The organism is Pontibacter sp. GD7 (assembly GCF_058216375.1).
The window spans coordinates 403,701-461,371 of sequence record NZ_JBYZMP010000002.1 but is presented as its reverse complement, the minus strand read 5'-3'; the positions used below and the strand labels follow the sequence as shown (position 1 = coordinate 461,371).

41 protein-coding genes and 1 riboswitch (2 of these 42 cut by a window edge) are annotated in these 57,671 nt (G+C 46.1%); of the genes, 20 read left to right on the top strand and 21 right to left on the bottom strand.

What is annotated here, in order from left to right; all coding sequences use genetic code 11:
• The 9 genes from AC4BAP_RS04995 to AC4BAP_RS04955 all read right to left on the bottom strand — a co-directional run.
• A protein-coding gene (locus AC4BAP_RS04995; protein WP_490581524.1) for a hypothetical protein crosses the window boundary here: on the bottom strand, positions 1–352 show its 5' portion. It extends 77 nt beyond the left edge of the window; the window shows 352 of its 429 coding nt (coding positions 1–352); its start codon is at positions 350–352; its stop codon lies beyond the left edge, outside the window.
• 206 nt (positions 353–558) lie between these two features.
• A complete protein-coding gene (locus tag AC4BAP_RS04990; protein WP_490581523.1) occupies positions 559–1,524 on the bottom strand; it encodes an AAA family ATPase in 966 nt (321 codons plus the stop codon).
• A gap of 6 nt (positions 1,525–1,530) precedes the next feature.
• Positions 1,531–2,895, bottom strand: coding sequence for a peptidylprolyl isomerase (locus AC4BAP_RS04985; protein WP_490581522.1), 1,365 nt, complete (start codon positions 2,893–2,895; stop codon positions 1,531–1,533).
• A 112-nt stretch (positions 2,896–3,007) separates the two neighbouring features.
• On the bottom strand, positions 3,008–5,314 hold the full coding sequence (locus AC4BAP_RS04980; RefSeq protein WP_490581521.1) for a peptidylprolyl isomerase: 2,307 nt from the start codon (positions 5,312–5,314) through the stop codon (positions 3,008–3,010).
• Positions 5,315–5,478: 164 nt separating this feature from the next.
• Positions 5,479–5,889, bottom strand: a complete 411-nt coding sequence (locus tag AC4BAP_RS04975; RefSeq protein ID WP_490581520.1) for an ATP-binding protein — start codon at positions 5,887–5,889, stop codon at positions 5,479–5,481.
• Positions 5,882–6,220, bottom strand: a complete 339-nt coding sequence (locus AC4BAP_RS04970; protein ID WP_490581519.1) for an STAS domain-containing protein — start codon at positions 6,218–6,220, stop codon at positions 5,882–5,884. Before AC4BAP_RS04970 ends, AC4BAP_RS04975 begins: the two co-directional genes overlap by 8 nt.
• A 19-nt stretch (positions 6,221–6,239) precedes the next feature.
• Positions 6,240–8,303: a GAF domain-containing SpoIIE family protein phosphatase gene (locus AC4BAP_RS04965; protein ID WP_490581518.1), complete on the bottom strand. Its 2,064-nt coding sequence runs from the start codon at positions 8,301–8,303 to the stop codon at positions 6,240–6,242.
• 543 nt (positions 8,304–8,846) lie between these two features.
• Positions 8,847–10,316: an IMP dehydrogenase gene (guaB, locus tag AC4BAP_RS04960; protein WP_490581517.1), complete on the bottom strand. Its 1,470-nt coding sequence runs from the start codon at positions 10,314–10,316 to the stop codon at positions 8,847–8,849.
• 1,020 nt (positions 10,317–11,336) lie between these two features.
• Complete coding sequence (locus AC4BAP_RS04955; protein WP_490581516.1) at positions 11,337–11,654, bottom strand: rhodanese-like domain-containing protein; 318 nt, start codon at positions 11,652–11,654, stop codon at positions 11,337–11,339.
• Positions 11,655–11,757: 103 nt separating this feature from the next.
• Between AC4BAP_RS04955 and pnuC the strand changes: the two genes are divergently transcribed.
• From pnuC to AC4BAP_RS04910, 9 genes are all read left to right on the top strand, one after another.
• Complete coding sequence (pnuC, locus tag AC4BAP_RS04950; RefSeq protein WP_490581515.1) at positions 11,758–12,387, top strand: nicotinamide riboside transporter PnuC; 630 nt, start codon at positions 11,758–11,760, stop codon at positions 12,385–12,387.
• A 130-nt stretch (positions 12,388–12,517) separates the two neighbouring features.
• Positions 12,518–12,694 (top strand): hypothetical protein, encoded by a 177-nt coding sequence (locus AC4BAP_RS04945; protein WP_490581514.1) that lies wholly within the window; start codon positions 12,518–12,520, stop codon positions 12,692–12,694.
• Between the two features lie 620 nt (positions 12,695–13,314).
• Positions 13,315–14,712 carry a T9SS type A sorting domain-containing protein gene (locus tag AC4BAP_RS04940; protein ID WP_490581513.1) on the top strand — a complete coding sequence of 466 codons (1,398 nt, stop codon included), beginning with the start codon at positions 13,315–13,317 and terminating at the stop codon, positions 14,710–14,712.
• An 878-nt stretch (positions 14,713–15,590) separates the two neighbouring features.
• Entirely contained in the window at positions 15,591–19,256 is a 3,666-nt protein-coding gene (locus AC4BAP_RS04935) for a T9SS type A sorting domain-containing protein (protein ID WP_490581512.1), read from the top strand.
• 679 nt (positions 19,257–19,935) lie between these two features.
• Entirely contained in the window at positions 19,936–22,602 is a 2,667-nt protein-coding gene (locus AC4BAP_RS04930) for a T9SS type A sorting domain-containing protein (RefSeq protein ID WP_490581511.1), read from the top strand.
• Positions 22,603–23,351: 749 nt separating this feature from the next.
• The gene (locus AC4BAP_RS04925) at positions 23,352–25,685 is read left to right on the top strand and encodes a T9SS type A sorting domain-containing protein (RefSeq protein WP_490581510.1); all 2,334 of its coding nucleotides are present in this window, start codon (positions 23,352–23,354) and stop codon (positions 25,683–25,685) included.
• A 629-nt stretch (positions 25,686–26,314) separates the two neighbouring features.
• Positions 26,315–28,978 (top strand): T9SS type A sorting domain-containing protein, encoded by a 2,664-nt coding sequence (locus AC4BAP_RS04920; protein ID WP_490581509.1) that lies wholly within the window; start codon positions 26,315–26,317, stop codon positions 28,976–28,978.
• A gap of 94 nt (positions 28,979–29,072) precedes the next feature.
• Positions 29,073–29,594: an AAA family ATPase gene (locus AC4BAP_RS04915; RefSeq protein ID WP_490581508.1), complete on the top strand. Its 522-nt coding sequence runs from the start codon at positions 29,073–29,075 to the stop codon at positions 29,592–29,594.
• A gap of 10 nt (positions 29,595–29,604) precedes the next feature.
• Positions 29,605–30,480 carry an aldose 1-epimerase family protein gene (locus AC4BAP_RS04910; protein WP_490581507.1) on the top strand — a complete coding sequence of 292 codons (876 nt, stop codon included), beginning with the start codon at positions 29,605–29,607 and terminating at the stop codon, positions 30,478–30,480.
• A gap of 56 nt (positions 30,481–30,536) precedes the next feature.
• Here the strand turns inward: AC4BAP_RS04910 and AC4BAP_RS04905 are convergent, their stop codons facing one another.
• Positions 30,537–30,761, bottom strand: a complete 225-nt coding sequence (locus AC4BAP_RS04905; RefSeq protein ID WP_490581506.1) for a hypothetical protein — start codon at positions 30,759–30,761, stop codon at positions 30,537–30,539.
• A 241-nt stretch (positions 30,762–31,002) separates the two neighbouring features.
• Positions 31,003–31,099: riboswitch (TPP riboswitch) on the top strand.
• 62 nt (positions 31,100–31,161) lie between these two features.
• Between AC4BAP_RS04905 and AC4BAP_RS04900 the strand changes: the two genes are divergently transcribed.
• From AC4BAP_RS04900 to ruvB, 3 genes are all read left to right on the top strand, one after another.
• Positions 31,162–33,636: a TonB-dependent receptor gene (locus tag AC4BAP_RS04900; RefSeq protein ID WP_490581505.1), complete on the top strand. Its 2,475-nt coding sequence runs from the start codon at positions 31,162–31,164 to the stop codon at positions 33,634–33,636.
• A 501-nt stretch (positions 33,637–34,137) separates the two neighbouring features.
• Complete coding sequence (locus AC4BAP_RS04895; RefSeq protein WP_490581504.1) at positions 34,138–35,316, top strand: acyl-CoA dehydrogenase family protein; 1,179 nt, start codon at positions 34,138–34,140, stop codon at positions 35,314–35,316.
• A 976-nt stretch (positions 35,317–36,292) separates the two neighbouring features.
• Positions 36,293–37,336 carry a Holliday junction branch migration DNA helicase RuvB gene (gene ruvB, locus AC4BAP_RS04890; protein ID WP_490581503.1) on the top strand — a complete coding sequence of 348 codons (1,044 nt, stop codon included), beginning with the start codon at positions 36,293–36,295 and terminating at the stop codon, positions 37,334–37,336.
• 279 nt (positions 37,337–37,615) lie between these two features.
• Here ruvB and AC4BAP_RS04885 read toward each other — a convergent pair whose 3' ends face one another.
• A complete protein-coding gene (locus AC4BAP_RS04885; RefSeq protein ID WP_490581502.1) occupies positions 37,616–38,059 on the bottom strand; it encodes a RidA family protein in 444 nt (147 codons plus the stop codon).
• A 307-nt stretch (positions 38,060–38,366) separates the two neighbouring features.
• Here AC4BAP_RS04885 and queG point away from each other — a divergent pair, with 307 nt between their 5' ends.
• Positions 38,367–39,314 (top strand): tRNA epoxyqueuosine(34) reductase QueG, encoded by a 948-nt coding sequence (queG, locus tag AC4BAP_RS04880; RefSeq protein ID WP_490581501.1) that lies wholly within the window; start codon positions 38,367–38,369, stop codon positions 39,312–39,314.
• Between the two features lie 3 nt (positions 39,315–39,317).
• Here the strand turns inward: queG and AC4BAP_RS04875 are convergent, their stop codons facing one another.
• The 3 genes from AC4BAP_RS04875 to AC4BAP_RS04865 all read right to left on the bottom strand — a co-directional run bounded on the left by AC4BAP_RS04875 (position 39,318) and on the right by AC4BAP_RS04865 (position 41,308).
• A complete protein-coding gene (locus tag AC4BAP_RS04875) occupies positions 39,318–39,509 on the bottom strand; it encodes a hypothetical protein (RefSeq protein ID WP_490581500.1) in 192 nt (63 codons plus the stop codon).
• Positions 39,510–39,766: 257 nt separating this feature from the next.
• On the bottom strand, positions 39,767–40,567 hold the full coding sequence (locus tag AC4BAP_RS04870) for a ferritin-like domain-containing protein (RefSeq protein WP_490581499.1): 801 nt from the start codon (positions 40,565–40,567) through the stop codon (positions 39,767–39,769).
• A gap of 18 nt (positions 40,568–40,585) precedes the next feature.
• Positions 40,586–41,308: a ferritin-like domain-containing protein gene (locus tag AC4BAP_RS04865; protein ID WP_490581498.1), complete on the bottom strand. Its 723-nt coding sequence runs from the start codon at positions 41,306–41,308 to the stop codon at positions 40,586–40,588.
• 489 nt (positions 41,309–41,797) lie between these two features.
• On the opposite strand from AC4BAP_RS04865, the gene AC4BAP_RS04860 reads away from it, so the two are divergent.
• Together AC4BAP_RS04860 and aroC are read left to right on the top strand one after the other, a co-directional pair.
• Positions 41,798–43,192 (top strand): BatD family protein, encoded by a 1,395-nt coding sequence (locus AC4BAP_RS04860; protein WP_490581497.1) that lies wholly within the window; start codon positions 41,798–41,800, stop codon positions 43,190–43,192.
• On the top strand, positions 43,189–44,268 hold the full coding sequence (gene aroC, locus AC4BAP_RS04855) for a chorismate synthase (RefSeq protein ID WP_490581496.1): 1,080 nt from the start codon (positions 43,189–43,191) through the stop codon (positions 44,266–44,268). Before AC4BAP_RS04860 ends, aroC begins: the two co-directional genes overlap by 4 nt.
• Positions 44,269–44,355: 87 nt before the next feature.
• Here the strand turns inward: aroC and AC4BAP_RS04850 are convergent, their stop codons facing one another.
• Complete coding sequence (locus AC4BAP_RS04850) at positions 44,356–45,744, bottom strand: sodium:proton antiporter (RefSeq protein WP_490581495.1); 1,389 nt, start codon at positions 45,742–45,744, stop codon at positions 44,356–44,358.
• Between the two features lie 213 nt (positions 45,745–45,957).
• Between AC4BAP_RS04850 and AC4BAP_RS04845 the strand changes: the two genes are divergently transcribed.
• Complete coding sequence (locus AC4BAP_RS04845; protein WP_490581494.1) at positions 45,958–46,569, top strand: NifU family protein; 612 nt, start codon at positions 45,958–45,960, stop codon at positions 46,567–46,569.
• Between the two features lie 657 nt (positions 46,570–47,226).
• Here AC4BAP_RS04845 and secDF read toward each other — a convergent pair.
• From secDF to AC4BAP_RS04815, 6 genes are all read right to left on the bottom strand, one after another.
• Positions 47,227–50,202 (bottom strand): protein translocase subunit SecDF, encoded by a 2,976-nt coding sequence (gene secDF / locus AC4BAP_RS04840; RefSeq protein ID WP_490581493.1) that lies wholly within the window; start codon positions 50,200–50,202, stop codon positions 47,227–47,229.
• Positions 50,203–50,361: 159 nt separating this feature from the next.
• Entirely contained in the window at positions 50,362–50,733 is a 372-nt protein-coding gene (locus AC4BAP_RS04835) for an RNA methyltransferase (RefSeq protein WP_490581492.1), read from the bottom strand.
• A gap of 45 nt (positions 50,734–50,778) precedes the next feature.
• Positions 50,779–51,471, bottom strand: coding sequence for a potassium channel family protein (locus tag AC4BAP_RS04830; RefSeq protein WP_490581491.1), 693 nt, complete (start codon positions 51,469–51,471; stop codon positions 50,779–50,781).
• Positions 51,468–52,088, bottom strand: coding sequence for a uridine kinase (gene udk, locus AC4BAP_RS04825; protein WP_490581490.1), 621 nt, complete (start codon positions 52,086–52,088; stop codon positions 51,468–51,470). Before udk ends, AC4BAP_RS04830 begins: the two co-directional genes overlap by 4 nt.
• A gap of 76 nt (positions 52,089–52,164) precedes the next feature.
• Positions 52,165–52,746, bottom strand: a complete 582-nt coding sequence (locus AC4BAP_RS04820) for a non-canonical purine NTP diphosphatase (RefSeq protein WP_490581489.1) — start codon at positions 52,744–52,746, stop codon at positions 52,165–52,167.
• 183 nt (positions 52,747–52,929) lie between these two features.
• Positions 52,930–53,439, bottom strand: coding sequence for a phosphoribosyltransferase family protein (locus AC4BAP_RS04815; RefSeq protein WP_490581488.1), 510 nt, complete (start codon positions 53,437–53,439; stop codon positions 52,930–52,932).
• A gap of 170 nt (positions 53,440–53,609) precedes the next feature.
• On the opposite strand from AC4BAP_RS04815, the gene AC4BAP_RS04810 reads away from it, so the two are divergent.
• The 4 genes from AC4BAP_RS04810 to hemC all read left to right on the top strand — a co-directional run.
• A complete protein-coding gene (locus AC4BAP_RS04810) occupies positions 53,610–53,855 on the top strand; it encodes a type B 50S ribosomal protein L31 (protein ID WP_490581487.1) in 246 nt (81 codons plus the stop codon).
• Positions 53,856–53,930: 75 nt separating this feature from the next.
• On the top strand, positions 53,931–55,136 hold the full coding sequence (locus AC4BAP_RS04805; protein WP_490581486.1) for a GlmU family protein: 1,206 nt from the start codon (positions 53,931–53,933) through the stop codon (positions 55,134–55,136).
• A 178-nt stretch (positions 55,137–55,314) separates the two neighbouring features.
• Positions 55,315–56,439: a DNA polymerase III subunit gene (locus AC4BAP_RS04800; protein ID WP_490581485.1), complete on the top strand. Its 1,125-nt coding sequence runs from the start codon at positions 55,315–55,317 to the stop codon at positions 56,437–56,439.
• A 388-nt stretch (positions 56,440–56,827) separates the two neighbouring features.
• Positions 56,828–57,671 carry the 5' portion of a hydroxymethylbilane synthase gene (hemC, locus tag AC4BAP_RS04795; protein ID WP_490581484.1) on the top strand. It continues 110 nt past the right edge of the window, so the window shows 844 of its 954 coding nt (coding positions 1–844); the start codon lies at positions 56,828–56,830; the stop codon falls past the right edge of the window.

Here is a 57,671-nt window from a genome sequence, read left to right as displayed (position 1 = left end):
GCGCCGTTTCCTTGAAAAACTCCAGGCGGCGGTACAGCATTTCTTTCTGCAGCACAGTGCCGGTGGCGGTTTTCATGTAAGCACGTTTATCCTCCAGCACACGGTGCATTACCTCGTTTACCTGCTCTTCGTGCTGCGCATACCACTGCTGAAAATCAAACAGGCGGGCAGCACCCGGAGTAACCGACTGAAAATCCAGGCCGTGCAGGCGAAGAACATCAGCCAACAGGTCTATCTCCAGCGGAATAGAAGTGTTATAAGGCATAGAGCGCACTTCCAGTTTACTGTTCAGTGCACCGGCTATTGTTGCCAGGTTATCTTTAAAGCGAAAGAATAAAGCAGCCGCTTCCATAAGTCTTTAGGGTAATGTTAAAAATAGAACGGGTGCAAAATTACACCAATATGGTTGAATTGTTAAATTGTTTGATGGTTAAATTGTTGAATGGCTTAAAGTTTTTGAGGACTGTAGTTAGGCAATGTTTTGCATTAATTACATCTGCAGAACTACAACAATGTAACCATTAAGCCATTTAACCATCAATACATTCAAAATTGAGCCTAAAGCAGCTCCCGGATGATCTGCTCTTCGGTGACGCCTTCGGCTTCGGCTTTGAAATTGCGCACGATGCGGTGACGAAGTATAGGCATGGCTACGGCCTGCACGTCTTCAATGTCGGGGCTGTACTTGCCGTTAAGTATGGCATTGCACTTGGCCCCTACAATAAGGTGCTGCGAAGCTCTTGGGCCTGCGCCCCACTCCAGGTACTGGTTTGCCTGCTGCGAAGCCATTGGCTGGCCGGGGCGTGTTTTGTGAACCAACTGTACCGCATACTCCACCACATTATCCACTACCGGCACACGGCGCACCAACTGCTGAAAAGCGAGTATGTCATCGGCATGAAGTATTTTGTTTAGCTGCGTAGTTACGGCTCCTGTGGTGTTCTTCACGATCTGCAACTCCGACTCATAGCTTGGATAGCCCAATGTGATGTTAAACATGAATCGGTCTAGCTGCGCCTCGGGCAGGGGATAGGTGCCTTCCTGCTCTATCGGGTTTTGGGTGGCCAGTACAAAGAATGGCTGTGGCAGGCTATACCTGTGGCCTGCAACGGTAACGGCATGCTCCTGCATGGCTTCCAGCAAGGCTGCCTGCGTTTTGGGAGGCGTACGGTTGATCTCGTCGGCCAGTACTATGTTGGCGAATACCGGGCCTGTTACAAACTTGAAGTTGCGGTCTTTGTCCAGGGTTTCTGCACCTACAATGTCCGAGGGCATCAGGTCGGGCGTGAACTGCACCCGGCTAAAGGACATGTCCAGGGAATTGGCGATGGTTTGGATCAGGAGCGTTTTGGCAAGCCCCGGAACCCCCACCAGGAGGCAGTGCCCCTGACAAAAAACAGCTGTTAATACTAACCTTACTACTTCTTCCTGGCCTACAATTACCTTGGAGATCTCGGAGGTAAGGGTGCGGTATGCATCATGTAGTGCGTCTGCTGCTTCTTTGTCAGAGGAGAACTGCGTCATAGTTTTTTATTGGGTTAAGTCAAGCACATTGCAATCTTTGTAATCCGGGTCTATCTCGATGAAAACGGTGTCGATGTTCTTCCGGAACCAATCTTCAACGGCTTTTCCTTTCTTCTGGTTTAGCGCCGCCGTAGCTATTTTCTGGTAATCGTCCTGCAGGTTAGCCAAATGCGGCTTAGACTTTGATTTCAGGTAAATGATGCGCACAGCCTCCTTGCCATCTTCCGTACGGAAAGGTATAGGCTTGGATATGTCGCCTACCTTCATAGTATCGATCACGAAGAAGATAGATGGGTCTACCTGGTCCATCGGGATGTACATGCTGCCTGTGGCACGGCTGGTAATAGATCCGCCGTTATCCTTGGTCTGGATATCGTCTGAGAAATCTTTGGCAGCCTTGGCAAAGGTGATGCTGTCGTTTACGATAAGGGTACGAATGCTGTCAAGTTGCGCGGCGGTTGCGGTAATATCCACTGTAGCAGTTTCCGGCTTGATCAGGATATGGCGCGTGTTAAACTCCTGACCTTTACGCTCGATAAGCTGTATTAGGTGGAAACCAAACTGCGACTCTATTACATTGGAGATCTGGCCAGGCTCCAGGCGCATGGCTGCTGCCTCATACTCCGGTACCAGTTCTTTCTTTTTAAAGAAGCCCAGTTCGCCTCCGGCTGCTGCAGAGCCAGGGTCCTGAGAGTACTGTCGGGCAAGTTTGGCAAAATCCTCACCGGCAAGTATGCGCTTGCGTAAGTCTTCCAGTTTTTGGCGCGCGGCCAGTTTCTGCTGCTTGCTCACTTGTGCATACTTCACGATCTGGGCAAGCTCTACCTCGCTGGAGAAGTATGGCAAACTATCGGTTGGGATAGCATTGAAGTAGCGTTTGATTTCTTTTGGTGTAACCTTGATCTTGCCTGCGATCTGCTGCTGCATCTTTTCGGCCACCATCTGCTCCTTTACGGTTTTGCGCAACTCATCTTTCAGCTGCTTTATACTTTTGTTGTAATACTGCTCCAGGCGCTCCACACCGCCAACCTGCGCCGTCAGGTATTCGATGCGGCGGTTAAGCTGATCCGTAACCGTAGCCTCATCCACTACAACAGAGTCTATCTCGGCGCGGGCAAGCAGAAGTTTTTCCTGCACCAGCGAGCGGAAAATATCGCATTTAATTGCCTCGTTAGGCTGCTGCTTCGACTGTGCCAGGAACTGCAGGTAGCTGAACTCCAGGTCGGAGCGAAGGATAATGTGATTGTCTATTTTGGCAATAATGCCGTCTACCTTACGCTGCACGGGCACCTGCGCCACTACAGACAGGGAAGAAAAAATAAAGCAAATTGCAACAAAGGCCAGTTTGCCAAAATTGATCGTCTTTCTCAAGGTTATTCTACTTTTTTGAACACGCTGCTAAAACAACGTGCAAGATACTGCTTTATTCTGAGTTTCGGGACTTTGCTGCCGGTGCAGCAAAAAAAGGAACAGTTGCGGCAGTTTATTTCTTAACTAATTTGTCTATCTCGTTCTGGTTAACGTTTACTGGGTACTTCTCGCGCAGCTGCTGTACCCACTGCTGCTCCAGGTAGTTCTGGTAGTCTGATATTACCTGTCCGCGGGTCTCATTCAGCTTCTTGTAACCGGGCTCCAGCACCTCGTTTATGATGATCAGGTACTCGCGGCCATTTTGCTGCAAGGTGTAAGTGCCTTTTTCCCAGTTCACCGAGTCCAGTACCTTATGCTCCCCTTTCTGGAATTTCTTCTCCGTTATCTGCACATCCAGCGGGTTGTTCTTGTTCATATTGTCTGCCAAAGCGCTTACATCCGAAGAGTACAGCGTAAAGGAAGCGCGGCGGTTACGACGGCGTCCTGTTTCCGTGTTATCAGGCCCTACCTGCTTAGATTTGCCTAAAACGTTTGTCTTGATTTGTGCAGCCGGCACGCCTTCCTGAGTCAGGTACTGCGCCACACGCTGCGCACGCTGGCTGGCCAGGTCTGCTCTGGAAGCAGCCTCTCTAGCGTCGGTATGCCCGTTTATATCGATCGATAAAGATGGGTTCTCCTTCAGGATGTCGGCAAACTCGTTCAGCCTTGCGATAGCTTCCTTGCTAAGGTCGGTCTTGTTCTGCTCGAACAGCACATCCGGCAGGTTAGCAGCCTTCACAGCATAACGGCGCACGGTCAACTGATCCTTTGCCTTGTTCAGGAGGTCTTTGTTAGCTGCACTGATGATGGTGGCCTGTACACGCGGTCCCCACTTATACTTTTCCTTGTTTGCTTCAAAGAATGCCTTTAAACCTACAGAGTCTTCCACAGCTTTAGACCATACTTTCTCATCCATCAATTGGAAAAGCAGAATGCCATCGTGGTACTCCTTAACCAGCATTCTGTAGTCTTTATACTTATTTTCCAGGTTGGCTTTCTCATACTCCACCAGGCTCTTATCCACGAAAGCGTCGTACATCGTTTTCATGGCATACTCTGGAGTGCCGGTGGCACGTGGGCGTTGCTGCTCTTTTACAAAAGCATAGAAGTTGCCGATCGTGTATGGCTTGCCCTGTATAGTAAACAATGTCTGGTTAAGGCTCTTGTCGCTGGTGTTGTAGCTCCACTGCCCTTGCAACAGTTCCTGATTAGCACTTGCCAATGCCGCAGACTTGGCGGCAGCCACCTCCGTAAAGTTGTTCTCTGCCTTGATGCGTTTCAGGAAAGCGGTACGGTTCAGCTCTGAACGTGAGTCTTTCGCTATTTTATTGCGCAGGTTCTGCTCCATGTCCTCAAAGGCAGGCAGTCCGCGCTTGTCAATCAGTTTTATGATATGCCAGCCATAAGGCGTAAGCACAGGCTTTGACGTTTCACCCTCTTTGTTCAGCGCAAAGGCAGCATCCTCAAAATTAGGGATCATACGACCTGTGCCAAACCAAGGCAACTCACCGCCATTTTGTGCCGAGTTAGCATCTTCAGAGAATTCTGAGGCTAGCTTATCCCAATTCTCGTTGCGTTGCAGGCGTTTGTAAATGGCATCGATGCGCTGCTTTGCCGCCAGTGAGTCGGCTTTGGGCATACCCGGCGTGGCGCGTACCATAATGTGGGCAACTTTTATCTCGCCACGTGCCTGGCGCTTATCGTTTACCTTTACCAGGTGGTAGCCAAAGCGGGTGCGCACCGGCATCGATATTTGCCCTACAGGTGTTTTATAGGATGCGTCCTCAAATGGGTATACCATCTGCATGGCTGTAAAATAGCCCAGGCTGCCTTTATTGTCGGCCGCAGACGGATCCTGGGAGAATGTTTGGGCTAGCTTGCCAAAGTCCTCGCCGTTAAGGGCACGCTGTCGTACCTCTATGGCTTTGCTGTAAGCGGCTAATGTGTCTTCAGGGGCTGCATCCGGCTGTAGCGAAAACAGGATGTGCGATGCATTCACCTCCTGGCCCAGACGATCATAGGCTTGTTTCACCAACTGGTCCGTAACGCTTTTCTCAGACAAGTATGGCTGTGCCAGTTGTTCCTTGTACCCTTCCAGTTCACGCTTAAAGGCAGTGGTGGTATCCAGGCCACGGCTCTCGGCTTCCTTTACCTTCAGCTTAAAGTTGGTGTACAGGTTCAGGTAGTCGGTAACGCTTTCGCGGGTGTAGGCGTCCTCGTTGCCGGCGTTGTTCTTTTCGTACACGTACTGGAACTCTGAAGTAGAAATTGGTTCAGCGCCAAGTGTAGCGATAGCTGGTTCTTTGGAATCGTTCTTCTTGGTTGCGGTGCACCCTGCCATTAACAGGGCGGCTGCAACAAGTAGGTGGTTGCTGCGCATATGTAGATTAAATACAGACGGTTTCGTTAGACTGATCTGGCTCAGTTTATGCAATTTTAACTAAATTTTCCGACAGATTTGGCAAAAAGTATAACTATAATCCAATTGGAATCGGATTTGTTCCGGATAACGGACAATGAACTGTAAAAGTGTGCGAAAGCACTTTATTTTATTTTTTTGTAGAGCACACAGACATTTTGCTTGCCATTGGATTCAAACTCTACTTTATCCATGATGCGGTTTACGAGGGCGATGCCCACGCCCCCTTTCTTGCCCAAGCGTATGTTCTCCTCAATGTTAGGCTCTTTATACTTCGAACGCTGAAAGGCCACACCGTTGTCAGTGATCTCAAACTTGAGCATCTCGTTCTGTTCGAAAACAGCCAGATGGATATACTTTTCGGGGTTTTCGTGGTTAGCGTGGATGATGAGGTTTGCGCATATCTCATCCACGGCTAACACGATCTGGTTTGTCATGATGTCTGATAACGCGTAGGCGCTCAGGTAATCTATGACAAAGTCACGTATTAACTTAAGATTCTTTTTAGTACAGTTTACCCGAATCGAGTTATTCATTTGAAACTGTTCTTGCTTCATCGTAATCTGACACGATTGTCATCAGAAGATCCAGACCCAGGATCTCGAATACGTTTCGCACTTTATCCTGCATGTTGTAAAAAATGAGCTTTATCTGGGCATCCTCAAATCGCTGCAGATGCGAAATGAACACGCCAAGACCGGCAGAAGAAATGTAGTTCAGATTGGCACAGTCAACTAAAATTTTGCTGTACTTCATGATCTCGGGATCAGAAAGCTCCTCGTCCAGTATTACTGAAGAGCTGGCATCCAGTTCACCATCCAGGGTCATGATGATGGTGTTGTCTTTGATTTCTTGTGTAATTTTCATCGGCTTATGTACGACTTGATCAGTCGTTTTGTTGAGTCGGTTTAAATTTAATAACAAGCAACGTTTGGTCATCATATAAGTTGCCCGGACCGGTAAAATCTTCCAGGTCGTTTATGATGGCGCACTTAATATCCTCGGCTTCCAGGTGGTAGGTCTGGGCAAGCATGTACTTCAGCCTTTCCTCCCCGTACTCCTCGTTGTTTGCGTTGCGTGCTTCTACAATGCCATCGGTATAAACCACCATTACGTCGTTTGGGTTGTAATCGTAGTACATCTCCCGCACATGGTTGTTGTAGGATTTGTCGCGTATGATACCAAGTCCCAGGCCCTCCGTCTGGAAGTAGAACACGTCCTCCATCATCGAGTTATAGTATAACGTATGGCAATGGCCGGCACGGGCAAACATAAAACCCTTCATCCTATAGTCAATAATATAAAGGGATGAGGTGATGAAAGATGTTTTCTCAAGGCATCGGCTTAGTGCGCTGTTGGCCTGTTTCATAAATTCGCTTGGCGGCATGTCCTGCTGCATCAGACCATGGAAGATGCCTTTCATCTGTGCCATATGGAAAGCCGCTGAAATACCCTTGCCCGACACATCGCCGATAATAATAGCGATACGTGATTCGCTCAGCTGCAGGAAGTCATAGAAATCGCCCCCTACTTCTTTTGCTGCCACGGCATGTGTGCTTATCTCAAACCAGCTGTCCGTCGGAAACGTCTTCGGGATCAGGCTTTCCTGTACCTGCGTCGCGATCTTAAGTTCTTCCTTGTAACGCTCGTTCAGCAGCGACTCGTTTAGCAGGCGCAGGTTTTCGATAGTAAGTATGGTCTGGCTGGTAAAGGTGCGCAGTACGTTGGTGGTTTCGCGGTCAAAGCCCTGCTCTATGTCCTTCAGCAAGTATAAAACCCCAAACAGGTGCTTTTTAGATTTGATTGGAAGTATGATCAGCGATTTCCATGGCAATGTAAGGTCACGGAAGCCGGGATTGCGGTCCAGGTTATTGTTGATGTAATCTATATTCTGGATGTTGTAAGCCAGCAGCAAGTGCCGGATGCGGGTGATCTGCTCCGGGTTTATACTTAAAAGATGCGTGACCTGGGGTTCACTGTTTCGCATCAGCTCAAACCATGCGGCACTGGCATCAGAGGCTTTGATGGTGCTCTCAAACAGCATATCATATACCTGCGCTTCGCTTTGCCCTTGCTGTATGGATTGGCTCAGGCGCTGGAAGTTCAGGAGATCCTCACTCTTTTGCTCAAACACACTGGAAGTTGGCAAACTGAAAAGCGAGACCAGGAAGGCCGCCAACGTATAAAGCCCGACAAATTGCATCGCCAGCAGCAAAAAGCCCACATCAGTATAGTCAATAACCAGCTCAGGGCTATCGGCAAACTGCCTGAAGAAGTTAATGAAGATGTAACAGCTGAGCAGGATGGCTCCCAACAGCACCAGCGATCTGGTTTTGTTATTAAAAGTAAGGTAGGCTACCCACTTCAGGTTTGTGCACAGAAACAGAATGTAAAAGCTAAGCAGCGCCAGTAACGGCAGGAAAATATAACTGGTATAATTAAAGTTAAGCAGCGTCAGCAGCAAAGTGCCAAACACCAGCAGTTCAAACCAGTCCCAGGCTATTTGCAGAAACTTGTTTTTGTGGTACAGCAGCAGTTGGCGCCAGATGTAAAAACCCTTTGCCAGAAAGATCACCAGCAACCCAAAGTTGACATGGTACAAAAAATGAAGAAGCGACGGCGACTCGATGTTGGTATAGTTCGACACCATCCGGTAGCCCAGGTATAAGGCCACACTGAGATAGGCTGCCACCCCGGCTTTCGAAAACAAGTGCCATAGATACCCGATAAAATCAATGCCTTTCAGGTTTTCGGAGCTTAACCGCTGGAAAAGGAAAACCGAGACAATGAAGATAACGATCAGGAAATTGTTGACATAAGGCAGCGAAAACCTCACAGAGCCAGGCTGGTTAATTGCCTCTGCCGCGATCAAGATATTAAGCAACAGCAAAGCCCAGCTTACAATAGCTGTGGTTACAAGTATAGATTTTACGTTTGTCTTGTATAGCATAAAACGGAAAACCGTGCCAGTATTATGGCATTGCTTATTTGCTGCTTATGATTGATTTGATAATGAAAGGTAATAAAAATTTTTTGCTAAGCTGTTCAGCCCCGAAAGCAAAACACATAGCATAACGTAAATATAATGCTTTTGGTTAATATGTGAATGCAGGAGAAATTTGTTTGCAAAACATTCTGAACAACACAGTATTTGCCAGCAGGTAGGTTAATAGTGGTGGAGGTTTCCAGAGCTTAACAGCTAAGACTGATGATCAGGAACAGCACACCTAATAGTGCGGCCTTGTAAAGCAAAAGCGCCGCTGCTTTATTTTATGCAACGGCGCTTTTTATACTTTATTATACTTAGAGGCTGTTTTAACATTATTCATTGGGCTGCAAAGAGAATTTTCCGGAACCTGGCCTCGTCTCTTTTTCGCGCCATAGCGCTGCTATGCCACTCAAATGGAACATCCCGAACTTGATTCGGGAAGGAGTCTCGCCAGAACCCTGAATATCCTCTTTTCGCTTCCAACAATAATATTAAAATAGCCTCTTAGCGGCTATAGTTTGGTGCCTCACGCATGATCTGTACGTCGTGCGGGTGGCTTTCTCGCAGGCCGGCCCCGGTGATCTTCACCATTTTGGCTCCCTGCAGATCATTTATACTTGGTGTGCCGCAATAGCCCATGCCGGCCCTGATGCCGCCTACCAATTGGTAAATTACCTCGTTTACCAGGCCTTTGTACGCAACGCGGCCTACAATGCCCTCCGGCACAAGCTTTTTAGAGTCTTTTTCGTTGCCCTGGAAGTAGCGGTCTTTCGAGCCTTCTTCCATAGCCTCTACAGAGCCCATGCCGCGGTAGGTTTTATACTTGCGTCCTTCGTAAATGATCATTTCGCCTGGGGCCTCTTCGGTGCCTGCCAGCAGTGAGCCGATCATTACCGTGCTGGCGCCACCTGCAAGCGCCTTTACGATGTCGCCTGAGAATTTAATGCCTCCATCAGCCACAACCGGAACGCCAGTGCCTTGTAAGCCTCTGGCTGCTTCCATTACTGCCGAAAGCTGCGGAACGCCGATACCTGCAATAACGCGGGTGGTACAGATACTGCCCGGGCCAACGCCAACTTTTACGGCATCGGCGCCAGCGTCAGCCAGTGCCTTTGCACCGTCTGCTGTAGCAACGTTGCCGGCAATTAGGTCCACGTTCGGGAAAAGGTCTTTTATTCTGCGTACCGCATCCAGTACACCTTTGGAGTGGCCATGGGCCGTATCTACGCTGATCACGTCAACGCCAGCATCAACCAATGCCTGCACACGGTCCAGTACATCCGGGGTTACGCCCACGGCAGCGCCTACACGCAGGCGGCCATACTCGTCTTTGCAGGCGTAAGGGCGGTCTTTCTTTTTCAGGATGTCTTTGTATGTGATCAGTCCGGCAAGCTTTCCGTCCTCGTCTACCACAGGCAGTTTTTCTATCTTGTATTCCTGTAGTATATCTTCAGCCTTAGACAGGTCGGTGCCTTTCTGGGCGGTTATCAGGTTTTGGCTGGTCATCACATACGATACCTTCTGGGTAAGGTCTTTCTCGAAGCGTAGGTCGCGGTTTGTGATGATGCCGGTCAGTTTCCCGCTGTCGTCCACGATCGGGATGCCGCCTATTTTGTTTTCTGTCATGATCTGCACTGCATCGCCTAGAGTGGCGTTTTCATTCAGTGTGATCGGGTCCAGGATCATGCCGCTCTCCGAACGCTTCACCTTACGCACCTGTGCCGCCTGTTTCTTGATCGACATGTTTTTATGGATGATGCCGATGCCGCCTTCCTGCGCCATAGCAATGGCCAGATCAGCTTCAGTAACGGTGTCCATGGCAGCCGAAAGCAGCGGAATATTGATCCGGATGTTGCGTGTTAACTGCGTGGAAGTGTCGGTTTGGTGTGGAAGTACCTCGGAGTAAGCCGGGAGAAGAAGCACGTCATCGTATGTGAGCGCCTCAAATAAAATGCTTGACTGTTCAGAGAGCATGGCAAATAATTTAGGGGTCCTTATTTGCCGCGTAAAACTACAAAAAATAGTTGGGATTATTTTGCAAGTGGTTCAGGAAAATTTATTTAGAATCAGGATTTACAGAATTTGCAGATGAACAGGACGTGGTCCAACCACCCCTAGCCCCTCCTTGGCAAAGGCGGGGAGTTTTCATTTACTAATTATTGGGGCATCATAATAATTGCTGTTTTCAACTTTGTCATCCCGCAAGTTGTACTTCCCGGACTTGATATGGGAGAGGGACTAGGTGGACCCAATACTGCAGAGATTCCCCTCTGGGGGTAGGGGCCACTACTGTTCGAAACCTACTTAATATGCTCTTTTTCTCCTGTAATCCTCCTTTTTAAGGACGAAAGTGTCCCCTTGAGGACAAGTGAAAACGGGAGTTTGAAACTTGCGACCGTAGGTAACAGGGGTGTCAATCAGGTTCCGGATTGCTCAAAAGTTCATTTATACTTATAAAGCCTGCTAACGAAAACACCCCTATGGTCCCCTCAAGGGGACAGTCTGTTCTCAAACAAACATACTTTTAAGGCATTAGGACACACAATGTCTAGGTTTCGAACAGTAGTGGGTAGGGGCCCTCTTTTAAAGAGAGGGGCAGAGGTGTGTTAATCGTTTTTAATGTCAACCTTTTTTAATTGAGCTCACACACAGTGATTTTGGTTCATCAATAAAATCAATAAACCAATAACGAAACCTACTGCTTTGTAGCCAACAAGACGCAAGGTATTGCGTCTCTACAATCGAATTGCGATCAACGAAACTATCTACCTTGTAGCCAACAAGACGCAAAATATTGCGTCTCTACATTCCTATTAACGAATAACTAATACCCAGTAACTATTCTGGCGTCTCTACATTCCTAATAACGAATAACTAATAACCAATAACTATTCTGGCGTCTCTACAATTCCCAATAACGAACAACTAACAACCAGTAACAATCAACGCCTTTTACAATCCTCGATCAACGAACAACGAATAACGAATAACGAATCAATACACTGGCATACTTGGGTCTACCTGCGTGGCCCAGGCGTGGATGCCGCCTTTCAGGTTGAGCAGGTTTTCGTAGCCGAGGCGCTGGGTAAGATAGTTAATTGCCTGCGCACTCCGGAATCCGTGGTGGCAAATAACCACTACGGGTACATCCCGACGGATGCGGTTGGCCTGCTTTGGCAGTTCGCCTAAAGGTATAAGCTCTCCGCCCAGGTTGCAGATCTCGAATTCAGATGGCTCACGTACATCAACCAGCTGTATCTTGTTATTCCGGGCCAGCCGTTCCTTAAGTTCTAATGCGGTAATTTCGTCCATGTGGTAAATGCTGCCAAAGCGTGTTACCTTTGGCGGTAAAATTTGAATTACAAACTTAGCAACGAATCTACATTTATAGTAGCGCTGCTGCAGGTTTTACGAAATGAACACATTAAGTATATTCCAGAATGTTCAGGATGCCCTGCAGGCCATGAGCTTGTTTGAGTTGGTAGGCGCCTTAACAGGTGTGATCGGGGTGTGGCTAGCGGCACGGCAAAGTGTCTGGACCTGGCCGGTTAGCCTGGTAAGTGTAGCCATGTACGTTATTGTTTTTTATGATGCCCGCCTGTACGCCGACATGGGCCTAAACGCTTTTTATGTGGTTACAAGCCTGTATGGCTGGTACGTTTGGCTATACGGAGGCAAAGGCCACACCGAGCGAAAAGTAGGCAGAGTAAGTAGAAAGGAGTTAACCGTGCTGCTTACGCTTGGAGTTGCCTTTACCCTGGGCCTTGGCTACTTCCTGGAAAACTATACCGATGCCGACCTGTCTTACACGGACTCTGCTACAACCGCCATAAGCCTGATCGGGTACTGGATGATGGCCAAAAAGCAAATCGAGAACTGGATCGTGTGGCTTATCGTGGATGTGGTTTATGTGGGAGTTTACACTTACAAAGAGCTTTACATTACTTCTGTTTTATACTTTATTTTCCTGATACTGTGCATTGTGGGGTATCTCGACTGGAAAAAGTCTTTGAATGCTAAAAAGGAAGTGCAGGTTGTGCGGTAATAAAGTGCTTAAGTGCTATTAATACTGCAGATAAGTATAATCTGGTGGTCTGGGTAAACGTACATATAGGAAATTGAATAGACACCCTAAGTTCGAGGGATGTATGTGTAACGATTAAATGTGACCGGATATGAAGCAAAAGAAGTTACAATTACCCGAAGAATTAAAATACGCCAACCGCCTGCGCTGGGGCTACGAATCACCAGACGAAAGCCCTAAAAAAATGCGCTTCAGGCAATACGGCGACAGAGTAGAGAAGGAACTGGAGGTATATAATTTTTATGACTATAGTTTTTCAGAAAATTAAGTATTGCACTGTTTTAATATTATTTAGACAAAAAAATAAGCTAATCACCCTGCTTATTTGTTCCTTTACTTTAAATTAACATTACAATTGTCCTGATTTTTAATGCTCTCGTTATAAAACATAGAGCTTAAGATTCAGGACATTTTTATTTAGTACCTTGCTTAAGGTCAGCATCTTATTTATTTAGTTAATCGGGATAACTAAAGGTACATAATGGTAACAGCCTCCAAGGCCTACCTTGCTCGAATTTATACTTTACACACTTTACTCGCTTAGTAATTACTTCCAGTAACCCTTATAATAGTAATAGCACCCTGGCTATTGTTTATTCATGCTCTATCCTCCTTTAAGAGCATTTTATAACTAATACAAAATATTTATATGAAAAAGACCTGCCTTCTGAAATGGGTGGGCTGTTCTCCTATTGCTTTTATACTTGCGCAGCCTCCTTAACACATTGCAGCCTTTAGTTTGGCCTCTACGGAGCTTTTTGAAGAATCAATAGCAATGTGACAGTCAGTTGCTTCCCTTAACCTGTTAAAAAGTGAAGCTTAGCCAAGACTTCACATTCCTAATTAAATCATCAAACAAAATTTTATGTCAACAAAACATTTACAATTATGAAAAGTTTTTCAAGTTACACGAGTAGATTAGATCACGCTCTTGCTAAGCAAGTAAATTGGTTGCCAAAGCTTTTTAGTATGCTTTTTTGTATTGGTTTATTTGCTCTATCTAACTCCATTTACGCCCAGGGGCCATGTCCTGGTGATAATTGCGTATCCGGGGATATAAAAGTTAATAGTGTGCAATTAGTGGATAAAGATGGCAAACCTATAGATTTTCAGGCGCAGTGTATTGGGGGAGTAACTAAAATTCAGGCCTTCTTGCAGGTAAATTATGTTGTAGAGTCCAAAACGCGTTATGGCTTTCTGATTACAGCTGAGACAGATGATGGAGTTCCTAACAATGATCTAGTATTCTGTACTCCAGATGACATTCCTAAGGGGCCAGGCTTTCAGCGTATCGAGTTTGAATATACTTGCGGTACCTCATTAAGGCTACTCAACACCTTTACTGCATGGGATAATCAAACGCCAGGTTCAACAGTCTGTAGCATTGTCTTTAACCCAGAAACTAAAGAGGTAAACTGTAAGGCTGCTACACCTAAATGCAAGTTCTATCCTGATCCTTTTGTAGTCATAACTTGTGCAACGCCGGCAAAACCTGTAATTACAGTTACCCAACAGCCAACCTGCGAAGTTTCCACCGGTGAAATTAGAGTTACCAGCCCAAATTCTAGCCTTACCTATTCCATTTTTAAATCTCCGTCTACTACAGCTTTGGAATCTAATAGTACAGGTATCTTCTCTGGTTTGGCTCCAGGAGTCTACACTGTAAAAGCAGCTAGTGGTGCATGTGTATCGGCAGCTAGTGATTCCAAAACAATTAATGCAGCGCTTGGTGCTCCTGCAACTCCTACTGTAGGGGTGAAGACAGCAGCCAGCTGTTCATCATCTAATATAGTGCTGGAGGTAACTGCACCAACACCTTTATCAGATTATGAATTCAGGAATCGAGATGGTGCATGGCAAACATCTAATGAATTTACAATAAAAGCTGGCGCGGGATACAGTATTACAATCAGAAGAATAAGCGACAGGACCTGCGTGTCAGGAGCAGCTACATGTCAGGCTGAGTCTCCTAGTGGCTTGACATCTCAATCTTCCAGTGCCATTCAAGTTTTAGATCAGCCTAAGGAAAGAGAAATAACTGCTTATCCAGTACCTTTCTCTAACAAAGCAACTGTAGAGTTTAAAATGCCTAAAGTTGATCGCTATGAGGTTAACCTGTACGATATGAAAGGCAACTTGATCAAACAGTTGAAATCCGGTAAAGCAAAAGCCGGTGAATTACAGCAAATCGAAGTTGACGGACAGAAACTACCAGAAGGCATGTACTTGGTGCGTGTTGTTACTAAAGACGGTGCACAAACTGTTAAATTACTTAAAAAAGAATAAGCAGTAAGGAGGCTGTTTAGAAAGGCAGGGTGCCAGGAGCTTGCTCTTTGGCACCCCGCTTTTTTTGGAATACGGAGTTATTTAACGTGTGAACACCAGTGTTCACACGTTAAATAACTCCGTTTACTTTTAAATAAAATAAAAATCGTTCAATTGATGCTTAAGCTCGTTTAAAATACTGAGTATCAGTAAAAAAAAAGAATATATGTAAATCTGCTATTTGGCTGGATGCGGTATGAGTAAGAAAATTATTCATATCAAATATAGTAATACCGAGCCTTTTTAGGGTTTACTCAAATTTATACTGTCCGCACTTGCTGCGTGTTATGGTATGCAAGTATAAAGGTCAAGGCTTTTGAGTTGTTCGTGGATATAACCAGCAAAGGCGGATTCATACTTTTAAACCAAACCATAAACTGCTTATGATTTAAAACATTTTACACCCTTCTTTAACAGAAATTAATAGCTAAATAAAGTAATATGACGGATCTCTGCCTTCTGCAAAAGGCAGGCTGTACCTTTATTTGCCATGCTGCGCAGCCTCCTTAGTTGTTACCTTTCTCGCTATAGCCATAATTATACTAAATGTGGCTTACCCCTCTGTATTTTAAAATTTCAGATCAATTTTTTTAAACCTATATGTTAACCAAACTTTTACAGCTATGAACAAATTTCTTTATTACACGGGGAGGGCCCTGAGCACTCTCTTTATGCAGTTATATTTAAAAATACTGTGTACCTTGTTTTTATTGGTGGCGCTGCCATTCCTAACGCAGGCTAATTATATCAGCTTCGGAACAACCGCAAAAAGTGCTGCATTAACATTCAATAATTATAGTGACTTTCTTTGGGGCACGATAGGCTTCCCAGAAAGTAAAGTGAAATCAGCCTCTGTTACAGTAAAGAATATAAGTGCTACTGCTACCACTGATGGCGGTGACTTTTCTCTGGATTTTACAGCAGCCGCACCTTATACCTATGATCATAGTACAGGAGGCGGTGCTTATGATGATCGTACTATTGGCGTTAATAATGACGTAGTGGAGTCTTTGGAAGGAGGCGATTTCGCTTGTGAAGATATTGTTACTTTCTTAACACAAATAACAGTTCTCCCTGATGCGGAAGATAATCAATCAATAGATATAACTTATACTTTCTCGGCAGATGCCACTGGTCAGTCTGGAGTTGCATTTGGTGAATTTAGTGATATAGTAGATGTTAAGATCAACTACGGTCCTATATCAGGGTTAGATAGCAACGGTAACCCAGCGCTAATTGGAGATAACCCGGATGGCTCTGATTCTGGCATAAACGACGATGGAAATAGCACAGCTACACTACATAGTGTTTCTATTACTGGTAATGGTAATTTATTTGAGGGTAATGATCTGTTAGGTACAGTTACGGTAAATGATCTGGATCACGGTGAAACTGTAGTTCTAAGAGTAGATGTAAGAATAAAATGTCAGGAAGACAGCAGGCCAACCGGAAACCTGCAAGGAGATCTGTCAGCTGCAATTGTTATCGACCCTGAAGATGCCATTAATGTTGGTAACCAGACGATCAACCTAAAAAATGTTAACCGAATACTTTTCCCGGATTGTGTATTGCCACCTGCCGACCCTGTTTGCGAAGGCGAAACCACAGAGCATACAGCAACAACTGACATTGGAGGCGCCACTTATAACTGGAGTATAACCGGAAGCAGTACAGGAGCTGCCTTTGTAGGTGGAGGCACAACTAAGCAGACAACAGCTGGCGCAGAAGAAATGTCGTCGAGTGTTAAGGTTGTAGCCGGTGGTGCCGGGGCTTATACTTTAACGGTATTTATAAGCAAAGAAGGATATAGCACACAGAGCTGTGAAGTAGGAGTTACAGTAGATGCGCTGCCGGGTTCTCAGCAACTAAGGGGAGGAGAATATTGTGAAGGCGACGACCCAGCTGGCGTCGATGTACGAATGGGCAGCTCTGAAATTGGTGTTAATTACCAGCTACAAGTATGGGACGAAGCAAATACTGAATGGGATGATGTTGGCGCGCCAAAAGCCGGTGATGGCGGCAGAATAAATTTCGGACCACAACCTGAAGGCAAGTACAGGGTTGTAGCCACAAATACAACTACCGGGTGCAGCAGAACCTTTGGTGATGTAACTGTTACTGAAAAAGAAAGACCGCTGGCCCAGACACTGAATGGTGGAAGATATTGCGAAGGCGACGAGCCTGCCGGAGCAGAAGTTAAACTGGCCTCATCCCAAAGAGGCGTAACCTATCAGCTGCAAATGTGGGATGTTGTAAACTCTGAGTGGGATAACGTAGGTGCAGCTATAGAAAGCACTGAGAATGGCATGATGATCAGTTTTGGATTGCAACCTGAGGGAACTTACCAGGTAGTAGCCACTGGCCGCAACGGATGTGTAAGAACTTTTGGAGATGCAAAAGTAGTAGAGAACGCACTACCGCTTTCTCAGAGGTTGATAGGCGGAGTATACTGCGAAGGTGAAGAAGGTGTACCAATGGGTATTACAGACTCTGAAACTGGTGTAAGGTACCAGTTGCAGAAAGCAAACGAAGAAACCCGCACCTGGCATGACCTGGGAGATCCTTTCAGAGGTACAGGAGATGCTATTCGTCTTGGTATCAAAACAGAGGGTTACTACAGGGTTGTCGCAACCAATATTAGAACGGGTTGTACTACAGAAGTTGGCCAGACAAGAGTTGTTGAGAATCCTGCAGCCACAGTAGAAGCCGGTCTTTCAGGAGAAGTTTGCCAATCGCCACAAAGACAATTTATAGACCTGACCAGGGGAGAGCCTATGATTGGTGGCGGAGCAACAACAGGAACCTGGACGGTTTCTGCTTTTCCTGCAGAAGGCGTTGCACTGGTAGACGACACATTTGAAAGTGGTTCTCTTGGCATTGGTGCAAATTATATAGGCAGAATTACCTTAACCCTAACTACTGAAGACCCTGATGGTGAAGGGCCGTGTACAGCGGTTTCTGATACAAGAAGAATAAATGTTTACCCTGCTGCTACGGCAGAGGCTGGTCTGTCAGGTAAGCTTTGTCAGTCAAGCGAAAGGCATGTAGTAAACCTTACCAGAGGAGAGCCAAGTGTGGGTGGCGGTGCCACTTCAGGCACATGGACAATCGAGTCCATTGTTCCGGCAGGTCCTGCTGAACTAACAGATGCGTCTTTAGCAAATGGTACTTTGGTTATAGGGGCTGATTATACGGGTGTAATAACACTAAGACTAACCAGTAATGACCCGGATGGCCCTTGTGAGGCAGCTACAGATACAAGAACAATTACTGTAAATCCGCTGCCGGCAGTATCCAATGGCAGAGCAACTACATGTGTAAACCAGCCCATACAGATTGGGCCAGAACCAATGCGTGGGTTCAGGTACAGTTGGTCTCCGGCCCGTGGGCTAAGTGATCCTACTATTGCCAATCCTACTGCAACAATTGGAAGCGCGAGCTCAACCCCTTATATCTATGAACTAACCATCACAAATATTGAAACCGGTTGTTCCAGTACTGGCAGATGGGGCGTAAGAGTAAACTCTTGTGATAAGTACTGCACCTTAACCCAAGGTTTCTATGGAAATGAAGGTGGTAAAACATGTTATAGAGAGGGAACAGTGGGTACTATTGAGTTACTTACAGCCTTGCTTCAAAGACCACTTAGGATCGGCAGTGAAAACAGGTATATCATGTTCAATGGTACATGTGTAAATGAAATATTAGACGTGCTGCCGGGTGGTGGCGGTTCAAGTGCGCTGCCTAGAAGAACTCAATCAGAATGTGTGGTTCCTGCAAGTGAGCTGCATAAGAAAACAGGGAAAATAAACAACTCTCTGCTCGCACAAACTATTACCCTAAGTCTGAATCTTCGATTAGATGGTGCACTCAGCAGTCTGGTCCTTTATCCTGATAAGCCTTATATAGTTACACAGGCTTCGGATGGTTGTGGTGAGAGTGCAGAACCAGTAAATGGAACCTCGAAGCATTATATGTTGCCAGTTAACGTGTTGAGGTACCTGGCAGCACCAGGTGGTTACGAGGCTAATGTACAGGGACTGCTTGATCTTGCCAATGATGCGCTGGGTGGTGAATACACAGGAAGAAACCCAAGTCTGAGTGATATCAGCAATGCGGTTGATGTGATAAATAATGCCTTCGATCAGTGCAGATTCTTAATAGAGTTTACTAACGAAGGACCCGAAAACGCTTTGGCTGGTATTTCTATGACATACCCACTTGAGGGCATTGAAAAATCCGGCGCCGTTGATTTACGTGCTTATCCAACACCGTTCTCTGACAAGGCCACTATTGAATTCACTACCACAGTAGACGAAAACTACACAGTGCGCCTGTATGACATGAAGGGAGCGCTTGTGAAAGAACTGAAGTCTGGCACTGCTAAGGCTGGTGTTGTGAACCAAGTAGAGGTTGACGGCAGAAACTTACCAGAAGGCCTGTATCTGGGTAGAGTGATAAGCGACTCCGGATCTCAGACTGTCAAACTTTTATTGAAACGATAAACTAATATAACAAACAGTAAGGAGGCTGTTTAGAAAGGCGGGGTGCCTGGAGCTTGCTCTTTGGCACCCGCCTTTTTTTTATACTTTAAACAAGCAGTTTCTTTATATGAAAGTACTGTATATAGTGGATATAAATTTGCCCTGTTTTTAGAAACGTTTGCCCTCCAAATCAGCGGTCTTACTTTAAATAGTTGTTGCATAAGTACAATTTTTTGTTACATACGTTTAATTTATTAGCTATCAGATATGGTTATCAGATAGTGATAGTAACTGCCTGGGAGGTAGTTGCTTAATTGATCTTTATGGACAGTGTATAGCTTATTCTTACGCTGCTGTAGCAGAATTAGTAGAGTTCTGCTTTGATTACTTTGTTCATAAAGCAATCCTGAGATTATTGCACCCCAATTGCTTTATGTGGCTTTAAAAGTTGACTGATTTTACGATCTCTTAACTCACCCTGGCATATAACTAAATTTTCTTAACTCTAAACTTATGAAAAGAACCTACCCTCTGAAAAAGGTAGGCTGTTACACTTGTGTCTTTTGTGCTCAGCCTCCTTAAACTGATGTTAATTCTTAATGACTGGGAAGTTGAATGACGAAAACAGCAGCAGCCCAGGCATCTTTGAGCGCAATGCTTTAAATAAATGAATTAAGTATGAACTAAAACATTTACAGCTATGAACAAGTTTTCATGTTACACGAGCAGAGCAGGCAATGTTCTTTCGCAGCAGCTGCAACTGGTATGGCGAACCGCCATGCTGGTGATGGCTGTTTTTTTATTTTCTACAGGCCTTGGTTTTGCTCAAGGTATAGTCTTTCCTCCTGCTGATACAAAGTGTGTGTCTAAAGATATGGAAGTAGTAAGTGCTACTTTAGGCGATGATTGTGTGCCTTGTACAACAGGCTCGGCACAAATAGAAAATTTAATATTAAGTGTAAAGAACACCACAAACTCAACCAGACGTTCTTTCACCTATTGGGCATTAGTTGAAATAACAGCTCCTGACGGTACTAAGCTCCCCCTTATTGAAATTAGCGGATGCGAGCCTGGTCCTTGGGCTGGTGGAGAAACAAGATCTGTAACAGAAACAGATCCGATACAATTTCCTTGCGGATCTACTGTGAGGTTAATAAATGTATTTTTAGCTTGGACAGATGCCTCTGATTCTGAGAGAAATACATGCGGAGAAATGCTTGCTAATCCTGACAAAATCAACCCTAAATGCGGAAGACCTGCTGAGATACGTGTAACCACACCCCCAGCAACACCACAATTGACTGTTACTCAACCAACTTGTGCAGCTCCATCAGGTAGCATTACAGTTGCCGTAACCACAGGTCTGACATTTAGTGTAAATGGTGGTGCCTTTGCACCTTATCCATCAGGAGGATATACAAATCTTGCACCAGGGACATATTCAATCAGAGCAAGAAATGCTGCAGGATGTATTTCTCCAGCTTCCTCAGCCACCATCGTGGCAGCGCTGGGCAACCCTGCCACCCCATCGCTTACCGTGACACAGCCAACCTGTGCCGCGCCTACGGGCTCAATCACGCTGACCCCCGGCACTGGGCTAGAGTACAGGCTCAACACCGGCACCTGGGGGCCATACCCTAGCGGCGGCTGGACAGGCCTTTCGGCGGGCAGCTACACAGTCGGCGTGAGACGCACAGCGGATATCACCTGTACTAACAGTGCTTCGACTACCATTGTAGCCGCGTTGGGCAACCCTGCCACACCGACGCTTACCGTTACACAGCCAACCTGCGCCGCACCTACGGGCAGGATCACGCTCACTCCTGTTAGCGGGTTAGAGTATAAATTGGACGACGGCAGTTGGGGCCCGTACCCTAGCGGCGGTTGGGGAGGCCTATCAATAGGTGGGCACACGATATATGTTAGACGCACAGCTGACATCACTTGTACCAACAGTGCCTCTGCAACTATTTTGGCTCCTGCTGGGGCACCTGCAGCACCTGTTTTAAGTTTAACACAACCTTCATGTACCGTAGGAACCGGAGCTATTACTTTATCTCCAGTGGCTGGTATGGAGTACAAACTTGATGACGGAGTTTGGGGGCCTTATCCATTAAACGGCTGGAGTGGTTTAGCTCCTGGCCCGCATACAGTATACATCAGAAGAATAAGTGACCCTACATGTACCAATAGCAGCCCAGCTACAATTAATGATGCACCAATTGTACCTTCTGGAATTACAACTAAAGTTGACCAACCAACATGTACTGTTTTAACCGGAAGAATAGAGTTCTTAACGCCAACTGGTGATTTTGTGTATAGTATTGGTAATGGTTATCAATCAAGCCCTGTCTTCGAAAACGTAGATCCCGGAAAAACATACCCACTAAGTGTTAAGAGTGGCAATGATTGTATAACTGCTGCAGGGGAGGCAGTTATTGATGATGCTCCAATTGTGCCTTCAGGGGTTAGCGTTGAAGTATCCCAACCTACATGTGAACGGTTATTCGGTATTATCACAGTAACCTCACCTACTGGTAGCAATTATACTTATAGTCTAGATGGTGGTGCATACCAGGCGAGCAATGTTTTCTCAAATGTAAGCCCTGGCTCACACTCTATAACTGTGCAAAGTAATGATAGATGTTTCTCAGCACCTGCTGGCGCAACTGTTAATGCATTACCAGTTTGCGAAGTGTTTGAAGGATGTACTTTAGGTTACTGGAAAAACCATACAGACCGTTGGGTGTCATGCGGTGGTTTGACCTTGACTCCGAGTACAAAGTATAATACAATATTTACTAGTGCGAATACTGATTTAACGCTATTACAAGCACTAAACTCTAAAGGTGGCGGTATAAATAACCTATATCGCCAAAGCGTTGCGGCACTGCTTAATGCCTGTCATCCGGATGTAAACTATGAGTTATCATATAGTCAGGTCATTTCTGGAGTGAATGCAGCAATCTCAGGAGGTACTGCCGGTTCTTACGCAACTTATTTAGATGAACTTAATAATGCTGGTTGCCCATTGGGTGGTACAAGAGCTACTACTTCACTTAATGCTACCTCTTCTAGCTCACTACAAGGCCTGGGCAAAGCAGATGCCGGTGAGCTTAGAGCATATCCGACTCCATTCTCAGATAAGGCGACTATTGAGTTTGCCACTACGGCAGATGAGAGCTATAGCGTGCGCTTATATGATATGAGAGGAGCTTTGGTGAAAGAACTGAAGGCTGGTACAGCTAAAGCTGGTGTTGTGAACCAGGTAGAAGTGGATGGTAGAAACTTACCGGAAGGCTTATATGTAGCCCGACTGATAAGTGACTCTGGATCCAGAACTGTAAAACTATTACTTAAAAAATAAGCAGTAAGGAGGCTGTTTAGAAAGGCGGGGTGCCGGGAGCTTGCTCTCTGGCACCCCGCTGTTTTTTTACATTACTATAGTATCACCTTCCCTGTAAAATTGGATCCTTTTATGATTAAAATAAATGGCTAAACATTGATGTTGAGTATTTAAAACACAGTGTTATTAGTTGAAATATAGTGCTTTACAATGCAGCTGCAATTTTATACTTTGTTTTAAATATTGTTCACCCTTATAACATATATATACACTCAGTATATTAAACTGATGTTATAAGGTTTAAATTATTTAATGGAATAATTATATAATATTGCGTATTATCTTTTAGATCGTAATTAAAAGGAAGCTATACCAGAGAACAATTTTAAAACTACTTTAAATAAAGCTGTTCTCGAGGATTCAAGATTTTAAATACGATTCTGACGCGCCTCCTTACCCTGCCTCTAAACCCTTAAGCGCACTCCTGCAAACGTTGCAGGGGTCAATCTACAATTCTCTAAACTATACATAATGGTAACGCTCTACGAAAAGTATAGCACAAGGCATACTGCCATTTGGTGGGGGTACCTATTGCGCCCAGGCCCGACTCCGCAGCTCACATAGGGGGTATGGGCAAATAACAACATTTACACCCACTCACTGCGCAAGTAATTGCTACTGCCAGTTAATATATAACATTAGCTGCACGGGATTGCTTTGCCTGGTTTAAAATGATTTACAGCTTTCTAAACACAAAAAAACTTACAACAATGAAACAAATTGACAATTACACGAAAAGCCTGCGATGGGCGGGTAGGCTATGGCATTACACAATTTTAATGCTACTAATTACTTTGATATCAGTAACTAGGGGTTATTCGCAGTTAGCACCAGTTAATCCACCATCAGGAGGTTTTGGAATAGATGGTGATTTAAGAGCTGGAACGCCTACGGTGCCTTTGCCATTTGCACCTAACCAAGGCGACTGGGTTGCTGGTACAAGTGGTTCTGGAGGCTTTGTATTTAGTGTTAGTTCAAATGGTACTCCCTCTGTAGTTAACGGCTTAAACGCAAGCCTTATCAGAGATGCCTATAATGATAGAAACGATATAATTTTTACCGAAGGTAGCAAGTTTAATGCAGACCCAACTACCTGGGCTTGGTCTGCGAGTAAAGCGCCTAGCAAAAATGATATTAATAATGCGATGTACCTTGTTACTAGAGATGCAAATAATAATGATTGGATTATTATTGCAGGGGATCGATTATCAACAAGTGGTACGAGTTACATAGATTTTGAATTGCTCCAAAATACCTTAATTAGAAGCACAACTGGTAATGGATTTACATCTGAAGGGCCACATGGAGGTAGAACAGTTGGTGATATGGTAGTTTCGATGGAGTACAGTAATGGTGGTGTAAAGCCCACTGTTAGAATATACCTTTGGGAAATGACATCGCCGGGGATGTATGATTATGTGCTAAAAAACGGAGATCTTAGAAATTATATTTTTGCAGAAACAAACCAAACCGGTACAGTAGCTGTGCCTTTTAGAGCATTTGGTAGTACAACATATAGCCAGTTTGCTTTTGTGGAAGCCGCAATTAATGTTACTGGAGTATTACGTGAGATTGCAAATCCTTGTACCGGCTTAAGTATAAAAACACTATTTGTTAAAACAAAAGCATCAGACTCTCAAACAGCTGCATTAAAAGATTTAGTTGAACCACAACAGGTGCAGATCACCTTTGGAAACGCAACCATAGCTTATAATGGTCCATACTGCCCTGTAGGTACTGCTTCGGTTTCGCATAGCGGCGTTACAGGAGGTACTTATAGTGCTTCACCAACTGGACTTTCTATAAATTCTTCATCAGGCCAAATTGATTTAGCAGCAAGCAATCCAGGAACATACACTGTTACTTATACATATATTACAAATGGTTGCACTAAAACTGCCACAGCAGAAGTGACGGTGAACGCCCGCCCGTCGGCCTCGAGTGTTAGCTTCACCGCCTGCGCAACCAACGCCCAAAACAACTCCGCCGTGTTCGACCTGACCAGCAAGGACAGCAACGTGGGCACGGGCACGGTGACTTGGCACACGGGCACGCCTGCCACCGCGGCCAACCAGATCGGCACGCCGAGCACCTACACCAGCACCGGGGGCACAGTGTACGCCAAGCTGACCAGCGGTGCCGGCTGCTCAAGCGAGGCCTCGGCCACGATCACGGTGAACAATAATCCAGTTGCAAATGCGGGAGATGCTCCACAAGCACAATGTTATAATGCATTAGGTAACACTTTTAGCCTGAACGGTAGCGGTCAGTATGGCTCCTTATCTTGGAGCGTATTTAGTAAGCCTGATGGCTGGAGCATTGAAATTACGAATGGTAATACAGCTACTCCTACTGTAAAGGTGAATGGTACTAGAAATGGTGGAACTGTGGTGATGAGGCTTACTGTATTGAGTGATTTTGTCCCAAGTTGTGGAAGTGCAACAAGCAATGTATCGTTGGTAGTTAATGAGCAACCAGTTGGTCCAAGTTTAGAATATATACCACCTAAATGCGATGAGAATAAGTTTAAAGTTAAGATTTTGAATCCTGCTGCTGGAACAAAATATACTTTATCAAGAACTGGTTATGCTGATAGAATTATTAATTATACAACTGGCGACGCTATTTTTACAGATTTAGAGGCTGGTTCTGGTTACAGTGTTATTGCTACAGTAGGTGAGTGCAGTACAGGAGCTAGTTCATGTACAGATACAGAGGAAATTCAAGATATTAAAGTATCCTCCTCCAACTCCATCCAAACCACCGAACAGGCCAAAGCCGATGACCAGCTAACTGCCTACCCAATTCCATTCTCGCAGAACGTGACGCTGGAGTTTAAGGCAGAGCGGGCTGGTAAGTATGAGATAAACCTGTACGACATGAAAGGACAACTTATCCGGCAGCTAAAGTCTGGGACTGCCAAAGCAGGTGAGGTTACCCAGATCGAAGTTGACGGCAGAAGTATGGCAGATGGTATGTACCTGGCGCGCATGGTCAGCGGCTCCGGATCTAAAACAGTTAAGTTGCTTAAAAAGAACAATTAAACCTACTTTTATACTTTAGATTTCTTTGGACGCGGCACCGGGTTAACCTGGTGCCGTGTTCCTTTATAAAGGCTTGAGTATTACTTAAAGTTACTGCACTTGTCCCAAGGCGGATAGTTCATTTTATTACGTTGATTTAAGAATTTCCTACTCAATTTTTAGATACGTTCACCCAGCTATATAATGTCTACACCTGGTGTTATTGCTTATGCTTTAAATTGTTTAATAAATTAAAGTAAAATTCATATACTTTTCTACATTAAATCGTATTACCATACAGTGCTAAGCTTGCTGCTTTATTAAAAGCAAATAGCCATAGCCAGATACACGCCACACACCCACCTTATAACCCTAATGCTTATTGGCGCAAATTTTTGCGTCGGATGTTAACTGCTATACTTTTTACAGATGACAAAGCACACTGATAGGGCTGATCCTTCCATTTTCCGAAAACACTGGCGCTTCCCCATGCGCGCCGGACCAACATCCAGATAGGCATAAGGGCTTCTTGTAAGGAGGTACCATACTTCTTGCTCACTGCTGTGTAAGGATTTACAGCTGTGGTGGAATTGCTTTGCCTTAAAAAACGCATTCAATAATAATTATATATAATAACCAATTTATTAACTATGAATTACTTATACCAACAAAAGTATAGCGAGGACTATACTTCACCCAAACCATCGAGGCTGCTGTGGCATATAGCTATGCTACTGCTGGCTGCCGTACTGCTATCCAAAAATGCAATGGCACAAACTTGTCCTGATTTAAACTGTACCTCAAATGATATTAAAGTGGAGCGGGTATTCCTTTCGGATGCCAATGGGGTGCCGCTTACATCAGACTGCACGCCAGGGGTGCAAGGGCAGGCTTACCTGAATGTGGTGGTTTCAACTACTACACCACGGGTAGGCGTTTATGTATCGGGTATGCTCAGGATCAAGAACATGGCCGACCAGCCTGTGTCTAATTGCTTTGGTGTGCCTTTAACGGGCAACAACAACGTGCTTAGGTATACTACACCTATCAACTGGACCTGTGGCAGCGAGATCATGCTTACGGACATCTTTATAGCCTGGGGTACAGGAAATAAAGATTTCTGCGCAGACCCAACCACCTGCTCTTCTATAGTGCCATCTAAGTGCCGCCGTGAGAACCCTATTGTTGTGGAAGCACCCCTGATTGCCAATTTTACGGCACAGGCATCCTGCACGGAGAATAACCGCTACGAAACGGTTTCGGTTACCGCAACACCAACAGGAGGCAAAGCGCCTTATACTTACTCCTGGGACTTTAACGGGGATGGCATTGAGGATGCTACGACATTAACAGCATCTTATACTTATATGAGTGATGGCGAGAAAACCATAAAACTGACCGTAAAGGATTCATCCAGCCCAGCCAAAACTGATGTTCACACCAGTAAGGTGATGATCAAGTCATGCTGTACCACTCCGGATGCCAATGCCGGTGATGACAAAGTGCTTACCTGCGCCACTACAAGTATTGCCTTGAGCGGCAGCTCGGCTACGGCAGGGGCAAGCTATAAATGGGAGGCAAGCAATGGAGGTAATATCGTGTCTGGAGGCGGCACACTTACACCAACCGTTAATGCAGCTGGTACATATAAGCTTACCGTAACAACAGCAACCGGCGGTTGTACCGCTACAGACGAGGTAGTGGTTACCATGAACAAAACTGCCCCAACGGCCCAAATTTCCACACCAGCAACACCACATCTAACCTGCGACATCAAATCGGTGCAGTTGGGAAGCATTACCAACATTGAGGGCGCAAAGTATAAGTGGACAGGGCCAGACAATTTTGAAGCAGAAACGCCAGGAATCACAGTATCGATGGCAGGTGTCTATTACTTAACCATAACCAATCCTGCCAATGGTTGCTCAGCCGGTGACAATGTTACTGTTACTCAGGATAAAGACATAGTTATGAACGCTGGCACGGATAAAAGGCTAAGTTGCGCTGTTCCGACCATTATGCTGGAGGGTTCAACTTCTGTGCCTGAGCATTGGAGAGGTGTTTTATGGACAGCCAGCAACGGTGGTAAAATAGTATCCGGAGAGAACACACTTACGCCAACAGTGAGTGCCGCAGGTACTTATACTATGAAGGTGACCAATTCCAGATCAGGCTGCGAGGCCACAGACGAGGTGGTTGTAACGATGGATGACAGCAAGCCGCATGTGCAGGCAACTGGTGGTATGCTGGGCTGCGACACTGGTACGTTGCAGTTAAAAGGCCACTCCACTACGGAAGGGGTTACTTACTACTGGACCGGACCTGAAAACTACTCCTCGAGCATGCAGAACCCAATAGTGAGTGTTGCCGGTACTTATACTTTAAAGGTAACAAACCCTGGAAACGGATGTTACGCTACGGCAACCGCTTATGTAGAGCCTCAGCCTAAGCCGCAGCCAGAGCTTACCTGCCATCTCGAGAACTTCAGCGATGAAAAGCTGGGCCTTGTTTCCGTGCTGAACACCCCGGCCGGTGCGGTACCTGTGTTTGGTAAAAAACGTAACCCGGATGGTACATACGCCCCGGAAAACCACGCGGCCATTTTTGATACCCAGGCACCTACCGGCGATGATGCCGACCTTTACACTGAAGACTGGCACCATGTGATCATCATTAACCAGGACCTGACCAATGTACCAAACGATAACCAGTGGGGTGGAGAGTTGCACTTTGACTTCTCCAGAATAGGACCTGTAACCATGAAGTCGATGCGTGCCCTGGATATTGACGGGTATGAGAACAACTCCTGGGTATACCTGTATGGTGAGAACAATGTGGAACTCTTCAAGGTTAAGCTGCTAGCCTTAGGCGATAATAGCAAACAGACAGTTAGCCTTGGCAATACGCGTGGTGTGCTTAAGATGAAGATTGTTATGGATGGCCGCGATGGCTCTAATCACTTTGCCGGCTCAGGCGCTTTCGACGACCTTAGCTTCTGTATAGAGAACGAGGTAGAGAACCCGTGCAAAACAGCACCTCTGGCAAGCGCAGACGAGAGCAAGGCAGTTGCCTATCCGTCACCGTTCAGCGACAGAACAACCGTTGAGTTTAAACTGCCCAAAGGTGGTGAGTATAAAGCTAACCTGTACGACCTGAGAGGCAACCTGCTTAAGGAACTGAAGTCTGGTACTGCACAGCCAGGTGAAGTAACCAGCGTGGAAGTTGACGGACGTAATTTGTTGAGCGGCATTTACATTGCCCGCATCGTGAGCGGCACCGATGTGAAAACCGTGAAGCTGATACTGAGAAAATAGTACAAAGTAAAACTACTTGTACAAGCTGCCCCGGTGCCACGTGTGCCGGGGCAGCTTTATTTTATACTTGCGTATATTTTACGACCTTTGGTACATGCTAAAAGTCGCAATAACAGGACCGGAATCGACGGGGAAATCTACGTTGGCCGAGCAGCTGGCACAGCATTACGAAACCGTATGGGTGCCCGAGTATGCCCGCAACTACATCGGCAACCTGGGCAGGCCCTATACTTTGCAGGACATAGAGGCAATTGCACGCGGGCAGCACGAACTAGAGCAGCAGGCAATGAAGCATGGCAAGTCCATTATTTTTGCCGACACTGATATGCTGGTGCTCAAAATCTGGAGCGAGCATGCATTTGGGCAGTGCCCCACCTGGATCTCTGAAAAACTATTGCAGCAAGACTATAACCTTTGCCTGCTAATGGGCGTTGATTTGCCCTGGGAGCCGGATCCGCAGCGTGAGCATCCACATAAGCGCCGTTTCTTTTACGACTGGTACAAACGTGAGCTGGAAGCCCTGCAGGTGCCTTTTGCAGAAATTACCGGGCAGCAGCAGGAACGTTTTAACCAGGCGCGTAAACACGTAGACGACCTGCTCCTGAAACACACTTAACTACAGCTTTATGCTATACTTTCTTGAAAACGATTATTTTAAAGTGGGCATCGAAAGCATGGGTGCCGAGCTTCAGCATTTTATAAAAAAAGACGAAGACCTGGAACTGATCTGGGTAGGGGACCCGACTTTATGGGGCAGCCATGCGCCCAACCTGTTCCCGATTGTAGGAGAGTTGCCAATACAGCAGTATACTTTTGATGGCCATACTTACCACATGAACAGGCATGGCTTTGCCCGAAAAAAGGAGTTTGAGCTTATCGAAGAAAAAGACAGTAAACTTGTTTTTCAGTTAAGCCATGATGAGGAAACGCTAGAGCAGTACCCTTTTAAATTCAGACTGTTGGTGGCGTACAAGCTCAACGATAACAAGCTGGAGGTAACGTACCAGGTACTGAACGAAAACAAGAAAGCCATGTGGTTCTCGGTTGGGGCACATCCCGGGTTTAACGTTCCGCTATACAACAATGAGCAGTATACCGACTACTACCTGGAGTTTGAGCAGGAAGAAACACTGCGCCGCTACCTGATAGATGAGAATGGGCTGCAAACCGGAGAAACAGAACTCATAGACGAGCAAACTAAGGTGTTGCCTCTCAACCACCGCTATTTCGATAAAGACGCCATCATTTTAAAAGAGCTTAAGTCTGAAAGGGTTATACTTGCTAGCCATAACGGGCCGCGCAAGATCAAGATCAGCTTTCCTGGCTTCCCGTATCTGGGCATCTGGGCAAAGCCTGGCCCTTCGCCATACATTTGCATAGAGCCCTGGTGCGGCATAGCCAGCAGCAACAGCGGCAGCACAGAGCTACAGGAGAAAGAGGGGATAAACGAACTGGCCCCCAAACAGGTGTTTGAGCGCACCTATAGTATACAGGTCTGGTAACGGAAGTATAAAAATAAACCCCGGTTGTTAGATAACCGGGGTTTTTAATTTTTCAGTTAATGCAGAGAGGGTTCCGGGAACTTTGGCACTTTTATATTCCGGATATCATATCTTGGTTCAAAATCGTTTATCGGCAATGAGATGCCGGGCGGAAGGTCCAGATCTGGCAGGTCGTCTCCTAGTGGCTCACCTCCGTCATCGTCGCTGTCAGTGGATGGTGGGTGGTTAAATCTTTTACGAGGCGCAAAAGCATAATATGCAAGTATAGTTAGGAGTGCCATTGTATACAAAATGCTGATCATCATCACAGTTCTACTTTATCAATTATAGTTTCAGCTGGCTACTGCTACACACATTTATGGGTATAAGGGATATGTAGAGAATGTATGCCATTTACTGTTTTCAACGTACATTGTGCTCCTGTGGTTTTTGCATTTCAGGAAAAATAACACCTTGCTAACCAGCTTGTAGTGTATGTTTACCCATTAGATTTTGACTATAACAGAAAAGCCCCCTACCTTTGTGAATTGTTAGGGGTGCCTTAATATTACGGGCTGAGATCATACCCATTGAACCTGATGCGGGTAATGCCGTCGCAGGGATAGAACACTGATAGAAAAAGTATTCTTATTCTCTCTCCCCCTGGCATAAATTTTTTGTGTCATTCTAGTTCAATTTCAAATGAAGTTCTTATTAATTGTGATGGCCACTGTTTTTATGCCATTGCAGCTGCTTGCCCAGTATAACCTGAGCGGCCGTGTTACCGATGCAGCCACTGGTAATGCGCTGGCCGGGGCAAACGTTGTTATCCAGAGCACGGGCACCGGGGTAGCAACAAACCAGCAGGGCACTTTCGAATTCACAAATCTGCCGGCCGGTAGTTATACTTTGGCTGTTAGTTATCTGGGTTTCGAGGATAAGAAGGTTGCTGTAAACCTGTCGCAGAACCAAACTATACAGGTAGCGCTGCGCCAGCAGGCCATGCAGGCCAGCGAAGTAATTGTGCAGGCCACACGTGCCGACCAGACTACCGGCACCACCTTTACCAACGTAACCCGCGAGCAGATCGCAGAGCGTAACTTTGGCCAGGACCTGCCATACTTGCTGGAGCAGGTGCCATCGGTGGTGGTAAACTCAGATGCCGGCGCCGGTGTGGGCTATACGGGTATCCGCATCAGGGGCTCAGATATTACCCGTATCAACGTTACGGTAAACGGCATTCCCATTAATGATTCTGAAAGCCACGGGGTTTTCTTCGTGAATATGCCTGATTTTGCCTCTTCGGTGCAGGACATACAGGTACAGCGCGGTGTAGGTACCTCTACAAACGGTGCCGGTGCCTTCGGTGCAAGTATAAATATCCAGACACAGCAAGTGCGCCGCGAGGCCTACGCCGAAACCGACCACAGCTACGGCTCTTTCGATACTTGGAAGAACAACGTGCGTTTTGGTACCGGCCTTATCAATGGCAAATTCGCATTCGATGGCCGTTTGTCGCGCATTAAGTCTGATGGTTACATCGACAGGGCTTTTTCTGATCTGAAATCACTTTATTTTTCGGGAGGATACTACGGAGACAAGACCTCGGTTAAGTTCGTGACCTTCTCGGGCAAAGAGCAGACTTACCAGGCTTGGTATGGAACGCCAGAGGCATTGGTTTACGGCAACGCCGAGGACCTGCAGGCATACATTGACCGCAACTGGATCGAAGGCAGCGATAAGGAAAACCTGCTTTCAGCGGGCCGCAGGTATAACTTTTATACTTACGACAACGAAACCGACAACTACCAGCAAGACCACTACCAACTGCACCTGTCCCATGACATTGCAACCGGCCTGACCTTTTCTGGTGCCCTGCATTATACTTACGGACGCGGATATTATGAGCAGTTTAAAGCTGACGACAAGTTTTCTCGATATGGTTTGCCAAACGTGGTAATTGGAGGCGTTGAGATCAAGCGTTCAGATATTATCCGCCGCCGCTGGCTGGACAACGATTTCTATGGCGTAACCTATGCTTTGAATTATCGTCCGGAGGAAAAACTGAACCTGACACTGGGCGGTGCCTGGAACAAGTATGACGGAGACCATTTCGGGGAAGTTATCTGGGCGCGCTTTGCCTCAACATCCAACATCAGGCACCGATACTACGACAACAACGCCACCAAAACAGACTTTAATATGTTTGCGAAAGCCAACTATGGCCTAAACGATAAGCTAAACCTGTTCGTCGATTTGCAGCTGCGTAAGATCAACTATGCCTTCATGGGCTTTGACAACGACCTGGAAAGTATAGAGCAGGATGTAGATTACACGTTTATCAATCCGAAGGCAGGTATAACTTATACTGTAGAACAAGGCCACCAGCTGTATGCCTCGTATGCAGTGGGCAACCGTGAGCCGGTGCGCGACGACTTTACAGAATCTACACCGAACAGCCGCCCTAAGCACGAAACACTGCACAACATAGAGGCCGGCTACCGTGGTCAGCTTACCCTGCCGGACTTTGCCGGCGTTCCACTTCTGGCCGATATTGAGGCTAATGTGTACTACATGAACTATAAAAACCAGCTGGTGCTTACAGGGCAGATAAATGATGTAGGTGCCTATACCCGCACTAACATCGAGGACAGCTATCGCCAGGGTATAGAGCTGGCTGCTGCTTTTCACTTCGGTAGTAAGGTAAAGCTAAACTCAAACCTTGCCTACAGCCAGAACAAGATCAAAGGCTTTAACGAGTTCATCGACGACTACGATAACGGAGACCAGGTAGTGAACAGCTATAACGAAACCACCATCGCCTTCTCGCCAGGTTTTGTGTCTACTAATCAGTTGGAGGTAGAGGTGCTAAAAGGCCTGCGTGCTGCCTTCATCTATAAAACCGTTAGCAAGCAGTACCTGGACAACACAGAGAATGAGGCCCGCATTATTCGTCCGTACCAGGTAGGCGACCTGCGCCTGCGTTACAACGTCGGCTTCAAGAATATGCTGAAAGAGCTGGAGTTAGGGCTGCTGGTGAATAACCTGTTCAACGAGATGTATGCGGCTAATGGCTATACTTTCAGCTACATTGCAGGTAATGCACAGACCACAGAGAACTTCTACTACCCACAGGCTACACGTAATTTCCTGTTGTCGGTGGGGTTAAAGTTCTAAAGTATAAAACTCATACTATACACCCGGAAGCCCCGCCATTTTGGTGGGGCTTTTTTTGACCGGTGATTAAGGGGATTTTATAAGTTTTGAGGATTATTGACCGCAGATTAATTTGATTTATAGGATTTATCTCAAGCACCGGCTCCAACCACCCCTAGCACCTCTTTGTATGGCGGGGAGCTTTTACTTACTGCTTCAAATGTCATCGCTAAAGTAACTAGAATGTATTTTGCAGGGACAGGTCGCGACCTGTCCGAGGGTTGGCCGCAGCAATGAAACTTATACTTTAACCAAAGTTATAGCAGATTCCCCTCCTTAGACAATCGAGAACGAGAGTTCAAAGATTGCGAGCGTAGCTTTGAGGGGTTAGGGGTGGTTGGATAACATTAATATAGATCATTCTGTTTATCCACTAAATCCTGTTCATCCTTTCATCCTGAAAATCCTGATTTAGTTTTATATTTGCGTATTACCCTTCTTACTTAACCTTAAAACAAAACTATGGCCTACGAATCAACAGGAGCCCCTGATTACTATAACATTGATGATTTACTGACGGAAGAGCATTTGCTGATCCGCCAGACCATGCGTGAGTTTGTAAAGCGTGAAATATCGCCCTACATAGAGCAATGGGCGCAGGATGCACACTTCCCGTCCGAGATCGTGAAGAAGTTCGGTGACGTGGGTGCCTTTGGCCCGACGATCCCAACAGAGTATGGTGGCGGTGGCCTGGATTATATCAGCTACGGCATCATCATGCAGGAAATAGAGCGTGGCGATTCTGGCATGCGTTCCACGGCATCTGTGCAGGGGTCGTTGGTGATGTATCCAATTTACAAGTATGGCTCTGAGGAGCAGCGTAAGAAATATCTGCCTAAACTTGCAAGCGGTGAGTGGTTGGGCTGCTTCGGCCTGACAGAGCCAGACTTCGGCTCGAACCCGGGCGGCATGATGACCAACATCAAAGACATGGGCGACCATTACCTGCTGAACGGCTCTAAAATGTGGATCTCCAACTCTCCGGAGTGCCAGGTTGCGGTAGTTTGGGCTAAGAACGAGGAAGGCCGCATCAAAGGACTGATCGTGGAGCGTGGCATGGAAGGCTTTACCACCCCTGAGATACACAATAAATGGAGTTTACGCGCCAGTTGCACCGGCGAACTGGTGTTTGACAACGTGAAAGTGCCGAAAGAGAACCTGCTGCCAAACGTGGATGGCCTCCGTGGTCCGCTTGGGTGCCTGGACTCTGCCCGATACGGTATTTCCTGGGGAGCCATCGGTGCTGCCATCGATTGCTATGAGTCGGCGCTAAAGTATAGCAAAGAGCGCATACAGTTCGATAGGCCAATCGGCGGGTTTCAGCTTACCCAGAAAAAACTGGCCGAAATGTTGACGGAGATAACCAAAGCCCAGCTGATGGTGTGGCGCTTAGGTACGCTGATGAATGAAGGCAAAGCCACTACGCAGCAAATATCGATGGCCAAGCGCAACAGCGTGGATATGGCCCTGCACATCTGCCGCGAGGCACGTCAGATTCATGGTGGTATGGGCATTACCGGCGAGTACCCGATCATGCGCCACATGATGAACCTGGAATCTGTGATCACCTACGAAGGAACGCACGATATACATTTACTAATCACTGGTGCTGATATTACCGGCATTCAAGCTTTTAAATAGGTCGTTGATCGTTATTCGTTGCTCGTTTATCGAGTGGCGATAAAGTATAAATTTTGAGAGGCAGCTGCGTGAGTGGCTGCCTTTTTTTGAATCAGGATTTACAGGATTTTTAAAGATTAGCAGGATTAAAAGACCTCGCAGCGTGCGAAGCTCCTGCGAGTGTCTGGTATTACCGGGTCAAACCACCCCAACCTCTCAGAGCTACGCTCGCAATCTTCGAACTCTCGTTCTCGATTGTCCAAGGCGGGGAATTTTGCTATTACTTTTTTACACTTGCTTGCCAGTTGCAGAAGGCTTTAACCAAGAAGTGTCCATCCCAGTTTCTCTGTGGGGGTAGGGGCCCACTACTGTTCGAAACCTAGACATTGTGTGTCCTAATGCCTTAAAAGTATGTTTGTTTGAGAACAGACTGTCCCCTTGAGGGGACCATAGGGGTGTTTTCGTTAGCAGGCTTTATAAGTATAAATGAACTTTTGAGCAATCCGGAACCTGATTGACACCCCTGTTACCTACGGTCGCAAGTTTCAAACTCCCGTTTTCACTTGTCCTCAAGGGGACACTTTCGTCCTTAAAAAGGAGGATTACAGGAGAAAAAGAGCATATTAAGTAGGTTTCGAACAGTAGTGGTAGGGGCCCTCTTTAAAGAGCCACCTTGTGAGATCCGGTGCCGCGGATGCGGCAGCGCGCAAGCGCAGGAGGGAACACAGCGGCGATGCAGAGAAACGAGGCCACGCGGCCTTGAGCGCACCAAAGTATAATATGAAACGATAGGGAAATAAGACTTAGGAAAAGCAGCAGCTAAAAAAAAGCGCCAAATATCTTTTTATAAATGCTAATTAAATTAGATTTATGCTTATGTGTTATAAAATAATTAGCAAAATTACGTAAATTCGTAAGCTGAAATGGAGCGAATTGCTGCGGCAAATTGTTACCATTTAGTACTGCAAAAGCAGAAAATAAGCATTAAATTTAGAGCATGAGGGAAGATTATCTTACTGGCGGCAGCGAATACATGACGCCAACCGAACGCGACATAGACAAGGCGCTCCGTCCGCTTAGCTTTTCAGATTTTACAGGTCAGGCGAAGGTGGTGGAGAACCTGAAAATATTTGTGCAGGCGGCTAAACACCGCGGCGAGGCGCTGGACCACGTGCTCCTGCACGGACCTCCGGGTTTGGGTAAAACTACGTTGTCGCATATCATCGCCTCTGAACTGGGGGCTGGTATAAAAATGACCTCTGGCCCGGTGCTGGACAAGCCAAGCGACCTGGCGGGTTTGCTCACTAACCTGGACCCGAATGATGTACTTTTCATTGACGAGATACACCGCCTCAACCCAATTGTGGAAGAGTACCTGTACTCGGCGATGGAAGATTATAAGATCGATATCATGCTGGATTCAGGCCCGAATGCACGTTCTGTACAGATCAGCCTGAACCCGTTTACCTTAATTGGTGCAACCACACGTTCCGGTTTGCTTACTGCACCACTGCGTGCCCGCTTCAGCATCAATAGCCGCCTGGAGTATTATGATGCGGAACTTCTAACGTCAATTGTAAAGCGTTCTTCGGCACTTTTAGGCGCCCCGATTTACGAAGATGCGGCATTTGAGATTGCACGCCGTAGCCGTGGTACACCGCGTATTGCCAACAACCTGCTGCGCCGTACCCGCGATTTTGCGCAGGTAAAAAGCAACGGTACCATTGATGTGGAAATTGCACGTTTTGCCCTGGGCGCACTTGATGTTGACCATAATGGACTCGATGATATGGACAAACGCATACTTTCCTGTATCATTGATAAGTATAAAGGAGGTCCTGTAGGTATTTCGACTATTGCAACGGCCTGCGGCGAAGAAGCCGAAACTATTGAGGAGGTTTACGAACCATTCCTGATACAGGAGGGTTATATTAAGCGTACAGCCAGAGGCCGTGAGGCAACAGAAGCCGCGTACAGGCACCTGGGCAAGGTACCGCCGCAACAAGTTTCTTCAGGAGGCTTATTTGATCAATCTGAATAAATAACTGTTTTGATATAATGAAAAAAGCAGGCTTGGTGGCCTGCTTTTTTATTGTCTAAACCACAGATTAATGGGGATTAGATTGATTAGCTGGGTTAAAAGTACACCTGCTATTATTTGTGGGATGGTCACAACGGAGTTTGATCAAAAAAGTAGTATAGGAATAGAAGCAGCCTGAAGTACAGGTAGATAGTATGCTATAGATACCTGTTAGATTTATAAATGGCTATACTGTGACAGTCTTTTGTCCTTTGTCAAAAGTTCTTTTGTCACAACTTGCTATTCTGTCTTTTTGATCTCTGCGATCAGTTCCACCTCCAGCACAGACTCCTCGTCAAACAAACGGTTGATTTGTACCCAGGTGGCGGCAGGGGAGTGGGTGCCGTAGTACTTTTTCCGGATAGTCATACTTTTCTTGCTGGCTTCCATGTCGCGGGTGTAGAGGTTCTCCTTTACCACGTGTGTAAAATCGAGGTTATACTTCTTAAGCGTGAACTCCAGTGTTTTATACACCCGTTCCATGGCCTCCTCCATGGTGCCGTTACCAACCGTGCCCGAAATGTAAAGCAGGTTGCCGCTGCGATATGCCTGCGCATAATTATACTCTTTCTCGCCAGGGCTCAGGTGAAATACCTTGCCATTCTTTTCCAGAACGCCCTGAGCTTTAACCTCTACTGCCAGCACCAGGCACAACAGCAGAAAAATTGCCAATAATTTTTTCATAGTTTTATAGGTTATAGTTTGATAAGGGAAAGGTAGTAAAAGCAGCAAAAGGAAGTATAAGTTTTAACACACTTTAACTAAATCTTATACTTTATAAATAAAGTGGTAACCGCTCTTTACTTCAGGCTGGTTGGCGTAAAGCGAAGAAAATAATCATGCCTAATCATTAAAATCAGTTTTAATCTGTGGTCAAAATCTGGTTTAATCTGCGGTCAAAATCCGGTTTAATCTGTAATTGGATTTATTTTGCCTTACTTTTGTTGTTTAAGGCGGCAGCGAAAGTATAAACAGCGGCACAAAGTATAAATTGAGCAGAGAGAAGTATACATATCAGGTAAAGCAGAAGGCCAGGGAACTGGGGTTTATGTACTGTGGTATATCCAAAGCAGATTTCCTGGAAGAGGAGGCACCGAGGCTGGAGCGCTGGCTCAACCAGAACATGCATGGCCAGATGCACTACATGGAGAACCACTTTGATAAACGCCTGGACCCGCGTTTGCTTGTTGATGGGGCTAAAACCGTGGTATCGCTGCTGCTAAATTATTATCCTGCCAAAGAGGACCAGCAACAGGACGAGGATACTTACAAGATTTCAAAGTATGCCTATGGTACCGATTATCACTTTGTGATCAAAGACAAGCTGAATGAGCTACTGCATTACATTAATGAGGAAATAGGCGAGGTGGGTGGCCGCTGCTTCGTGGATTCGGCGCCGGTACTTGACAAGGCTTGGGCAAAAAAAAGCGGCTTAGGTTGGGTAGGCAAAAACTCAAACCTGATAACCCCGCAGATAGGCAGCTTTTATTTTATTGCGGAGTTAATAATTGATCTGGAGTTGGAGCCAGATGGGCCAATAAAAGACTATTGCGGCTCCTGCACCCGCTGTATCGATGCCTGCCCCACCAATGCCATTGTGGAGCCATATGTAGTGGATGGCAGCAAGTGCATCTCATACTTTACCATAGAGCTAAAGGATCAACTGCCAAACGAAATGCAGGGCAAGTTCGGGAACTGGATCTTTGGATGCGACATTTGCCAAGATGTGTGCCCCTGGAACCGGTTTAGCAAACCACACCAGGAACCAGCTTTTACGGCACACCCGCAACTGGCCCACATGAAGACCAAAGACTGGCAGGAACTTACACAGGAAGTTTTTGCGCAGTTGTTTAAGAAATCTGCGGTAAAGCGTACAGGGTTTAAGGGGATGTTGCGTAACATCCAGTTTGTACAGCAGGAAAGCCCCGAAAAAGATTAAGGGTTATACCTGTGCCTTTGCGAACACCTTGTTCAGGATTATGGAGTACATGCCAGAGAACTGGTCGTAGCACCATTTTTTAAGCTCAATTAATTCTTCTTTTACTAAAACTTTGAAGGCTTTTCGAAGCTCCTTTTCAAACAGCATCTTGTCGAAGCTAACCTTCAGCAAAATGGTTTTAATGTATTCTAGCATTGTGGTAGGCTAATGAATTATTCTGTTCTTTAATTACGGAACAGGTTAAAAAAGTTGCTTTCAGATCTTAAATTCTAGTGTAAATATATTAAAAATTATTGATAAAGTTAAAAATGGTATAGCATAAGCAGTTAGTTTTATATTTTCAATTATCCTTTTGTCTTCCTGAGTTGGGATTTAAAGCGTTGTAAGTCAGTTTAAAACAAAATAGCCACCTCTATCAACAAAGGTGGCTATTTTGCTGAAAATTTATTTAGCTAAACGATAAATAAACTTGCAATATCAAGTACTGCCTGTCGGGTAAGTGGTTCATCAAACGCCTCGCTCACACTATTGGCAGATACATTGGAAACAGTGGGAACATTGACACCCAGCTGTGTTGTCTGAGCCTCTCCATTGTATACTGGTTGTGTAGCCGCTGGCATAGAGGCACCTCGCTCATCAAGTGTGATCCATCCTTTTAAGCCTCTTATCCTTCTTACAATTGAAGCATGCCTCGCCTCAACCGCATGTATTTTAAGCGCAGCTGTTAGAACATTGTTATTGCTGACCAGGTTTGCAGCCTGACCTTTATAGGCTCTAACACCAGTATCCTCGAATGCCTGAGATAAAGCTAAATAAGTCTGTAAGTTGACATTCCAGTCAGGGAAAGCTCCTTTTGCCGAAAAATCAAAGTTTGGTTTAGCAACAGGTGTGCCTCCTAAGCTTTGAATGGTCGTTCTCAGTAACTGAACATGCGCTTGCTCGTGGTTGCGTAATTGCTCAAAAAATGTTCTGTTCGTCCCAAAATTTAGTCCGGGAGAGTTAAGGCCTTGTACATAAAATTCAGCTTCGAGGTGCTCCAGCGTTAATGCAAAGTTTAGTACATCCACTACGCTGTTGGTAGATTGCCCATAAGCCTTTTTAAACATAGAGCCCATCGCAATTGGTACTGCCGCCATCGCCACTTTCTTTCCGAAGTTACCAAACTCGCTAAAGGCTTTTCTTCTTGTAGACAGGCGCTCATATACTTCGCCATCTACTTTTTCTATATCCTGTATAATTTTGAAAATATTCATAGCTAATATTCCTTTCGCTTATTTTGGTAGGTTACTGAAATTAATTCTCGTTTTGATAAAAGGTGCTGCTGCAGATAATACGTCAGCCGGGGCCAATGCACGATCAAGGCCGTTTGAGTCAATTACTTCGCCCTCACCAAATTTTCTGGTATTGTTACTGATTAAGTCGTGTATCGCAGCTGCATGCCGAGCTTCCACAGAAACTATTTTACCAGCCAATAATAAATAGTCTAATCCAAGTCCAGTATCGGTAAACAGGTTGCCCGCTCCGTTGTAGGCGGCTACGCCCAAGTCTTCGAAAGTTTTGGCTGTTTGGAGTACACTTGACTTGTTTGTGAAATTGACAGAGCTGAAGTCAACCTCTAAAGCTGGAATAGCATTAGAGCCAAGAGCAGTCCTAAATAACTCTCTGTGAGCTACTTCATGTGCTCTTAAATCCATCATTACCTGCATCTCACTAGCTGATAACGCACTCCCGGATTTGGCTACCACCTCTGTATAGTATGCTGCCTCCAGTTGCTCAAGGGCATAAGCATAGTTTAAAATCCCTATATCCCCTGATCCGAGGTTTACCGTGTTCGGGTCGTCGTCATCGTCATCGTCGCAGGAGGAGGTAAACAATAATGTTGTTATAGCTGCGGCCGCGCCAGCATGTTTAAGGAAGTTACGCCTGTGCATAGGGTCAACAAGAGAACGTTTTAACCCGTCTTGATTCTTGCCATGTAATGATAATTTGGTCATAGCTCTTACTTTTAATGTAAAATTTGTTTAAGGTACTCATCCTTTGATTGTTGACATTCTAAAGGATATTACTTCAATATTACGTTGTAAAGAGCCTGCTTGGATTTAGCTTTAAAAACAGATAAGGGGATAAAAAACTGAAATTTTTAGATTATTGATATTCAGATATATAGGTGTGTCTGCTTAACAAATAGCTATTTAAAGTCTTTAAAGCAACTAAATGACGTTTTAAGCTCATTCAATATAAATATTAGGGCTATACTATATTGGAATTTTTATAAATTTAAAAGTTTATATAACTTGTTGATAAAATTATGCAAAAAATTAGATTACGAGGTATCAAGCAGATATGATTTACAATTACTGCAAAGGGCATTAAATAAAATGCTTAATTTTACTTTTGGCATAATTGTATAACCCACTTCGTATTACACAGTGCGCTGCATCATACTTTTACTCACCTTCATTTTAGCCTTGTATGTGCCAGGTTTGGCCCAACAAGCAAGCATTGAGTTGGGTAAAAGTCCGTTGCCAATCAATCAGTATTTTACCATTTCCATTAAACTGCAGGACGAGCAACTGAAAGAGTACACCCCTTTCCCGGAGATAGATGGCTTTAAAAAAAGTAACCGCTACTCCTCAGAGAAGACAATAACAGTGGGTGGCGTTACCAACGTGATCCGTACTTATACGCAAAACTACGCTGCCCTGGAAGAAGGCGATTACCTGCTGAAACCATTTACCATGAAGGTGAACGGTGCCACGTTGCAGTCGCAGGGCATGGCCATAAAAGTAGTACCCATGCAGGCTGCCACCCCACAGGGCCCCGTTATAGCCGATCTGATCGAACCGCAGGATAGGCAGGAGCCGGGAAGCGATGAAATTGAATTTATAGACAAAGACGATAACGCTTTCTTATCACTTTACACAAATAAGCAAAAGGTGTTTGTAGGGGAGGGACTTAACGTAGCCTTATACTTTTACCTGGCCGAGGAAGACCAGCGGCTACTTGATTTTCATGACTTTGCCAACCAGATAACCGGTATCTTAAGGCAGGTAAAACAACCTAATGTATGGGAAGAAACGTTCGACTTCTCTGAAATTACCCCGGAAAACGTGAAAGTAGAGGGCAAGCCATACCTGCGTTTCAGGCTTTATGAGGCGGTGTATTACCCTTTAAACCTGCAACCTTTAAAGTTCCCGCAGCTGCAGCTTAAAATGGTAAAGTATAAAGTGGCCAAAACACCAAATCTGCTAACCGAGGACAGGCAGGAGGGCTTTAAGACATTTTATAGCCGTGAGCGTGTAGTGGAAGTGATGGAATTGCCGGCGCATCCGTTGCGCAATACAGTGCCAGTGGGTAACTACAGGCTCCGTGAACAAGTGTCTAGCAAGCGGGTACCGGTAAACAAGAGCTTTACGTACCAGTTTGAAATTGTGGGGGAAGGTAATCTGGATGCCGTGATGCCGCCGTCGCCGGAGGCCCCCCCTGGCCTCGAGTTTTACCCGCCGGATGTGCGCCAGGATGTGACAAGGCGCGCAGGAAGGGTATTAGGAGAGAAATCTTTTTCGTATGCCGTGCTGCCGCGTGAGCCTGGCACATATGACCTTAGCAACACTATAGAATGGATATACTTCAACCCAGCCACTGCTACCTACGATACGCTGCGCCCAACTTTGCAGGTGTATGTAACAGGTGCCAAGGACAGTGATGCCCTTGTGCTGTCCCGGGATCTGGGCTCCTTTTACAACATCATCGAAAATGAAGACAACACATTGGTAAGTCTTCACTTCTTCGATGAGATTAAGCGATACACAAACATTATACTTTTTGTATTGTTGGCAGTATCAGCATTTGTATTCTTAAAGAACAGAAACGCATGAGCAATTCATATGGCAAGCTTTTTAAAATAACCACCTTTGGCGAGTCGCATGGCCCTGCTGTTGGCGTAATTATAGATGGCTGCCCTGCCGGACTGGAGATAAGTGAAGCAGAGATCCAGCATGCCCTGGACCGCCGCCGTCCCGGTCAGTCTGACATAACAACACCCCGCAAGGAGGAAGACAAAGTAACCATACTTTCGGGCATTTTTGAAGGGAAGACAACAGGCACGCCCATTGCCCTGGTGGTAAACAACAAAGACCAGCATAGCCACGACTACAGCCATATACAACACGCTTACCGTCCGTCACACGCCGATTATACTTACGCTGCCAAGTATGGCACCCGCGATTACCGTGGTGGTGGCCGCAGCTCTGCCCGCGAAACAGTGGCACGCGTAGCTGCCGGTGCACTGGCCATGAAGCTCCTCCAAAAGTATGGCATCACGGTTAACGCCTATGTATCGCAGGTGGGCAGGGTAAAGCTGCGCAAACACTACTCCAAGCTCGATCTTAATAAGATTGACGCTAATAAAGTACGCTGTCCTGATGGCAAAATAGCTGCCCGCATGATTGGTGTGGTAGAAGAAGCCCGCGATAATCTGGATACCATTGGTGGGGTAGTAAGTTGCGTGATACAAGGTGTGCCTGCCGGTTTGGGTGAGCCTGTTTTTGATAAGCTACACGCTGAGCTGGGTAAGGCCATGCTAAGTATAAACGCTGTGAAAGGCTTTGAGTATGGCAGTGGCTTTGAAGGCGTAAGTATGCGCGGCTCCGAGCACAATGATCAGTTTTATACTGATGAGGACGGAAATGTTCGCACACGCACCAACAACTCCGGAGGTATACAGGGAGGCATCAGCAACGGGCAGGATATTTACTTCAATGTAGCTTTCAAGCCTGTTGCCACTATACTTCAACCTCAGCAAACCATAAACGACACCGGCGAGGATATTACGCTGCAAGGCAAAGGTCGACACGACCCGTGTGTGTTGCCTCGTGCTGTACCTATAGTGGATGCCATGGCTGCGTTGGTTATCGCCGATTTTCTGTTAAGGCAGCAGGTAAGTAAAGTATAAGCAGACCACAAGCATATCAGTATAAAACAAAAGCGCCGCTCCCTAGTATTGGGGCGGCGCTTTTGTTTTATATTTTAAACTTTCTTTTTAGAAAAGCTTCAGGTACACAACTAAGTACCATACAAGTATAAGTGCAGGTAACAGGAACGGGATAGAGTAACGCACAATGTAAGCGAAGAAAGAAGGCATCTTGATGCCTGCGCTCTCTGCAATAGCTTTTACCATGAAGTTAGGGCCGTTGCCGATATAAGTGAATGCACCAAACAATACAGCTGCCAGTGAGATTGCCTCTAAAAGTACAAGCGTGCCAGGGTCGGCGCCGGTACCGGTGGCAAACGCTTTTACCTCCACTACACTGTTCTGTGCCATATCATACTTGGCCATGGCCAGTGAAAGGAAGTTAGCATAGGTTGGTGCATTATCCAGGAAACCAGAAAGCGAGCCTGTGGCCCAGTATAGGAAGTTTGGCGTGATATACTGCGAGAACTCCGGAGACGAGGCAATAGCTGCAGACAATTGCAGGGCCGGCATCATGGTAAAGAAAATACCAAAGAATAGGAACACCACCTCCAAAATAGGATGGAAGTTAAACTGGTTTCCAGCCAGCGCTGTTTTACTCGAGAACTTGAAACAGGCGAAGGCGGCAGAAAGCTGAATGATCTCACGTAGGAAAGAGAACTTATTACCATCATAAGCAATGTGCGGAAGTCCTTCAATTACGTTAGGGTCCAGGAAAATGGCACCGATAATGATGGCCAGCCAGAACAGGTTGCGCTTTCCGCTTACGTAAAATTCGGTCTTGGCTTCGTTTTTGGCAACTACCTCAGGGCGCGGCGTGTATTCGGTTTCCTTGTTTCTGCGGTCAATAAAAAAGAAGATAAGGCAAAGCAGCGCAATTGTTAATACCCATGGCGTAAATAAGTGCTGTAGTGTCCAGAAGAAAGGCACACCCTTCAGGAAGCCTATGAAAAGCGGAGGATCACCAAGCGGTGTAAGCAAACCACCAGCATTACTCACGATAAAGATGAAGAACACGATCTGATAAGCCTTGATGCGGTGAATGTTGAGGCGGATAAAAGGCCTGATCAATAACAAAGAGGCACCGGTTGTACCCACGAAGTTTGCTAAAACAGCACCAACAGCTACTAGGGCCACGTTCATGGCAGGTGTGGCATTGGCATTAATATTTATATAGATACCACCGGCGGCAATGTAAAGCGAGCTCAGAAGTATGGCAAACGAGGCGTACTCAAAGAAAGTATGCACCGGCATGTGGTAATCGCCGAGCGCGAAAATGTAGTAAGCCAGCACCGCAAGGCCCAGGGTTACGGCTATTGTTTTGTAGTTGTGCTCCCAGAAGTGTCCGAAGAAGATAGGGCCGGCAGCAATCATTCCGATCAGTATCAGGAAAGGTATAATCAGAAACGCAGGGGCTGCGTGTTGTGATTGCACCAGAAATATAAAGTTGTTCAGCATGTCTAGATCAGTGCGGTATTGATAAGGTCAATTAATTGGTTGTGGCACAAAGATACATTTTCTCCCTTAAATAGCCACCCCAAAAGACCGGGGGCAAGCAGTTAGAAGAATTTATGTATATACATGCAAATGGTTTACTTCGTCGGAAATAATGCCTAATTTTGGAAACTTAATGCAGTATGCACTAGTTCTAGTTTAAAACGAGAGATTTACATGTCAGAAAATAAAGAAAAAGTGGTTTCGGTTTATGCTGAGGCAAACCCTAACCCGGAATCGATGAAATTTGTGATGAACCAGCAGCTTTTGCCTGAAGGGCAGAGCGTAGATTATCCAAATCTGGAGAGTGCCATGGAGTCGCCGCTGGCGCAGGAGCTTTTCAACTTCGACTACGTTTCGCGTGTGTTCATTGCCAGCAACTTTGTAACTATCACCAAAAACTCAGACCTGGAGTGGGTTAAGCTTATACCTGAGCTGCGCACGTTCCTGAAGTCTTATGTAGAGGCCGGCGGCCCGATCTTTGTTGAAGGCTTCTCTGCTAAGAAAGCTGCTCCTACAGAGGCTAATGGCGAGACATCGGCTGAGGACGCTGAGATTGCCAAAAAGGTAATTGACCTGCTTGATAACTATGTACGTCCGGCTGTAGAGCAGGATGGCGGTAACATTACATTTAAGTCTTATAATGATGGCGTGGTAACCGTACACCTGCAAGGCTCTTGCAGCGGTTGCCCATCTGCAACAGTAACGTTAAAAGCTGGTATCGAGAACCTGTTGAAGCGCATGGTGCCGGAAGTAAAAGAAGTAGTTGCCGACGGCGTGACTATCTAAAGTATAGCATCTGTTAAAGTATAAAGCAGCCAGCTCTGAATAAGGGCTGGCTGTTTTTTTGGACCGGTGATTAAGGAGATTGACCGTAGATTAATGAGATTGATTGGGTTTTTATGATTTCTGGTTATTATCGGGTCCAACCATCTTCGAGCCACTATCATTAAGTAGTGGAGTTTCTTCAGACGATTAACACACCCCTGCCCCTCTCTTTAAAGGAGGGCCCCTACCCCCAGAGGGGAATTTCTTCAATTCCGGGTCGAACCACCCCTTTATCCCCTCCTGGGGGTGAAGGGGCCCCCTTTAGAGTCTAAGGCGGGGAGTTTCACCTCCCCTAGCCCCTCCTAAAAACAGGAGGGGAATTTCTACCATTACTAATTGGAGATGTATGAATCATAGCTAACACTATCATCTGAATAGGTTGCGATCTGTCCCAACAATATCATATACTACCCTGATTGCATATGTGAAGGGTAAAGCTCCCTCTCCTGTTTTGGGGGTAGGGGCCCTCGATAAAAGGAGAGGGCTGGGGAGAGGTAACACAACAGGGGTGGTTGGACCCGGCACTGCCTAGATGTCCTCAAAATCATATAGTCCCAATAAACACAAAAGCCCGGAGCAGTGCTGCCCCGGGCTTCTGATTTATACTTGTGTTTATACTTAAGCGCGTGTTGCTGTTGCAGTAGCTGGCTTAGGCTCTTCTTTTACTGTGTCTACTACAATTGGCGTAGCGATGAACAGGGAAGAGTAAGTACCGAACAACACACCGATGATCATCGCCAGGGAGAAGCCACGTAGAACTTCACCACCGAAGAAGAACAGGATCACAACCACTAATAACAGGGTAAGTGATGTGATGATCGTACGGCTGAACGTGCTGATAAGCGCCGGGTTAACCAGGTCTCTGATCTTAGTGCGTGGGTTATCGTTCATGTACTCACGTACACGGTCAAAGATTACCACGGTATCGTTGATAGAGAAACCGATGATGGTAAGTACCGCAGCAATGAACACCTGGTCCATTTCGTAAGATATACCGAACAGGTCAAGTATAGAGAACACGGCAATGATCATCAAGGCATCGTGTAGCAAGGCCACAACACCACCCAGCGAGAACTGCCATTTTCTGAAGCGGATCATCACGTAAAGGAAGATACCAACTAAAGCCAGGATGATAGCGATAAACGCTGTGTTCTGGATGTCGTCTGCCATAGTTGCACCTACTTTAGAAGAGCTTAGCACTTCCGGGTTCAGGTCAGCGTATGTGGCAAGTCCTTCGTCAAGCGCGGCTCTTACTTTGTTGTCTGCCTCCAGGCTCTCGTCGTCAGCCAACCAGCTTGTAATTACTTTCACACGGTTAGATGCACCAAAAGTCTTAACCTCTGTACCAGCGCCTTCAAAATTGTCAAGCAACGTAGAACGGACATCAGAAGCCGGAACTGCTTTGTCAAGCTCAACCACATACGAACGTCCACCTCTGAAGTCTACACCCAGGTTAGGGCCACCGTTGATGTACATCGCAATAAAGCCGAACGCAATAACGCCTAATGAGAACGCATAAGCAGCTTTTCTGTAACGCATTACATCAAATGTAATGTTGCGGAACATGTTGTCTGACAGCGCAGAAGAGAAAGACAGCTTACCAGCTTTCTTGAACGTGCTTTCTACAAACAGTCTAGAAATGAATACTGATGTAAAGAATGAAGTAACGATACCGATCATCAGGGTAATGGCAAAGCCTTTTACCGGACCAGAGCCGAAGAAGTATAGGATAAAGCCTACCAGGAACGTTGTAACGTTAGCATCCAAGATAGTGCTGAATGCCTTGTCGTAACCTTTGTTGATGATCTCACGCATGCTAAGGCCTTTTTTAGCCTCCTCACGCATACGCTCAAAAATAAGTACGTTCGCATCCACGGCCATACCCAGTGTAAGTACGATACCGGCGATACCAGGAAGTGTAAGCGCAGCGCCAAACTGAGCAAGGATACCCAGGATGAAGAATACGTTGAACACAAGGGCAAGGTCAGCGATGAAACCGCCACGGCTGTAGTAACCGATCATGAATACAACTACTACAACTAAACCAGCGATAGTAGAAAGTAAACCCTGGTTGATAGCCTCTTTACCTAGTGATGGACCAACTACAGCCTCTTCTACGATACGCGTAGGAGCTGGCATTTTACCTGCCTTCAGGATGTTAGCAAGATCTTGTGCTTCTTCGATAGTGAAGTTGCCAGAGATAGAAGAGTTACCACCTGTGATCTCGCTCTGTACCACTGGGGCAGAGTATACATAGTCGTCCAGTACGATAGCAACCTGGCGGCCTACGTTCTCGCCAGTTAAGCGAGCCCATTTCTTAGAGCCTGTAGCGTTCATTGTCATCGTGATCTCAGGGCGGCCCTGCTGGTCGAAGTCCTGACGTGCATCGTTGATAGCGTCGCCACCTAGCGGAGCCTTGCCATCACGACCTTTCTTAATCGCATAGAACTCAACAAACTGTGTTTTGCCTTCGCCGGCAACCGGCTTAACAGACCATAAGAACTTCATGTTCGGAGGGAACATTGAACGTACCTCAGGACGGCTGAAGATCTCGTTGATTCTGGCTGTATCGCGCACGTTGGCAAGCAAGCCACCCGGAGTAGGCACGAAAAGGTTTGCCAGTACGCCACCCTGCTGTGCAGTTGTGTCTAGTGCGGCAGTTGCGTTAGTATCTTGTGTAGCGGCTACGGCGTTTGTGTCGCCGGTAGCAGCCTGGGCTAAAGCGTCTTTAGTAGTAGTGTCGGTTGCAGCTGCGGCTGCAGACAGTGCATCCTGCTTAGGTGCAGCGGCTTTTTTCAGGTCAAGTTTACCAGCTTCCTGCTGCTTATCAAGGTATTGGCCAACCTGCATAAAGTATGGGCCATACTCTTGCGGAGACCATACTTCCCAGAACTCAAGGTTCGCCATGCCGGAAAGAAGCTTGCGAACACGGTCAGGGTTATCTACACCCGGTAATTCGATCTGGATACGGCCAGTGCCTTTCAGGCGCTGAATGTTTGGCTGCGTAACGCCGAATTTGTCGATACGTGTGCGAAGGATGTTGAATGAGCGGTCAATGGCTTCTTCTACTTCCTGATCAATCACTTCGATTACTTCCTCGTTAGAAGACTCGTAAGAAATCTTGCCACGGTTAGCAGTGTTGGAGAAGATGCGGCTTAAGCGGCCATTTGGCTCGATTTCGCGGTAAGCCTGCTCGAAAAGAGTTGTGAAGCTCTCCTGGCTGTTACGCTGCAGTTCTGTAGCACGCTCCAGGGCCTTCAGGAAATTAGGGTCTTTGCTGTTGCCAGACATTGACTTGATGATCTCAACTGGAGAAACCTCAAGCACAACGTGCATACCGCCTCTTAAGTCAAGGCCAAGGCCAAGTTCATTTTCTTTTACCTCCTGATATGTCATGCCCAGGAACACTTCCTCATTCCAGATGGAATCAAGGTAAGCCTGCTGCTTAGCCATATCTATGTTGCCTTGTGCATCGGTGGCATAAGCCTCGGCTTTGTCCTGGATGCGGCTGGCAACAAACGAAAACGATAAGAAGTAAAGGCAGATAGCCGATACAATTACCGTTAAAGCGATTATTAACGATTTGTTACGCATTGTTTAATTAGTGAAAGTATAGGTGAAATTGAAATACAAACTAAAAAACGGAAACTATCTAACTCAACTTTATAAATAGTATAGTTGTTCCGTATCGGCTTGATTATCTGTGTGTTTTGCAGCGTAAGCCGGGTAATATAAGAGAAGGGGAGTTTCAGCCTAGGGGGCGTTGGGCTGAACGGAAATCGGGAATATCTGCGCTAAATACCCTGCACTTGGCGGAATGGTAGTATAGGCAGCTAAAAGAATATCATCGGTTGGGTTGGCAAAGGTAATCTGCGGTAGCGGCTCAACGGCCTGCTGCAGGTTTAGTGCTACAAAAGAGGTAGTGGCCTCTAAAGATACCTTCTGCTTTACAACGGTCTTGTTTTCCTGCTGACCAGCCAGGCGGATGTCTGTCTGTTGTGGGGTTGCCTCAGCTGCGCAAGTATAAGCCACCACTTCCTGACCGTTGAGCATTAGTGCCCACAGCAGGGTAAGTGTCATCAAAAGATGCTTTAAATGGCTTGGTATGTTCTTCGCTTTTGGCATGTATAACCACAAATGTAAAATTATTTCCGAAAAAATCAGAAAAATTTAGCGGTTTACATCAACAAATCGCTTTACGTCGTTCTTTTTTCCGATAAGGATCAGAATGTCTGATGGATAGATGATGGTATCCGCTTTTGGTACACCAATAATGTGCTCTACCTGCGTAGGTTTGCCATCCTGTATCTCCTCAAAAAAGCGTTTGATGGTGATCAGGTTAAGGTTATACTTCTCACGCAGGGATATTTTTGCCAGGCTGCGGTTGGCGATGTTGCGAGGCGCATTTATCTCCACGATCTCGTAGTTGTCAGGCAGAGGCAAAAAGGTGCGTATGTTTGGCTGCAACAGGCGTTCTGCCACGGTTTTACCTACCTCACCCTCCGGCGACAGTATCTCCTGCACACCCATTTTCTCGAGTATGCGGCGCTGCTGTTTGTTGGATGCACGGGTAATTACACGCTTTATATTAAGCTCCTGCAAATTGGCTGTGGTAATAAGCAATGCCTCAAAGTCCTCGCCGATGGCCACTACCACGGCGTCCATGTCCTGAATGTTCTGGGCTTCCAGGGCACGGATATCGGTAGCGTCGAGGGCAACGGCATAGGCTACATCGTCTTTAATGGCCTCCACGTGGTCTTCATCGTTGTCGATGGCAATTACCTCTGCGCCGCGTTCTGCCAGCGTGCGGGCTATCGAGTTGCCGAAGATACCCAGTCCTATTACCGCAAATTTGCTTCTCATGCTTTTGTTTTAGCGTTTAAGAAAGTGGTGAGTACATCCAGGCCACGCTCAAAATTAGCATTGTTCGGGATGATGATGTCAGCGTCGTTCTTGTAAGGCTTGATATACTTTTCGTAAGTAGGGGCCACATGGTGCGTGTATCGGTACAGCACGTCATCCAGGTCGTAACCACGCTCAATTTTGTCGCGCACGATGCGGCGCTGCAGTTTTATGTACTCTTTGGCGTCGATGTATACTTTCAAGTCCAGCAGTTTGGCAACCTCCTCAAAGTAGAAAACAAAGATGCCCTCCACCACAACAATCGGAGCCGGTTTAAACTCAAGTTGCTTGGCTACTACGTTGGGGTTGTTAAAAGTATACTCTTTGCGGTAAACGGTTTCGCCCTGGCTTACTTTTTTAATGTCAGCCGCGTAGGCTTCGTCGTCGATGCAGGAAGGGAGGTCAAAGTTTATGACTCCGTTCGGGTCTTTTGTCTGGTGTTCCCGGTCTTTGTAGTAATTGTCCTGTGAGATCAGGCAAATTTGTTCCGGTGAGAATGAACTGAGTAGTTTATTCAAAAAAGTGGTTTTTCCTGAAGCACTACCTCCTGTAATCCCGACGATAAATGGCTTTTGCATTGGAAGCTTTAGTTTCAGGCTACAAAATTAAGAGTTTAGGCAGAACAAGACCATAGGGCTCGCAAAAAATTATACGTTAACCCTGAGATTTTAAAAAATCTACCAGTTTGCGTACGGCGTGGCCACGGTGACTGATGGCGTTTTTTTCTTCTCCGGACATTTCGGCAAAGGTCTGTTCATAGCCGTCTGGCAGAAAAACCGGGTCGTAGCCAAAGCCTTTGTTGCCTTTCCACTCCTTGGTTATAGTTCCGTTTACGGTGCCTTCGAACTGGTGTTCGTGCCCGTTAAGTATAAGGGTGATGCTGGTTTTGAATCGGGCTCTTCGGTTCGTCTGCCCTTCCAGGTTTTTAAGCAGCAGGTTTATATTGTCGCTGTCGGAGCGTTGCGGGCCGGCATAACGAGCCGAGTAAACACCCGGCGTACCGTTCAATGCCTCCACTTCCAGGCCGCTGTCATCGGCAAAACAACTGATGTTATACTTTTGCCACACGTACTGCGCTTTTTGGCGGGAGTTGCCCTCCATCGTATCCTGTTCCTCGGGCAGTTCTTCGTAGCAGCCAATCTCCTCCAGGCCCACCAACTCATACTTGCCTTCCAGCATCTGGCTTACCTCGGCTATCTTGTGCTTGTTGTTGGTGGCGAAGCAGATTCTTTTCATCGTTTAAATTGTTAAATGGTTAAATAGTTAAATGGTTGAATTGTTGAGAGGATTTCAGACAGCTTACATACATTTATAAATACTTCAGTTCGCCATTAGTATATATTCAAGATGATATAATTAAATGGCATTGGAAGAAAGTAAATTAACCATTTAACCATGCAGCCATTAAACCATTTAACTTTACAACACATAAGCTGCTACCTCATCGTCTTCCAGTACCACATTTACATGCTCCTGCAGGGTAGTGGCTAGAGAATAGCCTGTGTAAGTGGCGGCAACGGGGTATAGCGGGTGATGGCGGTCTACCAAGGTGGCTACTTCTACTTTTTTAGGGTTCAGGGGGAGCAGTTTGTTTAAAGTATAGGCCAGGGTTTTGCCCGTGTTTAGCACATCGTCAACTAAAATCACATTTTTGCCTTCCAGATCAACACCCTCCGGCGAAAGTGTAACCGGAGCTTCCAGTGGGGCAGTTTTATCGATTCGTACTTGCAGCAGGTGCACCTTAACAGGTGAAATAGCCTGTAGTTTCTCTGCCAGCTTCTGCGCAAAGGCATAGCCGTTCTGGTAGATGCCGGCCAGCACAAGTTCCTGCTCCTCAAAATTACGCTCGTACATCTCGTAGGCCATGCGGGTAATTTTTTGCTCTATCTGGCTCTTATCCAGTATCAGGCTTTGCGTTTGTGGTGTCATGGTTTGGTTGACTTAGGTTTAGCGCTTAGGCAAATTTAAGAAGATAATCCTATCAGTTACAGGAATTAAGGCTGGTATAAAATAATTTGGTGATAACCGTTTTAGTTTACAAAAAACTTGTTAAATTTGCAGTCCGATTCAGAAATTAAGGTTAATTAACGTTTATAATAATGAAAAAAGGCATTCACCCAGAGTACAGAGAGGTGGTTTTCCAGGATATGACTAGTGATTTCAAATTTATCACTCGTTCTACAATGACTTCTGACGAAACTATTACGATGGAAGACGGAAAAGAGTATCCAGTTATCAAAGTGGAAGTTTCTTCTGCTTCTCACCCTTTCTATACTGGTAAAAATATTTTCGTGGATACTGCTGGCCGTGTAGAGAAATTCAACACGCGTTACAAGAAAAAATAAGCGGTTTTACCCGGTTAAAACGTTTTAGAAAAAGTCTTCCTGCAAAAATCAGGAAGACTTTTTTATTTTTGTGCTATGAACATTATTCTCTTCTGCGATCCTGTGATCAGGCAAAACCTTTTGCCACTGTCGTTTACGCGCCCTGTTCCAGAAATAAGGGTTGGTATCCTTACCATATCAGAGAAATGGGAGCACTATGCGGGTGCGACTGTGTCTTATATGACCGAATCATACCTGCAGGAAAAATATTCGCTGCAGCAGACGCACGAAAATTTCTATGTAAACGGAGCGCTATTGCCCAGTGAGCCACTTTTAGCCGAAATCCAAAGGCTAAAGTTAGGTGAGGCTCTTTACAAAGGCGATACTTTGGTGGCTTTTAATGGCGATAATCTCGATTTGCACTCTGTATCTGAAATGCTGAAGGCTTCAACGTCTAAAAAGCATAGCTGCAATGTTGAATGCGATCTTGTTACCAATGTCTGGGATATTTTTGTGCTTAACGGCGAGCAGATTCGCAAAGACTATAAAATATTGACAGCCGGCCGTAAAAGCCAGCCTATAGGTGATAAGCATACTATTGTTTATGGCGAGGAGAATATATTTATTGAAGAAGGCGTAAAGATACGTGCCGCCATACTTAATGCCGAGAATGGCCCTATTTACCTTGGTAAAAACTCCCAGGTGCATGAAGGCGCAGTTATAAAAGGACCGTTTGCCTTAGGCGAAGGCAGTAATGTGAACGTGGGCGGTAAAATGCGCGGGGATGTGAGCATTGGTCCTTACTGCAAAGTCGGCGGCGAAGTAGCGGCTTCTGTTATTTTTGGTTACACCAACAAGGGTCACGAAGGGTATTTAGGCAATTCCGTACTGGGCGAATGGATCAACATCGGTGCCGATACGAACACATCCAACCTGAAGAACAACTACGCTGAGGTAAAGATCTGGAATTATGCCAAAGGCGGTTTTAAGAACACAGGACAACAGTTCTGCGGTCTTATTATGGGCGATCACAGCAAATGCGGCATTAACACCATGTTCAATACAGGCACGGTGGTTGGCGTAAGCGCAAACATTTTCGGGCCTGGTTTCCCTCGTAATTTTGTACCTTCGTTTAGCTGGGGTGGTGCCTCGGGCTTTGAGACCTTTGCTCTGCGCAAAGCCTACGAAGTGGCTGAAAAAGTGATGGAGCGCCGTAGCGTGGAGTTCAGCGAGCAGGAAAAAGACATACTTAAAAAGGTGTTCGAAGAAACACAACAATACCGTGTGTGGGATAGGTCTTAATTGTTGAATTGTTAAATTGTTAATTGTTAATCCTGAACTGAGTGATGTGTTACTAATTAAAGTGAACGCAGTGTTTGTTGGAATTTATAGCGAAGGAGTCTATTAATTAAAGGATGAAGGATTTTAATAGTTTAACTCTTAAACAATTTAACAATCAACAATATAACAATTAAATATAGTGCAGTTTTCACAGATCATAGGGCATAAGGAGGCGAAGCAGCTTTTGCTGAAATCGGTGCAGCATAACCATGTGGCACATGCGCAGCTGTTTCTGGGTCAGGAGGGAAGCGCCAACCTGGCACTGGCTTTAGCCTATGCCACTTACATCAACTGTGAGAACAAGCAGCCCGATGATTCATGTGGAACATGTGGCAGCTGTGTGAAAATGAACAAGCTGGTACATCCTGATTTTAACTTCGTGATGCCTGTTACAGCTACCAAATCGGTAAGCAAGGATGCCCTGAGCAGCAAATTCATGAACGAATGGCGTGAGTTCGTGCTGGCCAGCCCCTATCAGGGCTTGAACGACTGGATGCAGCACATCGGCGCTGAAAACAAACAAGGTATTATCTCTAAAGAGGAAAGCCGCCAGTTGGTTAAACTCGTGTCGCTGAAGGCTTTTGAAGGCGATTACAAGATAGTGGTGATCTGGTTGCCGGAGCTGATGCACTCTGCTGCAGCAAATGCCTTGCTGAAGCTGCTGGAAGAGCCGCCTGCCAAGACACTTTTCCTGCTGGTGGCGCAGGCTTCCGAAAAGCTGCTGGCTACCATCACTTCCCGTACCCAGATCATGCAGGTGCGCAATTTCACGGAGCAGGAGGTAATACAGTATCTGCAGGAGAAGTATAACACCAGCCCAGACGTTGCTTACCAGATAGCCCAACTGGCTGAGGGTAATTTAAACGCAGCCGCTAAACTTACCACCGAGATCAGCAGTGATTACTTTGGGTTTTTCACCGATTGGATGCGAAACTGTTACAGTTACAAGTTCGGGGAGATGATCGAGATGAGTGATAAGTTTCAGACGCTTGGCCGGGAGAACCAGAAGAATTTCCTGCTTTATGCCCTTAATCTCTTCCGGAAGGTAATGTTGTATGGAATAGACGCTGGACTGGTTACCTACTTGCCGCCTGCCGAATTGGACTTCGTGCAAAAATTCTCGAAAGTAATCACAGGTGCCAACGCATCTCAGCTTACAGAAGAACTGAATCAGGCACACTATCACATAGAGCGCAATGCAAACCCTAAAATGGTGTTCGTAGATAGTTCTATCCAGATTGCCGGCTATTTGCGAAAAGGGTAGTTTAGTTGTTGGTTGATAGTTATTGGTTGTTGGGGTTAATGATTTACCTCTTGGGAGCAGGACCGTTTCATTCTACTATTTTTCTGGCGCGAATCTCCAGATTCGTGACTTAAAGTGATTGTTGAGTCTTCCCGGGACTCCGCCCGGAACTGGCTTCCTCAACTGGCCGGGAGGGCCAAAAATACAGGTTGAGAGTATGACTACTTAAGATCTTAGTATAGAATTTATTAGAATGAAATGACCCTACTCTTAGAGGTAATAACCATAAAAAAGGACGAGGGAGTCGTGTGCTGGAACTTGTGGCCGCTATTACCTACACCCAGTATAAAGTATAAAATGAGGCTTCGCAAAGTATAAAGTATAGCTGCGACCTCACAGAAACTATAAAATGGCAGAGAATACAACAGATAAAGTAATACGGATAGGCACACGAGGCAGTAAGCTGGCTTTGTGGCAGGCAGAACATGTGGCAGAAAAGCTACAGGCTGCGGGCATGCCTACTGAGTTGGTGATCATCAGTACCAAAGGCGATCAGGTGCTGGACCGCTCACTGGATAAAATTGGCTCTAAAGGCGTTTTTACCGAAGAGCTGGAAGTTAGCCTGCGCGACGGAAGTATAGATATTGCCGTACACAGCGCCAAAGACGTGCAATCGTCTATTCCGGATGACCTGGAGCTAGTGGCGTTTATGGAGCGCGAAAAAGTGAACGACGTTATACTTTGCTTCGACCCCAATTTTAAGCTTGAACGTGACAGCACAGCGGTGATCGGTACATCGTCTACCCGCCGTAAGGCCCTGCTGAAGAAGCACTACCCTAACGTAACTACAGCTGAGTCGAGGGGTAACCTGCAGACGCGCCTGCGCAAGCTGGAAGAAAAGCAGTTTGATGCCCTGATGCTGGCTTATGCCGGTGTGTACCGCATGGGCTATGACAACCTGATCGTGCATACTTTTCCGGAGGATGAGTTTGTGCCGGCAGCCGGACAGGGAAGCGTGGCCGTAGAGTGTGCCAAAAACCTGAACCCGGAACTGAAGGCTGCTATAAAAGATGCCCTTAACCACCCTGAAACCCATGTATGCCTGGTAGCGGAGCGTGCCTTCCTGAGAACCATGGAAGGAGGCTGCAGTATACCGTCTTTTGCGCTAGCCAGGTTAACAGATGAGGGTGTAAGTATAACCGGAGGCATTGTGAGCCTGGACGGTAAAACCCTGCTGCAGCAAACCATGACTG

Bases quoted from the DNA above. Each gene is read 5' to 3' on its own strand.
- AC4BAP_RS04915 (WP_490581508.1), top strand. From the start codon at position 29,073: ATGCTAAAAGTCGCAATAACAGGACCGGAATCGACGGGGAAATCTACG.
- AC4BAP_RS04805 (WP_490581486.1), top strand. From the start codon at position 53,931: ATGAACATTATTCTCTTCTGCGATCCTGTGATCAGGCAAAACCTTTTG.
- AC4BAP_RS04975 (WP_490581520.1), bottom strand. From the start codon at position 5,889: ATGAATAACTCGATTCGGGTAAACTGTACTAAAAAGAATCTTAAGTTA.
- AC4BAP_RS04895 (WP_490581504.1), top strand. From the start codon at position 34,138: ATGGCCTACGAATCAACAGGAGCCCCTGATTACTATAACATTGATGAT.
- AC4BAP_RS04875 (WP_490581500.1), bottom strand. From the start codon at position 39,509: ATGCTAGAATACATTAAAACCATTTTGCTGAAGGTTAGCTTCGACAAG.
- AC4BAP_RS04930 (WP_490581511.1), top strand. From the start codon at position 19,936: ATGAACAAGTTTTCATGTTACACGAGCAGAGCAGGCAATGTTCTTTCG.
- pnuC (WP_490581515.1), top strand. From the start codon at position 11,758: ATGAACACATTAAGTATATTCCAGAATGTTCAGGATGCCCTGCAGGCC.
- AC4BAP_RS04900 (WP_490581505.1), top strand. From the start codon at position 31,162: ATGAAGTTCTTATTAATTGTGATGGCCACTGTTTTTATGCCATTGCAG.
- secDF (WP_490581493.1), bottom strand. From the start codon at position 50,202: ATGCGTAACAAATCGTTAATAATCGCTTTAACGGTAATTGTATCGGCT.
- AC4BAP_RS04835 (WP_490581492.1), bottom strand. From the start codon at position 50,733: ATGCCAAAAGCGAAGAACATACCAAGCCATTTAAAGCATCTTTTGATG.
- AC4BAP_RS04830 (WP_490581491.1), bottom strand. From the start codon at position 51,471: ATGAGAAGCAAATTTGCGGTAATAGGACTGGGTATCTTCGGCAACTCG.
- AC4BAP_RS04865 (WP_490581498.1), bottom strand. From the start codon at position 41,308: ATGACCAAATTATCATTACATGGCAAGAATCAAGACGGGTTAAAACGT.
- udk (WP_490581490.1), bottom strand. From the start codon at position 52,088: ATGCAAAAGCCATTTATCGTCGGGATTACAGGAGGTAGTGCTTCAGGA.
- AC4BAP_RS04990 (WP_490581523.1), bottom strand. From the start codon at position 1,524: ATGACGCAGTTCTCCTCTGACAAAGAAGCAGCAGACGCACTACATGAT.
- AC4BAP_RS04925 (WP_490581510.1), top strand. From the start codon at position 23,352: ATGAAACAAATTGACAATTACACGAAAAGCCTGCGATGGGCGGGTAGG.
- AC4BAP_RS04940 (WP_490581513.1), top strand. From the start codon at position 13,315: ATGAAAAGTTTTTCAAGTTACACGAGTAGATTAGATCACGCTCTTGCT.
- ruvB (WP_490581503.1), top strand. From the start codon at position 36,293: ATGAGGGAAGATTATCTTACTGGCGGCAGCGAATACATGACGCCAACC.
- AC4BAP_RS04955 (WP_490581516.1), bottom strand. From the start codon at position 11,654: ATGGACGAAATTACCGCATTAGAACTTAAGGAACGGCTGGCCCGGAAT.
- guaB (WP_490581517.1), bottom strand. From the start codon at position 10,316: ATGCTCTCTGAACAGTCAAGCATTTTATTTGAGGCGCTCACATACGAT.
- AC4BAP_RS04920 (WP_490581509.1), top strand. From the start codon at position 26,315: ATGAATTACTTATACCAACAAAAGTATAGCGAGGACTATACTTCACCC.
- AC4BAP_RS04850 (WP_490581495.1), bottom strand. From the start codon at position 45,744: ATGCTGAACAACTTTATATTTCTGGTGCAATCACAACACGCAGCCCCT.
- AC4BAP_RS04870 (WP_490581499.1), bottom strand. From the start codon at position 40,567: ATGAATATTTTCAAAATTATACAGGATATAGAAAAAGTAGATGGCGAA.
- AC4BAP_RS04820 (WP_490581489.1), bottom strand. From the start codon at position 52,746: ATGAAAAGAATCTGCTTCGCCACCAACAACAAGCACAAGATAGCCGAG.
- AC4BAP_RS04885 (WP_490581502.1), bottom strand. From the start codon at position 38,059: ATGAAAAAATTATTGGCAATTTTTCTGCTGTTGTGCCTGGTGCTGGCA.
- aroC (WP_490581496.1), top strand. From the start codon at position 43,189: ATGAGCAATTCATATGGCAAGCTTTTTAAAATAACCACCTTTGGCGAG.
- AC4BAP_RS04810 (WP_490581487.1), top strand. From the start codon at position 53,610: ATGAAAAAAGGCATTCACCCAGAGTACAGAGAGGTGGTTTTCCAGGAT.
- AC4BAP_RS04845 (WP_490581494.1), top strand. From the start codon at position 45,958: ATGTCAGAAAATAAAGAAAAAGTGGTTTCGGTTTATGCTGAGGCAAAC.
- AC4BAP_RS04815 (WP_490581488.1), bottom strand. From the start codon at position 53,439: ATGACACCACAAACGCAAAGCCTGATACTGGATAAGAGCCAGATAGAG.
- AC4BAP_RS04910 (WP_490581507.1), top strand. From the start codon at position 29,605: ATGCTATACTTTCTTGAAAACGATTATTTTAAAGTGGGCATCGAAAGC.
- AC4BAP_RS04905 (WP_490581506.1), bottom strand. From the start codon at position 30,761: ATGGCACTCCTAACTATACTTGCATATTATGCTTTTGCGCCTCGTAAA.
- AC4BAP_RS04980 (WP_490581521.1), bottom strand. From the start codon at position 5,314: ATGCGCAGCAACCACCTACTTGTTGCAGCCGCCCTGTTAATGGCAGGG.
- AC4BAP_RS04970 (WP_490581519.1), bottom strand. From the start codon at position 6,220: ATGAAAATTACACAAGAAATCAAAGACAACACCATCATCATGACCCTG.
- AC4BAP_RS04965 (WP_490581518.1), bottom strand. From the start codon at position 8,303: ATGCTATACAAGACAAACGTAAAATCTATACTTGTAACCACAGCTATT.
- AC4BAP_RS04945 (WP_490581514.1), top strand. From the start codon at position 12,518: ATGAAGCAAAAGAAGTTACAATTACCCGAAGAATTAAAATACGCCAAC.